The organism is Mycobacterium sp. NTMscope_MAC_12, assembly GCF_976985675.1.
This window is the reverse complement of sequence record NZ_CDRJYY010000001.1, coordinates 4,454,980-4,510,179: the sequence shown is the minus strand read 5'-3', so window position 1 is coordinate 4,510,179 and position 55,200 is coordinate 4,454,980. Positions and strand designations below refer to the sequence as shown.

Genomic DNA, 55,200 nt, shown 5'->3' with positions numbered 1-55,200 from the left:
GCCCGGCGCGCTGATGACGGTCGACGAGGACTTGTGGGTGTGGGGATTGCCCTGCGCGTCGGTGAGCCGCGCGCCCGCTTCGCGGGCGATCAGCGTCCCCGCGGCGGTGTCCCAGGGCTTGTTGGACATCATCACGCAGGCGTCCAGGGCGCCCTCGGCGACGAACGCGAGGTCCAGGGTCGCCGCCCCGATCATGCGGATGCGCTCGACGCGCGGCACCAGCTCGGCGGTGAGCGCCAGCCGGTGCTCGTTCAGCCTGCCGGCGTCGTGGCCGACGGCGTAGTCGCCGAGGGACACGATGGCCCCGCTGAGGCTGTCGGCGGCGCTGGCGTTGATCCGCTGCCCGTTGAGGAACGCGCCCTTGCCCTCGATGGCGTGGTAGGTCTTGCCGAGCAGGGGAGCGTGGGTGACGGCGACCACGGTGCGCCCGCCCCGCAGCAGGGCCAGCGACACCGCGCACAACGGCAGCCCGTGGACGAAGTTCGAGGTCCCGTCGATGGGGTCGAGCACCCAGAGCCACTCGGAAGTCTCGATGTCCGGCTGTTGCTCGGACTCTTCGGCCAGTAACGCGATGTCAGGTGTGGTTTGGGCCAGGTAGTCGGCGATGTCGCGCTGGATCGCGAGGTCGATGTCGGTGACCAGGTCACGGTCGCCTTTGTGCTGCACCGAACTCGGCTGTGATTTCTTCAGGGTGGCGGCACCGATTTGTGTTGCTTGCCAGGCAATTTCGAAAAGCTCTTGCATTGTCTTCATGGGGAAGGATTTGCCTCGCTTCCGGTGTTGGCGTGCGTTCGGCGCTTTTCGATCATAAGGGGTAAGCGATTTCGCGTCACACGCACCCGCCGACGACAAATGTCGATCGAAAACACCGAGACCACCGATGTTTTCGCCGGCGCACCCCGTCCTCCTGGGACTTTGGCGCGAATTGGGCATGGGGCACAGCCGAATTCGATGGTGATGCACATCACTCGCCAGAAAGGTTTTGAGACGCCCGGGCGTGGGAACCGAGTCGGGGCTGTAGCAGGTGTCACAAAATTGCCAGCGCGCCGCTGCGAAACCTATTGCGCTGGAAAAACGAAACTCGGATGCCGCAGATTTTTTGCTGAGACGCCCTGGATCGCCGCTTTTGGTGCATCGCTTGCCGTGCTCCGTTACTGTCTCCAAGCGAACGATGTTGGGAACCTTTGCACTGCAATGGGTTGGCGTTAAACCGCTCGGCTTAACCGCTGCCACTGAATCGTTCTAATCCAGATAACCCAGCACCCAAACTTGGCAGGCAGGTGATTGACAAGTGACAGTGATTGATGAGATATACAGCGCTTCCAGCGCGATTCCGACCGTCGCTCTCAACGACGAGGCGAAGATGCCCGTACTTGGCTTGGGAGTAGCCAAGTTGTCCGATGTGGAGACGGAAAGCTCGGTACTCGCGGCCCTGGAGGCTGGCTGCCGCCTCATCGACACCGCTGCCTCCTACGGAAACGAAGAAGCCGTCGGGCGTGCGATAGCCGCGTCGGGCATCCCGCGTGAGGAGTTGTTCGTCGCCACCAAGCTGGGCACGTCGAGGCAGGGCTTCCAGAGTGCCCAGGAGTCGTGCAAGGAGAGCTTGGACCGTCTTGGGCTGGATTACCTCGACCTGTACCTGATCCACTGGCCGGCGCCGAAGCTGGGCAAGTATGTGGAGAGCTTCGAGGGCATGAAGGTCGCCCGCGACGAGGGGCACGTCCGCTCGATCGGCGTCTGCAACTTCACCGAGGAACTGCTGACGAACGTCATCGAGGAGACGGCCGAGGTGCCCGCCGTGAACCAGGTCGAGCTGCACCCGCGCCTCAACCAGGCCGATCTGCGCCAGGCGCACGCCCAGCACGACGTCACGACGCAGTCCTACAGCCCGCTGGGCGTCGGCAAAATGCTCGAGGATCCGACCGTGACGGCCATCGCCGCCGAGTACGGCCGCACGCCGGCGCAGGTGCTGGTCCGCTGGAACCTGCAATTGGACAACGTGGTCGTCTCGCGGTCGTCCAAGCCCGAGCGCGTCGCCCAGAACCTGGACGTGTTCGACTTCACCCTGGAGCCCGAGCACATGGAGGCCATCGACGGATTGCATGACGGCACCCGGGTGCTGCACGATCCGATGACCTTCATGGGGACCTAGGACCGCCAGTGCACCGGCGGGCCGTGCGGGTGGCATTCGCCCAGAACGCGCGGCTCGCCGCCCGGCCAGCTGCGGGCCCGCACCTCGAATCGGATCGGGGTGCCGGGGCCGGAGCGTGCGGGCTCCATCGCGAGGTGGGCGAACGGTGAACGCGTATCCGCCTGCGCGGCCAGCGAGTTCACGTGAGCGCGCACCGCGTCGCGTTCGTCGGCCGACAGGTATTGCCAGGTGATGGAATGCCACAGGACGGTCAGCGCGCCGTCGGCCAGCCGAAGGCCGGCGGCCGCGCTGGCCGCCGTCTGGCGCTCGAGCGGGGCCGGGACCCGTCGGGCAACCTCGATGGCCCCGCGCAGCCGGGCAAGCCGGGCGCCCTGGTCGGGCCAGACGTAGCTCAGCACGGTCATCTCTCCGTCGGTGTCGCCGACATCGACGGGCGCGATGTCGTACCCGTGCCGCTCGACGATGCGCACGTCGCGCCCGGGCGGCAGCGCGCCGCGCCACGCGTCATCGATCGCCACCGGCGAGTCGGGCGGGCCCCACTGGCCCCCGGCGAACCGGTAGCGGTAATGGTCCGCTCGCAAGTTCAGCCCCGCACTGGATCCGATCTCGAAAAGCCGGATGGGCAAACCGAATTGATTGATGTGCAGCAATCCGCCGATCAGTGCGGCCGACCGGCCCACCTCGTTGGTCTGCGGTGGTTGATCCAACGCCGCGCGCAGCGCGTCGGTGTGACCGGTCGCGGTGTCGCGGATTTCGGGCCAGGCCGATCCGGCGTTCCAGGTCCCGCCGGTGCTGGGATACCAGCGCCGCAGGTGCGCCGCCCGTCCGTCGAGCACCAGCCGGTGCAGCCCGCCGAGCAGCCGAAGGGGCACCGCGTCGCGCGAGGGGGCGTCGCGGTGCCCGGACAAGATGCTCGCGAACACGCCGCCGGCTTCGACGTCGGCGGCCACCAGCTCGAACAGGTCGCCGTACATCGCGGAGCCCGACGAGGCGCAGAACCTGCCCTGGGCTCGCAGCGTGTGCGCCAGGTGCTCGACGCTCAACTGTCCAGCTCGTTCAACCCGGCGCCGACCACGTCAAAGGCATTGCCCAGGGCCACCGGCAGCGGGACGGATTCATCGCTCAGCCAGTGCTCGTAGGCCGACAGCGCCACGCCCAGCATCGTCCAGGCGGCGGTCTGCGGAAGCAGATCGGTTGTCTTGCAATCACAACGGCGGGCCACGAACCCGGCGATCACCTCGCGCCAGCCGGCGTACATCGTCATCGAATAGGCCTGCAGCTCAGCGGTTTGCAGGATCACCCGCATGCGCTGGCGGTGGCGGGCGGTCTCGGATTCGTCAAAGGTGTTGAACGCCAACAACGCTGCGCGCAGCGCATCGCCCAGGCCCACCCGGGAATCCACGTTGTCGAGCAGGTCCCGGAGGTGGGCGAGGTGAGTGTCGAAATCGCCCCACGGGATGGCGTTCTTGGACGCGTAATAGCGAAAGAGCGTGCGGCGGGAGATGCCGGCGGCGTGGGCGACGTCGTCGACGCTCACGTCGGCGAAACCGCGGGCGGTGAACAGGTCGATGGCCACATCGGTGATGTGGGCGGGCGTGGTCGAGCGGCGCCTGCCCACCCGCGGCTGCGGCATCTTCAGACCCCGCCCTTCCATTTCGGCACTCGATGCCATATTCTGGCGGCGAGTGTGACTCAGACCCCATCGTTGTCAAGACCCGACGAAAGGCAAGGCCCCGTGGACCACGAGACCGAAACCGACACCCAACTCGTCACCGAGACCCTGGTCGAAGAGGTATCCATCGACGGCATGTGCGGGGTCTACTGACCGTGCCTGCGCCCGCGCAGGCTCACACGGCTCGCCCCGCCGGCGACACCGTGTTCGATCCTGATCGCGGCTGGCGACTGCACCCGCAGGTGGCGGTGCGGCCCGAACCGTTCGGCGCGCTGCTCTATCACTTCGGCACCCGCAAGCTGTCATTCCTGAAGAACCGCACCATCCTCACGGTGGTGCAGTCGCTGGCCGACCACCCCGACGTCCGCTCCGCCTGTCGCGCGGCGGGCGTCGACGACGCCGCGCAGGGTCCCTACCTGCACGCGTTGGGTGTGCTCGTCGACTCCAAGATGCTGGTGCCCCGAGAGGACCATCAATGACCGCACCGCCCCAAGCGGCCGTACCGCGGCTGATCGAGCAATTCGAGCACGGGCTCGACGCGCCCATCTGCCTCACCTGGGAGCTCACCTACGCCTGCAACCTGGCCTGCGTGCACTGCCTCTCGTCGTCGGGCAAGCGGGATCCGCGCGAGCTGTCCACCCGTCAGTGCATGGAGATCATCGACGAGCTGGAACGCATGCAGGTGTTCTACGTCAACATCGGTGGTGGGGAACCCACTGTGCGCCCGGACTTTTGGGAACTCGTCGACTACGCGACCGCCCACCACGTCGGCGTCAAGTTCTCCACCAACGGCGTCCGGATCACGCCCGAGGTCGCCGCGCGGTTGGCGGCCAGCGACTACGTCGACGTGCAGATCTCGCTGGACGGCGCCACCGCCGAGGTCAACGACGCCGTGCGCGGGCCCGGGTCGTTCGACATGGCGGTGCGGGCGCTGGAGAATCTGGCCAACGCCGGCTTCAAAGACGCCAAGATCTCCGTGGTCGTCACCCGGCACAACGTCGACCAGCTCGACGAGTTCGCCGCGCTGGCAAGCCGTTACGGTGCCACGCTGCGGATCACCCGGCTGCGCCCGTCCGGGCGCGGCGCCGACGTCTGGGAAGAGCTGCACCCGACCGCCGACCAGCAGGTCCAGCTGTATGACTGGCTGGTCGCCAAGGGGGAGCGGGTGCTCACCGGCGACTCCTTCTTTCACCTGGCCCCGCTCGGCCAATCCGGTGCGCTGGCCGGCCTGAACATGTGCGGCGCTGGCCGCGTCGTATGCCTGATCGACCCGGTCGGCGACGTGTACGCCTGCCCGTTCGCCATCCATGACCGCTTCCTGGCCGGAAACGTGTTGTCGGACGGTGGTTTTGACAACGTGTGGAAGAACGCCCCGCTGTTCCGCGAGCTGCGCGAGCCGCAGTCGGCGGGCGCGTGCGGCAGCTGCGGGCACTACGACAGCTGCCGGGGCGGCTGCATGGCCGCCAAGTTCTTCACCGGCCTGCCGCTGGACGGGCCGGACCCCGAATGCGTCCAGGGACACAGCGCGTCGGCGCTGGCGCACGACCGCGAGACCCCGCGCCCCCGCGCCGACCACTCCCGCGGCAAGCGCATCCGCCAGCCGGTGCCGCTCACGCTGTCGCTGCGGCCACCGACGATCACGCCGGCGGCGCCACCGGCGCGCCTGTGCAATGAAAGCCCGGTGTGACAATGGCCGAGAAATGGTTTGAAACGGTCGCCATCGCGCAGCAGCGGGCCAAGCGCCGGTTGCCGAAATCGGCCTATTCGTCGTTGATTTCGGCCAGCGAAAAGGGAATCACCGTCTCCGACAACGTCGAAGCCTTCGGTGAACTCGGTTTCGCCCCCCACGTGGTCGGCGCACCCGCAAAGCGCGACATGTCGACCAGCGTTATGGGACAGGACATTTCGATGCCGGTCCTGATCTCCCCGACCGGCGTGCAGGCCGTGCACCCCGACGGCGAGGTGGCGGTCGCGCGGGCCGCCGCCGCCCGCGGCACCGCCATGGGGCTGTCCTCGTTCGCCAGCAAGCCGATCGAAGAGGTCATCGCGGCCAACCCCAAGTTGTTCTTCCAGGTGTACTGGCTGGGCGACCGTGACGCGATCGCCGCGCGGGTCGAGCGCGCCCGGGCGGCCGGCGCGGCGGGGCTGATCGTCACCACCGACTGGAGCTTCTCGCACGGCCGGGATTGGGGCAGCCCCTCGATCCCGGAGAAGATGGACCTCAAGACCATCCTCAAGATGAGCCCGGAGGTCATCACCAAACCGCGGTGGTTCTTGCAGTGGGCGAAGACCATGCGGCCGCCGGAGCTGCGGGTGCCCAACCAGGGCCGCCGTGGCGAGCCTGGGCCCCCGTTCTTCGCGGCCTACGGCGAGTGGATGGGCACGCCACCGCCGACCTGGGAAGACATCGCCTGGCTTCGCGAACTGTGGGGCGGCCCGTTCATGCTCAAGGGCGTGATCCGTGTCGATGACGCCAAAAGGGCTGTGGATGCGGGGGTTTCGGCGATCTCGGTGTCCAATCACGGAGGCAACAACCTGGACGGCACCCCGGCCTCGATTCGCGCCCTGCCCGCGATCGCCGCGGCCGTCGGCGATCAGGTCGAGGTGCTGCTCGACGGCGGCGTCCGGCGCGGCAGCGATGTCGTGAAGGCCGTGGCGCTGGGGGCGCGCGCCGTGATGATCGGCCGGGCGTACCTGTGGGGCCTGGCCGCGGCCGGCCAACCGGGCGTGGAGAACGTCCTCGACATCTTGCGCGGCGGCATCGACTCGGCCCTGATGGGTCTGGGACATTCCTCGATTCACGACCTCGGGCCCGGTGACATCCTGGTGCCGCCCGGTTTCGCCCGGGCGCTGGGCGTGCCGTCGGCCGGCGAATAACGCAAGTCGGGCTATCCCGGGCGGCTTTGTCGGATATTTGACGGCCACGGAAATCGTGGTACTGGCGGGGTAACCGTGACGAACGAGCCGACAATTCGAATGACCGATGAACGGTGTGGAAAAAAACTTATTTTCAGGCTTCAACAATTGGTGCACGCCAGGTGAATTCGTCCTACCATCACCGAGTGCCCGTACTCGGCGAACTTGGAACTGCGACGTCGAGCCAGCTGTCCGGCATCGCGCCGTCGGTCATGGTTCCGCTGGGGTCGACCGAGCAGCACGGTCCACACCTGCCGCTGGACACCGATACCCGGATCGCGACGGCGGTCGCCCGCGGCGCCCGAGCCCGCCTCGGCGACGAGTGGCTGGTGGCGCCGGCCATCGCCTACGGCGCGAGCGGCGAGCACCAGAGCTTCGCCGGGACGATTTCGCTCGGCACCGAGGCGTTGACGCTGCTGCTGGTCGAGTACGGCAGGTCGGCGGCCACGTGGGCCCGGCGCCTGGTCTTCGTCAACGGCCACGGCGGCAACGTCGCCGCGCTGGACGCCGCGGTGGCCAGGCTGCGCGCCGAGGGCCGCGACGCGGGATGGTGCCCCTGTGTGGCCCCCGGCGCCGACGCGCACGCCGGGCATACCGAAACATCGGTGTTGCTGCATATCTCGCCGGCCGATGTGCGGACCGACCGGTGGCTGGCCGGAAACACCGCACCGTTGCCCGAGTTGCTCGGTTCGATGCGCCGCGGGGGAGTCGCGGCGGTCAGCCCGGTCGGCGTGCTGGGCGACCCGACCACCGCCACCGCCGCCGAGGGTGAGCGCATCGTCGCCGGGATGGTCGACGAGTGTGTTCGTCGCGTCGCCCGGTGGGGGCCGGGGCCGGACGGGATGCTGGCATGACCGCGTCGGCGACGCGGCTGCCCGACGGCTTCGCCGTCCAGGTCGACCGCCGCGTGCGGGTGCTCGGCGACGGCTCGGCCCTGCTGGGCGGTTCGCCGACCCGGCTGCTGAAGCTGGCGCCGGCCGCCCAGGACTTGCTCTGCGACGGCCGGCTCAAGGTGCGCGACGACGTCAGCGCCCAGCTCGCCCGCACCCTGCTGGACGCCACGGTGGCGCACCCCCGGCCCGCGGGCGGCCCGTCGCACCACGACGTCACCGTGGTAATCCCGGTGCGCAACAACCTTTCTGGCGTGCGGCGCCTGGTGAGCGCGCTGCGCGGTCTGCGTGTCGTCGTGGTGGACGACGGCTCGTCCCGCCCCGTCGAGCCCGAAGACTTCGTCGGCGCGCACTGCGACATCGAGGTGTTGCGCCACCACCGCAGCAAGGGCCCGGGGGCGGCCCGCAACAGCGGGCTGGCGGCCTGCCGGACGGACTTCGTGGCGTTCCTGGATTCCGACGTGGCGCCGCGCCGGGGCTGGCTGGAAGCCCTGCTCGGTCACTTCTGCGACCCGACCGTCGGCCTGGTGGCCCCGCGGATCGTCGGCCTGTCGCACAGCGAGAACGTGGTGGCCCGCTACGAGGCGGTGCACTCCTCGCTGGACCTCGGTGAGCGCGAAGCCCCGGTGTTGCCCCACAGCACCGTGTCCTACGTCCCGAGCGCGGCGATCATCTGCCGGTGCTCGGCCATCCGGGAGGTCGGCGGGTTCGACGAGACGTTGCAGTCCGGCGAGGACGTCGACCTGTGCTGGCGGCTGATCGAGTCGGGTGCCCGGCTGCGTTACGAGCCGATCGCGCTGGTCGCCCACGACCACCGCACCGAACTACGGGATTGGCTTGCGCGCAAAGCGTTTTACGGCGGCTCGGCGGCCCCGCTGTCGGTGCGCCACCCGGACAAGACGGCGCCGGTGGTGATCTCCGGCTGGGCGCTGACCACGTGGATCCTGATGGCGTTCGGGTCCACGCTGTCGCGGCTGGCGTCCATCCTGCTGGCCGTCCTGACGGGTCGGCGGATCGCGCGGGCGATGCGCAGCGCGGAGACGTCGATGACCGATGTGGTGACGATCGCGGGCCGTGGCCTGTGGTCGGCGGCGCTGCAGCTGGCGTCGGCGCTGTGCCGGCACTACTGGCCGCTGGCGTTGGTGGCCGCGACCATGTCGCGGCATTTCCGGCGGGTGGTGGTGGTCGCGGCCGTCATGGACGGGGTGGCCGACTGGCTCCGCCGCCGCGACGCCATCGGCGATGACGTCGAACCGATCGGGCTGCCGACCTACCTGGTGCTCAAGCGCGTCGACGACCTGGCGTACGGGCTCGGGTTGTGGTGGGGTGTGCTGCGGGAGCGCAACGTGCGAGCCCTGAAGCCCCAGATCCGGAGTTAGCCAGCGCCTTGACCGCAGCCGTCTCGCACAGCGATGTGTTGATCGTCGGCGCCGGCAGCGCTGGATCGGTTGTCGCGGAACGCCTTTCCGCCGATCCTGGCCGCACGGTGACCGTCCTCGAGGCGGGCCCCGCCCTCGACGATCCGGGCCTGCTCGCGCGGACCGCCAACGGTCTGCAGTTGCCGATCGGCGTCGGCAGCCCGCTGGTCCGGCGCTATCAGACCCGTCTGACCGAGGAACCCGCGCGGCAGCACCCCATCGTGCGCGGGGCCACGGTGGGCGGATCGGGAGCGATCAACGGCGGCTACTTCTGCCGCGGGTTGCCCCGCGACTTCGACCGCCTCGGCCTGCCGGGCTGGGGATGGTCCGACGTGCTGGACAGCTTCCGCGCCATCGAGACCGACCTGGACTTCGACGGTCCCGCCCACGGCGACAGCGGCCCCATTCTCGTGCGTCGCACCCACGAAATGACCGGCACCACACAGCGTTTCATCACCGCCGCGGAGAGCGCGGGATTCGGCTGGATCGCTGACCTCAATGACGTTGCGGCGGAGCCGGTTTCCGGGATAGGCGCCGTCCCGCTCAATATCGTCGACGGTGTGCGCCGGGGTTCCGGCGCCGGGTACCTGATCCCGGCGCTGAGCCGGCCGAACCTGCGCCTGCACGCGCGGACCCGGGTGGCGCGGTTGCGTTTCGACGGGACCGTCGCGGTGGGGGTGGACGCGATCGGGGCGCACGGCCACGCCACGTTCACGGCCGACCGGATCGTCTTGTGCGGCGGCGCCATCGAAACCGCGCATCTCCTCATGCTCTCGGGCATCGGCGAAGCCGGCATGCTGGCCGCCGCCGGGGTGCCGGTGGTCGCGGCGCTGCCGGTCGGGGCTTCGTTCAGCGATCACGCCGAGTGGGTCCTGCCCACCGACTGGACGGTGGCCCCCGGGCGGCCGGTGCTCGAGGTGGTGCTCAGCACGGCCGACGGCCTCGAGATCAGGCCGTACACCGGTGGATTCGTGGCGATGACCGGCGACGGCACCGCCGGGCACGCCGACTGGCCGCACATCGGGGTGGCGCTCATGCAACCACGCGCGCGGGGCCGCATCACGCTGGTCTCGGCCGATCCCGACGCGGAGCCGCGCATCGAGCACCGCTACGACAGCGAGCCCGGCGACGTCGCCGCCCTGCGCCGGGGCAGCGAATTGGCCCGCGAATTGGCGGGCAGTGCAATCGGTTCCGCGTCAGCCGTCTGGTCTACGTCGCAACACCTGTGCGGCACCGCGCCGATGGGCGTCGACGGGGACCCGCGGGCCGTCGTCGACCCCCGGTGCCGGGTCCACGGCATCGACAACCTGTGGGTGATCGACGGCTCGATCCTGCCCGCGATCACCAGCCGCGGTCCGCACGCCACGATCGTGATGATCGGGCACCGGGCCGCGGAATTCGTTCGGTGACGCCCGGCGGCGATCGCTCCGGCGGCGGCAGACACCGGGGGTTTCGACCCGATAGTCTCGCTCTCAGACAGGAGGTGGTCGCCATTACCGCGGGGACGACCGATCCGCGCCCAGCGAGGTCGCGGGCTAGGCTGCTGGACGCCGCCGTCACGCTGCTGCGCGCCGGGGGCCCCAGCGCGGTGACGGTCGACGCGGTCACCCGCACCGCCAACGTGGCACGGGCGACGCTGTACCGCCACTTCCCGAGCGGAAACGACTTGCTGGCAGCGGCTTTCAACAGCCTGATACCGGCGTCCCCGACCCCGCCGGCCGAGGGGTCGTTGCGTGACCGCCTGGTCGCGGTGGTGCTGGCCCAGGCCGAATCCGTGGCCCACGCGCCCACCGTCATGACGGCCATGTCCTGGCTGGCGCTGGGGCGTGACCTGGAGGGGCTGCCCGAACCCCGGCGCAGCGGCAACGCCGACAGCGCGGCGATCACCACCCTGCGCGAGCGGATCGCGCAGCAGTACGCGGAGCCGTTCGACGCGATCTTCGACAGCCCGGAGGCCGCCGAGTTGGGCGAGGTGGACCGATCCCGGGCGATCGCCCTGCTCATCGGCCCGCTGGTGCTCGGCCGCCTGTCCACCCTGCCCGATTTCGACTACCGCGAATGCGCGCTGGCGGCGGTCGACGGCTTCCTGCATGTCCAGGCCAATCGGGCTGACGTGGCGAACACAGAACAGGCGGGTGCTTGAGACCACCCACGAACGTGGTCCGGTGTGCTCATGGGCACTGGTCTCGGCCTTGGCATCGGCCACCTGTGGGCCTCTGACCTGCGCGTTAGCGCCGCGTCGTGACCCCGGCCGGGGCGGGTGCGGGGGATTCGGCCCGAGATCCTGCCCGAATTTTGCTCGGGCCCCGATCTAGGGCATACTGTTCAGGTTGCCTTGAGCCGGGTTTGCGCCTGGTCGGGCATACGACCAGCGTCCAAACGGGCGCGTCCGGTCCCATCCTTTGAGAGCGACGAATTTCGATCGTGAAATCGGCGCGCCGAGGCTGTGGGAGGGTGACACACCCGACCGCGGGGGCCGGTGGACCACGACAGGTAAACAGCGGCGCACTATCCGGCGCAACGCTCGATCGGCCAACAACGGCCGGCCCGATCGGCGCGCCGGTGGCACTGAGGACATGGATTATTTGAGCCCGGGTAACGGGGCTCAACGGGAGCGAGGGTAGGAGAAGCGTGGCGGGACAGAAGATCCGCATCAGGCTTAAGGCCTACGACCACGAGGCTATCGACGCGTCGGCGCGCAAGATCGTCGAGACCGTCGTCCGCACGGGTGCCAGCGTCGTAGGGCCGGTGCCGCTGCCGACCGAGAAGAATGTGTATTGCGTCATCCGCTCACCGCACAAGTACAAGGACTCGCGGGAGCACTTCGAGATGCGCACGCACAAGCGGCTGATCGACATCCTCGACCCGACGCCGAAGACGGTTGACGCGCTGATGCGCATCGACCTTCCGGCCAGTGTCGACGTCAATATCCAGTAGGGAGTTACAGAGCAATGGCGCGTAAGGGCATTCTCGGTACCAAGCTGGGCATGACGCAGGTATTCGACGAGAACAACAGGATTGTGCCGGTGACGGTCGTCAAGGCCGGGCCGAACGTGGTGACCCGCATCCGCACGCCGGAGCAGGACGGCTACAGCGCCGTGCAGCTGGCGTACGGCGAGATCAGTCCGCGCAAGGTCAACAAGCCGGTGACCGGTCAGTACGCGGCCGCGGGCGTCAACCCGCGCCGGTTTCTGGCCGAGCTGCGGCTGGACAACCCGGACGCGGCCGCCGAATACCAGGTCGGCCAGGAGCTGACGGCCGAGATCTTCAGCGACGGCAGTTACGTCGACGTGACCGGCACCTCCAAGGGAAAGGGCTTCGCCGGCACCATGAAGCGCCACGGCTTCCGTGGTCAGGGCGCCAGTCACGGCGCCCAGGCGGTGCACCGTCGCCCGGGTTCCATCGGTGGTTGCGCCACCCCCGCCCGCGTGTTCAAGGGCACCCGGATGGCGGGCCGGATGGGTAACGACCGGGTGACCGTCCAAAACCTGTTGGTGCACAAGGTCGATACCGAGAACGGCGTGCTGCTGATCAAGGGTGCGGTCCCCGGCCGCACCGGTGGACTCGTGGTGGTCCGCAGCGCGGTCAAACGAGGTGAGAAGTGATGGCAGCACAAGGTTCCAAGACGCTCAAGATCGACGTCAAGACACCGGCCGGCAAGGTCGACGGCTCGATCGAGTTGCCGGCCGAATTGTTCGACGCCCCGGCCAATATCGCGCTGATGCACCAGGTCGTCACCGCGCAGCGCGCGGCGGCGCGCCAGGGCACGCACTCGACCAAGACGCGCGGCGACGTCAGTGGCGGTGGCCGCAAGCCGTACCGGCAGAAGGGAACCGGCCGCGCCCGGCAGGGTTCCACGCGGGCCCCGCAGTTCACCGGTGGTGGCGTCGTGCACGGCCCCAAGCCGCGTGACTACAGCCAGCGCACGCCCAAGAAGATGATCGCCGCGGCATTGCGCGGTGCGCTGTCCGACCGGGCGCGCAACGGGCGCATCCACGCGATCACCGAAATTGTCGCGGGCCAAACCCCGTCGACAAAGGACGCCAAGGCGTTCTTGAGCACGCTGACCGACCGCAAGCAGGTGCTGGTCGTGATCGGACGCAGCGACGAAGCCGGCGCCAAGAGCGTGCGCAACCTGCCCGGTGTGCACATTCTGACGCCCGGCCAGCTCAACACCTATGACGTGCTTCGCTCCGACGACGTGGTGTTCAGCGTGGAGGCCCTCAACGCCTACATCAGCGCCAACACCGGTACCCCCGAGGAGGTTTCGGCCTGATGGCGACCGTCACTGACCCCCGCGACATCATTCTGGCCCCGGTCATCTCGGAGAAGTCCTATTCGCTCCTCGATGACAACGTGTACACGTTCGTGGTGCACCCCGATTCGAACAAGACGCAGATCAAGATCGCCATCGAGAAGATCTTCTCCGTCAAGGTCGCATCGGTGAACACCGCAAACAGGCAGGGTAAGCGGAAGCGCACCAGGACCGGATTCGGCAAGCGCAAGAGCACCAAGCGGGCCATCGTCACGCTGGCGCCGGGTAGCAAGCCGATCGATCTGTTCGGGGCACCGGCCTAGCCGCCGCGAGAGGAAGACCTGATTAGACATGGCAATTCGTAAGTACAAGCCGACGAGCCCAGGCCGTCGCGGCGCAAGCGTGTCCGACTTCTCCGAGGTCACTCGTTCCACCCCGGAGAAGTCGTTGGTACGGCCGCTGCACGGTCACGGCGGGCGTAACGCGCACGGCCGCATCACCACCCGCCACAAGGGTGGCGGCCACAAGCGCGCCTACCGGGTGATCGACTTCCGTCGCAACGACAAGGACGGCGTCAACGCCAAGGTCGCCCACATCGAATACGACCCCAACCGCACCGCCAACATCGCGTTGCTGCACTTCCTGGACGGCGAGAAGCGCTACATCATTGCGCCGCAGGGACTTTCGCAAGGCGACGTGGTGGAGACGGGTCCGAACGCGGACATCAAGCCGGGCAACAACTTGCCGTTGCGCAATATCCCGGCCGGTACCGTGATCCACGCCGTGGAACTGCGGCCGGGCGGTGGCGCCAAGCTGGCGCGGTCGGCCGGCGCGAGCATTCAGTTGCTCGGTAAGGAGGGCACCTACGCGTCGCTGCGTATGCCCAGCGGTGAGATCCGCCGCGTCGACGTGCGCTGCCGCGCCACCGTCGGCGAGGTGGGCAACGCCGAGCAGGCGAACATCAACTGGGGCAAGGCCGGCCGCATGCGGTGGAAGGGCAAGCGCCCTTCGGTCCGTGGTGTGGTCATGAACCCGGTGGATCACCCGCACGGTGGTGGTGAGGGCAAGACCTCCGGTGGTCGCCACCCGGTGAGCCCGTGGGGCAAGCCCGAGGGCCGCACCCGCCATCCCAATAAGGCCAGCAACAAGCTCATCGTGCGACGCCGGCGTACCGGCAAGAAGCACGGTCGCTGAGGAAGCCCAGGACCAGGAGTAGTCAGCACATGCCACGCAGCCTGAAGAAGGGCCCGTTCGTCGACGGCCACCTGCTCAAAAAGGTGGACGCGCAGAACGAGAAGAACACCAAACAGGTGATCAAGACATGGTCGCGCCGTTCGACGATCATTCCTGACTTCATCGGCCACACCTTCGCGGTCCACGACGGACGCAAGCACGTCCCGGTGTTCGTCACCGAGTCGATGGTCGGTCACAAGCTTGGTGAATTCGCGCCCACTCGCACCTTCAAGGGACACATCAAGGACGACCGGAAGGCCAAACGGCGATGACCACAACTGAATTTCCGTCGGCGGTGGCCAAAGCACGCTTCGTGCGGGTGTCGCCGAGGAAGGCGCGTCGGGTGATCGACCTGGTGCGCGGCCGCTCGGTGACCGACGCGCTGGACATCTTGCGCTGGGCGCCGCAGGCCGCCAGTGAGCCGGTGGCCAAGGTGATCGCCAGCGCCGCCGCCAACGCGCAGAACAACAACGGGCTGGACCCGTCGACCCTGGTGGTCGCCACCGTCTACGCCGACGAGGGCCCGACAGCCAAGCGCATCCGCCCGCGCGCCCAGGGCCGCGCGTTCCGGATTCGCAAGCGCACCAGCCACATCACGGTCGTGGTGGAGAGCCGCCCGGCGAAGGACCAGCGGTCGGCGAAGTCGACCCGGGCCCGTCGCGCCGAGGCCAGCAAGGCCGCCGCCAAGAAGGCGCCGGCCACCAAGGCGCCCGCCAAGAAGACCGCGGCAAAGGCGCCCGCGAAGAAGGCCGCACCGAAAGCCGAAGCCAAGACGTCTGAGACCTCTGACGCGAAGGGAGGCTCAGACTAGTGGGCCAGAAGATCAATCCGCACGGCTTCCGGCTGGGCATCACGACCGACTGGAAGTCACGCTGGTACGCCGACAAGCAGTACTCGGACTACGTCAAGGAAGACGTCGCGATCCGCCGGCTGCTGTCGACGGGCCTGGAGCGGGCCGGGATCGCCGACGTGGAGATCGAGCGCACCCGCGACCGCGTCCGGGTGGACATCCACACCGCGCGTCCGGGCATCGTCATCGGCCGTCGCGGCACCGAAGCCGACCGGATCCGTGCCGACCTGGAGAAGCTGACCGGCAAGCAGGTGCAGCTCAACATCCTCGAAGTCAGAAACCCTGAGTCGCAAGCACAATTGGTGGCGCAGGGCGTCGCCGAGCAGCTGAGCAACCGGGTCGCGTTCCGTCGGGCGATGCGCAAGGCCATCCAGTCGGCGATGCGCCAGCCCAACGTCAAGGGCATCCGGGTGCAGTGCTCCGGCCGTCTCGGCGGCGCCGAGATGAGCCGCTCGGAGTTCTACCGCGAGGGCCGGGTGCCGCTGCACACGCTGCGCGCCGACATCGACTACGGCTTGTACGAGGCCAAGACCACCTTCGGCCGGATCGGTGTGAAGGTGTGGATTTACAAGGGCGACATCGTCGGTGGCAAGCGCGAATTGGCCGCCGCCGCTCCCGCGGGCGCCGAGCGTTCCCGCCGCGAACGTCCGTCGGGCACCCGCCCGCGCCGCAGTGGCGCGTCGGGCACCACGGCCACCAGCACGGAGGCCGGCCGGGCAGCCAGTGCCGAAGAGGGCGCTGCAAGCGCCGCGGCCGCCGCACCCGCTGCAGAACCGCAAAGCACGGAGAGCTGAATCATGTTGATTCCACGCAGAGTTAAACACCGCAAGCAGCACCACCCCCGCCAGCGCGGCATCGCCAGCGGCGGCACGGCGGTGAACTTCGGTGACTACGGCATCCAGGCTCTGGAGCACGCCTACGTCACCAACCGGCAGATCGAGTCCGCTCGTATCGCCATCAACCGGCACATCAAGCGTGGCGGCAAGGTGTGGATCAACGTGTTCCCCGACCGCCCGCTGACCAAGAAGCCCGCGGAAACCCGGATGGGTTCGGGTAAGGGTTCGCCGGAGTGGTGGGTGGTCAACGTCAAGCCGGGCCGGGTGCTGTTCGAGCTGAGCTACCCCAACGAGCAGATCGCCCGCGCCGCGCTCACCCGCGCGATCCACAAGTTGCCGATCAAGGCTCGCATCGTGACTCGAGAGGAACAGTTCTGATGGCAGTGGGAATTTCGCCGGGCGAACTGCGCGAGCTCACCGACGAGGAGCTGACCGAGCGGTTGCGCGAGTCCAAGGAAGAGCTGTTCAACCTGCGCTTCCAAATGGCGACCGGCCAGCTCACCAACAACCGCCGGCTCCGCACCGTGCGTCAGGAGATCGCGCGCGTCTACACCGTGCTGCGCGAACGAGAACTGGGCCTGGCTTCCGGGCCCGATGGTAAGGAATCGTGATGGCAGAAGCCAAGAAGGCCGCCCCCAAGAAGGCCGCCGCAGCCCAAGCCGCGTCGAAGGATAAGGGCCCCAAGAACACTCCGGCCAACCCGAAGGTGCGCGGCCGGCGCAAGGTGCGCATCGGTTACGTGGTCAGCGACAAGATGCAGAAGACCATCGTGGTCGAACTGGAAGACCGCGTGCGTCACCCGCTGTACGGCAAGATCATCCGGACCACCAAGAAGGTCAAGGCGCACGACGAGAACAGCGCCGCCGGGATCGGCGACCGCGTCTCGCTGATGGAAACGCGCCCGACGTCGGCGACCAAGCGCTGGCGGCTCGTCGAAATTCTGGAAAAGGCGAAGTAAGGCCTGGAGCGACGTCGAAACGCCCGGGACGTGATCGTCTCGGGCGTTTTGCTTGCCGAATGTAACGCCACTGCGAAAAAACGCGGAAAGTTCGCGGCCACGTTACGCTCGGCGCATGTCCACTGACTCGCGAGGCTTCCAAGGCAAGATCGAGCTCGATATCCGGGATTCCGAACCGGATTGGGGCCCGTATGCCGCGCCGACCGCGCCGCAGAACGCACCGAACGTCCTTTATCTGGTCTGGGATGACACGGGCATTGCGACCTGGGACTGCTTCGGCGGCTTGGTCGAGATGCCCGCCATGTCGCGTATCGCCGAGCGTGGCATCCGGCTTTCGCAGTTTCACACCACCGCGCTGTGTTCACCGACCCGGGCGTCGCTGCTCACCGGGCGCAACGCCACGACCGTGGGCATGGCCACCATCGAAGAGTTCACCGAGGGCTTCCCCAACGCCAACGGCCGCATCCCGTTCGACACGGCCCTGCTGTCCGAGGCTCTCGCCGAACAGGGATACAACACCTACTGCGTGGGCAAGTGGCACCTGACGCCGCTGGAAGAATCGAACCTGGCGTCGACGAAGCGGCACTGGCCGATCGCGCGGGGCTTCGAGCGGTTCTACGGGTTTCTGGGCGGCGAGACCGACCAGTGGTATCCAGACCTGGTGTACGACAACCACCCGGTGAGCCCGCCGGCAGCCCCGGAGGACGGCTACCACCTTTCGAAGGACCTCGCCGACAAGACGATCGAATTCATCCGCGATGCCAAAGTGATTGCGCCCGAGAAGCCTTGGTTCTCCTACGTGTGCCCCGGCGCCGGGCACGCGCCGCATCACGTCTTCAAAGAATGGGCCGACCGCTACGCCGGCCGCTTCGACATGGGCTACGAGCGCTACCGCGAGATCGTGCTGGAGCGGCAGAAGTCGATGGGAATCGTGCCGCCGGACACCGAATTGTCGCCGGTCAACCCGTATCTCGACGTGAAGGGGCCCGGCGGCGAGCCGTGGCCCCTGCAGGACACGGTGCGGCCCTGGGACTCGCTGGCCGACGACGAGAAGAAGCTGTTTTCCCGGATGGCCGAGGTGTTCGCCGGGTTCCTGAGCTACACCGACGCCCAGATCGGCCGGATCCTGGACTATCTCGAGGATTCCGGTCAGCTCGACAACACCATCATCGTGGTGATTTCCGACAACGGCGCCAGCGGCGAGGGCGGCCCGAACGGTTCGGTCAACGAGGGCAAGTTCTTCAACGGCTACATCGACACGGTCGAAGAAAGCATGAAGCTGTTCGAGCATCTCGGCGGCCCGCAGACCTACAACCACTACCCGATCGGGTGGGCGATGGCGTTCAACACGCCCTACAAGCTCTACAAGCGGTACGCCTCCCACGAGGGCGGTATCGCCGACAGCGCAATCATCTCCTGGCCCAACGGGATTGCCGCGCACGGCGAGGTCCGCGACAACTACGTCAACGTCTGCGATATCACGCCGACGGTCTACGACCTGCTCGGTCTGGCGCCGCCGCAAACCGTCAAGGGTATACCCCAGAAACCCCTGGACGGCGTGAGTTTCAAAGCGGCCCTTGCCGATCCGAAAGCCACCACCGGCAAGAGCACCCAGTTCTACACCATGCTGGGTACCCGAGGGATCTGGCACGAGGGCTGGTTCGCCAACACCGTGCATGCGGCCACACCGGCCGGCTGGTCGCATTTCGACGCCGACCGCTGGGAACTGTTCCACATCGAGGCCGACCGCAGCCAATGCCACGACCTCGCGGACGAAAAGCCGGAAAAACTCGAAGAACTCAAGGCGTTGTGGTTCTCGGAAGCCGCCAAGTACAACGGGCTGCCGCTGTCGGATTTCAACATTCTGGAGACCCTGGGGCGGTCGCGACCGTATCTGGTCGGCGACCGGGTCAGCTACATCTACTATCCCGATTGCGCGGATGTGAGCATCGGCGCCGCCGCCGAAATCCGCGGCCGGTCGTTCTCGGTGCTGGCCGAGGTGACCATCGATACCACCGGCGCCGAGGGTGTGCTGTTCAAGCAGGGCGGCGCGCACGGTGGGCATGTGTTGTTCATCCAGGACGGGCGGCTGCATTACGTGTACAACTTCCTCGGCGAGCGCCAGCAGGAGGTCTCCTCGGCGCAGGCCGTGCCGTTGGGCAGACATCTGTTCGGCGCCAGCTATTCGCGCACCGGAACGGTCGAAAACAGTCATACGCCGCTCGGTGACCTGACGCTGTTCATCGACGACGAGGTCGTCGGCACGCTCGCCGGGGTGACCACCCATCCCGGCACCTTCGGGCTGGCCGGTGCGGGCATCACGGTCGGCCGTAACGGCGGATCGGGTGTCTCCAGTCGCTTCAAGGTGCCGTTCGCGTTCACCGGCGGGACCATCGCCCAGGTCACCGTCGACCTGTCCGGCCGACCCTATCGGGACGTGGAAACCGAGATCGCGCTTGCCTTTTCGCGCGACTGACGGCGGCCGCGCGAGGCGCGCGCCGGCGATGCCCGGATCAGTCGAACAGAGTTCGTCCTACCCTGGACTGGTGCTGAGCGAACTGGTCGACCTCCCCGGCGGGTCATTCCGCATGGGCTCGACCAGCTTTTACCCCGAAGAGGCGCCGATCCATAGCGTCACGGTGGGTGCCCTCGCGGTGGAACGGCACCCGGTGACCAATGCGCAGTTCGCCGAATTCGTCGACGCCACCGGGTATGTGACGGTGGCCGAGCAACCGATCGACCCGGCGCTGTACCCCGGGGCGGATCCCGACGATCTGTGCCCGGGCGCAATGGTTTTCCGACCGACGCCGGGGCCGGTGGACCTGCGTGACTGGCGACAGTGGTGGCAGTGGGTGCCGGGCGCGAGCTGGCGTCATCCGTTCGGCCCCGACAGCGACGTGGCGGACCGCGGCGATCATCCGGTGGTGCAGGTCGCCTATCCCGACGCGGCCGCCTACGCGCGCTGGGCGGGGCGGCGGCTGCCGACCGAGGCCGAGTGGGAGTACGCGGCCCGCGCTGGGACGACGACGACGTACTCGTGGGGTGAGGAGCCCACCCGCGATGGCCGGCTGATGGCCAACACCTGGCAGGGCAGCTTCCCCTACCGCAATGACGGGGCGCTCGGCTGGGTGGGGACCTCGCCGGTCGGCACGTTTGCGCCCAATGCGTTCGGCCTCGTCGACATGATCGGCAACGTCTGGGAATGGACCGCCACCGAGTTCTCCCCGCATCACCGGCTCGATTCGCCGCCGAAGGCCTGCTGTACCCCGGCGGGCCGCGCCGATCCGTCCGTCAGCCAGGCGTTGAAGGGCGGCAGCCACCTGTGTGCGCCGGAGTACTGCCACCGATATCGCCCGGCGGCCCGGTCGCCGCAATCGCAGGACTCCGCGACCACCCACATCGGGTTTCGCTGCGTGGCGGATTCGCCGTCAGCCTAGTTGTCGGACGCGCGTGGCATACTCGAACACATGTTCGATGAGGCGCGGCGGCGTGCGGTGATCGCCGAGTTTGATGAGCTGATCGAGCGGTGTTATCCGTCGTCGACCCGGGAGTCGGTGGCGCTGCTGGAGTGGATCGGTGTGGCGGGGCGGGTGGAGAATCGGGCGGCCGCGGCGCAGTTGGTGGCGATCGGGGAGTTGTTTGCCTACCGGCTCTCACGGTGTGCGGAGACCGAGGGCTGGGCGGTGGATACCGAGGCGGCGGTGGCCGCGGAGGTGGGCGCGCAGTTGCGGATCGGCCACGGGTTGGCGGCGAGTCGGGTGCGTTATGCGCGGGCGATGCGGGAGCGGTTGCCGAAGGTGGGGGCGGTGTTTGCCGCCGGGGATATCGATTACCGGATGTTTCAGACGATCGTGTTCCGCACCGATCTGATCACCGACCGCGAGGTGCTGGGGGCGGTGGACGCGGCGTTGGCGGGCTGTGTGGGTCGGTGGCCGTCGCTGAGTCAGGGCCGGCTGGCCGCGGCGGTGGACAAGGTGGTCGCGCGCGCGGACGTCGATGCGGTGCGCCGGCGCCAGGAGCGTGCGGCGGGCCGCGAGGTGTGGATGGCCGACATGGGCGACGGGCTGGCGCATCTGGAGGGCACCCTGTACGCCCCGGACGCCCACGCCCTGGACAAACGGTTGGATGGGTTGGCGGCCACGGTGTGTGTACATGACCCGCGCAGCCGTGAGCAGCGCCGCGCTGATGCGTTGGGGGCGTTGGCCGCCGATGCCGATCGGTTGGGGTGTCGCTGCGGGCGCCCGGATTGTGCGGCGGGGGGTCGGGCCGCGGGCCCGGTGGTGATCCATGTGATCGGTGAGCAGGCCACCCTGGCCGGCACCGGCGCAACCCAGGGGTGCGAGGTGGGTGGCGAGGGATTGATCCCGCCCGAACTACTTGCCGAGTTGGCGGCCTCGGCCCGGCTGGTGCCGCTGACCCATCCCGGCGACGCCGCCCCGGAGGCGGGGTATGTGCCCTCGAAGGCGTTGGCCGATTTCGTGCGGTGTCGGGATCTGACGTGTCGCTGGCCCGGCTGTGATCGCCCGGCCACCGCCTGCGATGTGGACCATACGATCCCGTACACCGCCGGCGGTCCCACCCACGCGTCGAACCTCAAGGCTTTGTGCCGGACGCATCATTTGGTGAAAACGTTTTGGGGCTGGCGCGACCAGCAACTGCCCGACGGCACGCTGATCTGGACCTCCCCGGCGGGTCAAACCTATGTGAGCACCCCGGGCAGCGCCCTGCTGTTCCCCAGCCTGTGCGCACCCACCGGCGAGCTGCCCCCGCCGCCCGCGGCACCCCGACCCGAACTCTGCGCCGAGCGTGCCGCGATGATGCCCCAACGCCGCCGCACCCGCATCGCCACCGAACGCAAACACAACCGCGACGCCCGGCTGGCCCGGCGGCCCCCGTCGGCGACCTGCTCCTGGCCCGCCGTCTACGGTCCCGACGACGATCCGCCACCGTTTTAGGTGCGCAATCTCCTCATCTGGATCGCGTCCTGGCAGAATTTGGCTCTGAGCTGGTCGTCCCCTAGACTCTAGGGGTTGCCTTGGGCAGACCTCGGCCGGTGCGAATCGGCCCCGCGTGCCTTTCGGTGACAAAGACCGCGCACGTCAGGTTTTTTGGTGGGTCATGCCCGCCGAATGCCCACTCAGGTGGGTCTCCTGTCGTGCACACGCAACCAGGTCAGGAGATCGAGTGATTCAGCAGGAATCGCGGCTGAAGGTCGCCGACAACACCGGCGCCAAGGAGATCTTGTGCATCCGTGTGCTGGGCGGTTCGTCGCGACGCTACGCCGGCATCGGCGATGTCATCGTCGCCACCGTCAAGGACGCCATCCCCGGCGGCAACGTCAAGCGTGGGGATGTCGTCAAGGCCGTCGTGGTGCGCACGGTCAAGGAGCGCCGGCGTCCCGACGGCAGCTACATCAAATTCGACGAGAACGCCGCGGTGATCATCAAGCCCGACAACGACCCGCGCGGGACGCGCATCTTCGGGCCGGTCGGCCGCGAACTGCGCGAGAAGCGATTCATGAAGATCATCTCGCTGGCTCCGGAGGTTTTGTAGATGAAGGTCAAAAAGGACGACACCGTCCTGGTGATCGCGGGTAAGGACAAGGGCGCCAAGGGCAAGGTGCTGAAGGTCTACCCCGAGCGCAACCGGGTGCTGGTCGAGGGTGTCAACGCGATCAAGAAGCACACCGCGATTTCGACCAACCAGCGCGGAGCCCAGTCGGGCGGAATCGTCACCCAGGAAGCCCCGATCGACGCCTCCAACGTGATGGTGGTCGACTCGGACGGCAAGCCCACCCGTGTCGGCTACCGGGTCGACGAGGAGACCGGCAAGCGCGTCCGCATCTCCAAGCGCAACGGCAAGGACATCTGATGACTACTGCAGAAAAAGCGCAGCCGCGCCTGAAAGAGCGCTACCGCAACGAGATTCGCGATGCGTTGCACAAGGAATTCGGCTACGGCAACGTCATGCAGATCCCGACGGTGACCAAGGTCGTCGTCAACATGGGTGTCGGCGACGCCGCGCGGGACGCCAAGCTGATCAATGGCGCCGTCAGCGACCTGGCGCTGATCACAGGGCAACGGCCCGAGATCCGTCGCGCCCGCAAGTCCATCGCGCAGTTCAAACTGCGTGAGGGCATGCCGATCGGCGCGCGGGTCACCCTGCGCGGGGACCGGATGTGGGAGTTCCTCGACCGCCTCACCTCGATCGCGCTGCCCCGTATCCGCGACTTCCGCGGCCTTTCGCCCAAGCAGTTCGACGGTGTCGGCAACTACACGTTCGGGCTGGCCGAGCAGTCGGTGTTCCACGAGATCGACGTGGACAAGATCGACCGGGTCCGCGGCATGGACATCAACGTCGTCACCTCGGCGACGACCGACGAAGAAGGACGGGCGCTGTTGCGGGCCCTCGGCTTTCCCTTCAAGGAGAACTAAGCGATGGCAAAGAAGGCACTGGTCAACAAGGCCGCACGCAAGCCGAAGTTCGCGGTCCGCGGCTACACGCGCTGCAACAAGTGCGGCCGGCCCCGCGCGGTCTTCCGCAAATTCGGCCTGTGCAGGATCTGCCTGCGCGAGATGGCGCACGCGGGCGAGCTGCCCGGCGTGCAAAAGAGCAGCTGGTAACAGCCGAAACCCCCAGACCAACTCAGAAAAAGTGCGCGACAGGCCCGGACCGGGAACCACCGCGAGGAAGGTGACAGACACTGTCATGACTGCGACATCGACGATGCAGAGCGCAGCGATGAAGAGGAGTGGCGCTCGATGACTGCGACAGCGACGATGCAGAGCGCAGCGATGAAGAGGAGTGGCGCTCGATGACTATGACGGACCCGATCGCAGACTTCTTGACCCGTCTGCGCAACGCCAATTCGGCGTATCACGACGAGGTGACGTTGCCGCACTCGAAGCTCAAGGCCAACATCGCCCAGATCCTCAAGAGCGAGGGCTACATCAGCGACTACCGCACCGAGGATGCTCGGGTCGGCAAGTCGCTGATCGTTCAGCTCAAGTACGGGCCGAGCCGGGAGCGCAGCATCGCCGGTTTGCGCCGCGTGTCCAAGCCCGGTCTGCGGGTGTACGCGAAATCCACCAATCTGCCGCGCGTGCTCGGCGGCCTGGGTGTGGCGATCATCTCCACGTCCTCGGGTCTGCTCACCGACCGCCAGGCAGCCCGGCAGGGCGTGGGCGGCGAAGTCCTCGCGTACGTGTGGTGAGGGGGTAAGAGATGTCGCGTATTGGTAAGCAACCGGTTCCGGTTCCCGCCGGAGTCGACGTAACGATCGATGGCCAGAAGGTCTCGGTGAAGGGGCCCAAGGGCACCCTGGATTTGACCGTGGCCGAGCCGATCACCGTGGCGCGCAACGACGATGGCGCGATCGTGGTCACCCGCCCCAACGACGAGCGGCGCAACCGCTCGCTGCACGGGCTCTCGCGCACCCTGGTGTCCAACCTGGTCACCGGCGTGACGCAGGGCTACACCACCAAGATGGAGATCTTCGGCGTCGGTTACCGCGTGCAGCTCAAGGGCTCCAACCTCGAGTTCGCGCTGGGCTACAGCCACCCCGTGGTGATCGAGGCGCCGGACGGCATCACGTTCGCCGTGCAGTCGCCGACGAAGTTCACCATCACCGGGATCGACAAGCAGAAGGTCGGCCAGATCTCGGCGAACATCCGCCGTCTGCGTCGCCCCGACCCCTACAAGGGCAAGGGCGTGCGCTACGAGGGTGAGCAGATCCGCCGCAAGGTCGGAAAGACAGGTAAGTAATCATGGCGCAATCACAAGCTGGCACCGCCGCGCGAAAGCCGGTGGGGCAGAGCGTATCCGCGACCCGGCGCGTCTCTCGGCTGCGCAGGCACGCCCGGCTGCGCAAGAAGATCGAGGGCACCCCGCAGCGTCCCCGGCTGGTGGTCAACCGGTCCGCGCGACACATTCACGTGCAACTGGTCAACGACGAGAACGGGACCACTGTGGCCGCCGCGTCGTCGATCGAGGACGACGTGCGCAGCCTGCAGGGGGACAAGAAAGCCCGCAGCGTGCGGGTGGGCCAGCTGATCGCCGAGCGCGCCAAGGCCGCCGGCATCGACAGCGTGGTCTTCGACCGTGGCGGATACACCTACGGCGGACGGATCGCGGCGCTGGCCGATGCCGCACGCGAGAACGGATTGCAATTCTGATGACTGAGAACGTGTACACGACTGGAAGGACCGCATAATGGCGGAGCAGCCGGCCGGCGGACAAGGCGCCGGCGACAGCCGTGACTCGCGCGGTGACCGCGACAGCCGCGGTCGGCGCGGCGAGGGCGGTCGTGGCCGCGACCGCGACGGCGACAAGAGCAACTACCTGGAGCGGGTCGTCGCGATCAACCGCGTCTCCAAGGTGGTCAAGGGCGGCCGGCGATTCAGCTTCACCGCGCTGGTGATCGTCGGTGACGGCAACGGCATGGTCGGGGTCGGCTACGGCAAGGCCAAGGAAGTCCCCGCGGCCATCGCCAAGGGCGTCGAGGAGGCCCGTAAGGGCTTCTTCCGGGTGCCGCTGATCCGCGGGACCATCACGCACCCGGTGCAGGGTGAGGCGGCCGCCGGAGTGGTGCTGCTGCGCCCGGCCAGCCCGGGTACCGGTGTGATCGCCGGCGGCGCGGCCCGCGCCGTGCTGGAATGCGCTGGCGTGCACGACATCCTGGCCAAGTCGCTGGGCAGCGACAACGCCATCAACGTGGTGCACGCGACCGTCGCCGCGCTCAAGCTGCTGCAGCGCCCCGAGGAGGTCGCGGCTCGTCGCGGCCTGCCCATCGAGGACGTTGCCCCGGCCGGAATGCTCAAGGCGCGACGGGAAAGCGAAGCGCTGGCCAGTGCCGCGGCACGTGAGGCGCAGATTTCGGGGACCCAACCATGAGCAGTCAACTGAAGATCACCCAGGTGCGCAGCACCATCGGGGCCCGCTGGAAGCAGCGTGAGTCCCTGCGCACCCTGGGCCTGCGACGGATCCGCCACTCGGTGATCCGCGAGGACAACCCACAGACCCGCGGCCTGATCGCGGTGGTCAGCCACCTCGTCGAGGTGGAGCCGGCCGAGGCGAAGGCCGCCGGCACCGGAGGTAGCAAGAAATGACGATCAAGCTGCACGATCTCAAGCCCGCGCGCGGGTCGAAGACGGCCCGCACCCGCGTCGGTCGCGGTGAAGGCTCCAAGGGCAAGACCGCCGGCCGCGGCACCAAGGGCACCAAGGCGCGCAAGAACGTGCCGGCCACCTTCGAGGGTGGACAGATGCCGATCCACATGCGGCTGCCAAAGCTCAAGGGGTTCCGTAACCGGTTCCGCACCGAGTACGAGATCGTCAACGTCGGCGACCTCAATCGGCTTTTCCCGCAGGGTGGTTCGATCGGCGTGGACGAGCTGGTGGCCAAGGGCGCGGTTCGCAAGAACTCTCTGGTCAAGGTGCTCGGCGACGGCAAGCTGACCGTCAAGGTCGAGGTGACCGCGCACAAGTTCAGCGGCAGCGCACGCGAGAAGATCACCGCCGCCGGCGGTTCCGCCACCGAGCTGTAGGCCTCGCGCAACTACGTCAGCTGCGGAATCACTTCCGCGGCAAGGCGTTCCATCTGCTCGCGGTTCTCGCCGACCCCGGTGCCGACGGGATTCAGTAACAGCATCTGCGCCCCGGCGTCGATGACCTCACGCAGCCCGCGGGCCACGTCGTCGGGCGTGCCCGATACCGGCACGTCCTGCACGCCCGGCATCCGCCCGTAGATGCGGTCCAGCCCGGCGAGCACACGCTCCCGGGCCCTGCTGGCGTCGTCGTCAACCGTCAGGTAGACCCGCTTGGCGATGGTGAACCCGGCGGCGTCCTTACGCTGCGCGTCGAGCTCGCGGCGCACGACGCCGACGGCCCCGGCGAACGCCTCGGTGGTCGACGAGCCGGCGCCCAGGAACGAATCGCCGTGCCGCACGGCGCGGGCCAGCGCTTTGGGGGCCAGGCCCCCGAACCAGATCGGCGGGTGCGGCCGCTGCACCGGCTTGGGCGCAATGGGCAGGTCGTCGACCTCGCGGAACCGGCCGTGGAACGTCACCCGGGGCTCGTCGGACCAGGCGGCCTTCATCAGCTCCAGCCCCTCGGTGAAATACGAGATGAAGGTGTCCTTGTCCACGCCGAAGGCGGCGAATTTCCGCCGACCGCCACCGGGCGCGACACCCACGTCGAGGCGGCCGTGGCTGAGTCGGTCGACGGCCGTGATCGCCGAGGCCAACTGCAGCGGCTCGTGCAGCGACGTCACCAGCACGCCGACGCCCAGGCGCAGCCGCTCGGTGCAGGCGGCGCAATAGGCCAGCAGCTCGAGCGGGGCCAGCAGCGGCGCGGGTCCGATGATCTGTTCGAGCACCCAGCCGCCCTCGAAGCCGAGCTCCTCGGCGCGGGTGAGGAAGGACCGCAGGCCCGCGGCGTCGAAAGCCTCGCCGGAGCCGTCGTCGTCGAACTGCGGAATGGCGATGGAAAACCTCACCGGACCACCGTACGGTGGCCGCTCGGTAGTCTGCAGGCATGTTCGCTTTCCTGCCCTCGATACCCGGCTTGTCAAAAGGGGCGGACGACCTCCGCGCGCTGGCCGACCGGGTCGACACCGCCCGTCATCACGGCGTCCCCAACGGCTGCGTGCTCGAATTGGATTTGCGCTCGGTGCCGCCGGAGACGACGGGCTTCGACCCGCTGGCGATGATCACCGGGGGGAGCCGACAGGTATCGCTGCGCGACACGGTGTCCGCGATCTACCGGGCGGCCGAGGATCCGCGGGTCGCCGGGCTGATCGCCCGCGTGCAACTGACGGCATCGCCGTCGGCCGCGGTGCAGGAGCTGCGTGAGGCCATCGTCGCGTTCACCGCCGCCAAGCCGTCACTGGCCTGGGCCGAGACCTACCCGGGCACGCTCGGGTACTACCTGGCCTCGGCCTTCGGCGAGGTCTGGATGCAGCCCGCGGGAAGCGTCGCGCTGATCGGCTTCGCCAGCAACGCCACCTTTTTGCGCGACGCGTTCGACAAGGCCGGCATCGAGGCCGAAGTCGTCGCGCGCGGCGAATACAAGTCGGCGGCAAACCGTTTCACCGAGCACGGCTTCACCGAGGCCCACCGGGAGGCCGTCACCCGGATGCTCGAGAGCATCCGCGAACAGGTGTGGCAGGCGGTCGCGCAATCACGCAAGCTCGACGCTGCTGCCCTGGACGCCCTGGCCGACCGCGCGCCGCTGTTGCGCGAGGAGGCCGTGTCCTCGGGGCTGGTCGACCGGATCGGATTCCGTGACGAGGCCTACGCCCGTATCGCGGAACTGGTTGGGCCGCAAGACCATTCAGGAGACGATCCCGACGAGGACGAGCCACCCCGGCTCTATCTGTCGCGCTACGCCGGTGCGGCCCGGCCGCGGTTGATCCCGTCGGTGCCGTCGGTACCGGGTCGCCGACCCAAGCCGACGGTCGCCGTCATCAACGTCGACGGCACGATCGTCGACGGGCGTGGGGGACCCCAGTTCCTGCCGTTCGGCTCCTCCACCGTCGGCAGCGACACTATCGCGCCCGCGCTGCGGGAAGCCGCCGCCGACGATTCGGTGTCCGCGATCGTGGTGCGGGTCAACAGCCCCGGCGGCTCGGTCACCGCGTCGGAAACCCTGTGGCGCGAGGTGAAAAGGGCCCGCAAGCGCGGCAAGCCGGTGGTGGCGTCGATGGGGGCGGTCGCCGCCTCGGGCGGCTACTACATCGCGGTGGCGGCCGACGCGATCGTCGCCAGCCCGGCGACGATCACCGGGTCGATCGGCGTGCTCACCGGCAAGCTGGTGATCCGTGATCTGCTGGGGCGGTTGGGCGTCGGCTCGGACACCGTGCGCACCAACGCCAATGCCGACGCCTGGGCGATCGACACACCGTTCACGCCGGCGCAGCGCGCCCACCGGGAGGCCGAGGCCGACCTGCTCTACGCCGACTTCGTGGAGCGCGTCGCCGACGGCCGCAACCTGACCAGAGATGCCGTCGACCGGGTGGCGCGGGGCCGGGTCTGGACAGGCGCCGACGCGCTGGAGCGGGGCCTGGTCGACGAATTGGGCGGGTTCCGAACCGCGCTGCGTCGCGCGAAAATCCTTGCCGGACTGGACGAGGACGCCGACGTGCGCATCGTCACCTACCCGGGCGGCTCGCTGCTGGACATGCTTCGCCCCCGTGCGTCCTCGCAACCGGCCGCCGCATCGCTGCCCGACGCCTTGGGCGCGCTGCTGGGCCGCACCATCGGCGGCATCGTGGACAACGTCGAACGGTCCTTCAGCGGCGCCGGCGCGCTGTGGGTGGGGCCCTGGCGGCTCTAGGGTTTCAGCTAGCCGGCGAGCTTGCCGCTGATGAAGACGATCTCACCGAGCGGGTCGTCGTTCTCCGGGGCGGGCACGTCGAAGCCGCCGCGCTGGAAGAGCTCGGTGCGGGTGACGCCCTCGGCCCGCCACCCGGTGCTCGACAGGTAGTCGACGACGTGGTTGCGTTCGCCGGCGTAGACCAGTGACGCCATGTCGATGTCGACGCCGTGGTCCCGGAACGAGCCGGACATCTCCCGCACCTTCTCGGCGTCGAAATCCACGATGCCGGGCACGAATTCGGTGGCAATGGTGCTGCCGGGCGCGCTGAGCGCGGTGATGTTGTCGAACAGCCGGTCCTGCGCGTCCGGCGGCAGGTAGATCAGCAGGCCCTCGGCCAACCACGCCGTCGGTGCCGCCGTATCGAAGCCGGCGTCCTTCAGCGCGGTGGGCCAGTCCGCCCGCAGGTCGATGCCGACGGTGCGCCGATCGGCGGTCGGTTCGGCGCCGATGCCGGCCAGCGTCGTCGTCTTGAACTCGATCACCTGCGGCTGGTCGATCTCGTAGACCACCGTGCCGTCCGGCCACGGCAACCGGTAGGCGCGCGCGTCCAGGCCGGAAGCCAGGATCACCACCTGACGCACCCCGGTGCCGACGGCGTCCATGAAGTAGTCGTCGAAGTACTTGGTGCGCACCGTCATTCCGTCGATCATCGCCTGAATGCGCACCGTCGACGCGTTCTCGATCGCATCGATGTCGAGCTCGCCGTCCATCATCTTGGTGAAGAAATCCACGCCGACCGCGCGCACCAGCGGCTCGGCGAACGGATCGTTGATCAAGCCCCGCGGATCCTTCGTCGCCATCGCGCGCCCGGCCGCGACCATGGTCGCGGTGGCGCCGACGCTGGACGCCAGATCCCAGTTGTCGTCGTGAGTGCGTGGCATGCAAAGAACCTTACTTGAGCGTCGCGGCGACGTAGCTCAGGTCGCCGAAGGTGGCCGCCATCTCGTCTTCGGGATACTCAAACCCGTTGCGGACGTACAGCTCCCGGGCGGGATGCACGCTCACCTGCCAGCCGTGGCCGTTCAGGTAGTCGACGACGACGTTGCGCTCGCCCCGGTAGAACAGGTCGGCCGCGTTTAGGTTGAAGCCGAAGCGCTGCCACCGCTCGGAGATGCGGCGCAGGCGCTCGTCGGAGAACGCGTTGGGGTCGGGCACGTGTTCGGTCGCCACCCGGCTGCCCGGCGCGGACAGCGCGGTGATGTTGTCGAACAGCCGGTCCTGGGCTTCGGGCGGCAGGTAGGGCAGCAGCCCCTCGGCGCTCCACGCGGTCGGCTGGGTGACGTCAAAACCGCCCTCGCGCAAGGCCGCCGGCCAGTCGTCGCGCAGGTCGATGCTGATCGTGCGGCGCTGCGCGGTGGGGGCGGCGCCGAGGCTGGCCAGCGTGTCCGTCTTGAAGGCGATGACGTCGGGCTGGTCGATCTCGTAGACCACCGTGCCCGCCGGCCACCGCAGGCGGTAGGCCCTGGTGTCCAGGCCGGAAGCCAGGATCACCGCCTGCTTGATGCCCGCGTTCGTCGCGTCCAGGAAGAAGTCGTCGAAAAACCTGGTGCGCACCGTGATCTGCTCGGCCCGGGCCCTGCGGTTGAACAGCGGATCGTCCTCGAAGTCGATCTCGCCGTCGATGATCCGGATGAAGGGATCCAGCCCGACGGCGCGGACCAACTGCTCGGCCAGCGGATCGTCGAGCAGCGCATCGGGTCCCTTCGACGCCACCGCGCGGGAGGCGGCGACCATGGTTGCCGTCGCCCCCACGCTGTGTGCAGGTCCCCAGCTGTCGCCCTCGGCGCGCCCCTCACTCATAGGTGCCGCTCGTGTAGAGCATCTCGCCCATCCGCATGTCGTCGTCGCTGAGCGGGTCAAGCCCGTTGGCGGCGAACAGATCCCGGATGCTGGCGCTGTTCAGGCGCCACCCGTGAGCGGCCAGGTAGGGGGCCGCCTCGTTGCGCTCGCCGAAGTAGACCAGCCCCGCCATGTCGAGGTCGAAGCCGTGCGCTCGCCAGCGCTCGGAGATCGCCTGCATGCGCTCCTTGAGCTTCTCGTCGTCGCCGGGCTGCGGGTTGGGCGCGCTCTCGGTGGCCAGCCGGCTGCCCGGCGCGGACAGCTCGGTGATGGTGTCCAACAGGCGATCCTGGGCGTCCGGCGGCAGGTAGCCGAGCAGGCCCTCGGCGCTCCACGCCGTCGGCTGGGTCGGGTCGAATCCGGCATCCTTCAGCGCCGCGGGCCAGTCGTCGCGCAGGTCGACGGCCACCACGCGCCGCTCGGCGGTGGGGGCGGCGCCCAGCTCGGCCAGCGAGCGGGTCTTGAATTCGATGACCTGCGGCTGGTCCACCTCGTAGACCACCGTCCCGGCCGGCCAGGCGAGGCGGTAGGCGCGCGCGTCCAGCCCGGAGGCCAAAATCACCGCCTGCTTGATCCCGCCGTTCGTGGCGTCCAGAAAGAACTCGTCGAAGAACTTGGTGCGCACGGCCATGTTGTCGGCCATCCGCGACATCGCCCCGGCCGATCCCACAGTGCCGTCGTGGACGTCGTTCAGCTCGGCCGGGTCGAGCTCGCCGCTCGCCAGCCGGGAGAGCAGGTCGACCCCGACCAACTTGACCAGCGGCTCGGCGAACGGGTCGGTGATCAGCGGGCGCTCGGCGCGGGTCGCCATCGCGCGGGCCGCCGCGACCATGGTGGCGGTCACGCCGACGCTGGAGGCGAGGTCCCAGGTGTCGCCCTCGTACCTGGTGGAAGTCATGGTTGTGCCCCTATCGGAGGTAGTCAATCTAATACTTAGCCGATATAACAAGCTTCCCCCACTGTACGCTTCCCGGGATTCGCGGCAACCTTGACTGATGGCGTACGAGCCGGCGGGCAAGCGGGTGTTGATCACGGGCGCCTCGTCGGGATTGGGCGCGGCCCTGGCCCGGCGGCTGGCCGGCGGGGGCGCGGTGGTCGGGCTGATCGCGCGCCGCCGGGATCGGCTGGCCGAGGTCCTGGCTGACTGCCGCCGCGCAGCCCCGGGGTCGGCGATGTGGGTGGCCGACCTGGCCGACACCTCCGCGCTGCGCGACCTGGCGGCGGCCGCCTGGGCCGAGCTCGGCGGCATCGACGTGCTGATCAACAATGCGGCCACCCCGAAGCGGCGGCCGGTCACCGCGCTCGATGCCGACGAGGTCGAAGACGTCATGCGGGTCAACTTCTTCGCCCCCGTGCGCCTGACGCTGGCCCTGTTGCCGCGGATGCGCGAGCGCGGAACGGGCATGATCGTCAACGTGTCCAGCGTGGGCGGCCGGCTCGGGATAATCCACGAAAGCGCCTACTGTGCAAGCAAATTCGCGCTATGTGGGTGGAGCGAGGCGATGGCCGTGGACCTGCACGGCTCCGCGATCTCGGTGAAGCTGATCGAGCCGGGCCCGGTGGACACCGAGATCTGGGACCACCCGGGCAGCGAGGAACCCCTCTACCGCGGGCCCAAGGTCGCCGCCGAGGAAGTGGCCGACGGGATCATCGCGGCCCTGAGCGACGAGAAGTTCGAGCACTACCTTCCCGACATGAAGGCGGTCGTCGACGCCAAGAACGCCGACCTCGACGCGTTCATCGCCGGAGCGGCCGGGATGGCTGCGCCATGAGGGCACTGGTCTACGGCGTGCCGCCGGAGCCCTTCGAGGTCCCCGAGCGCGCCAACGCGCTGGCCCAGAACCTCGCCCGCACTCCGACCGCACTGCGCGAGGTACCGGATCCGCAACTGCCGCACGGGGATTGGGTGCTCACCCGGCCGCGGCTGACCGGCATCTGCGGGTCGGACTCCAAGCAGATCCTGATGGACTTCGGCGAAGGCGACGCCGACAACGCCATGTCCGCGTTCTGTTCGTTCCCGCAAGTCATGGGCCACGAGGTGGTCGCCGACGTCGTGGCGCTGGGCCCGAGGGCACGCGGCCTGCAGGTGGGGCAGCGGGTGGTGCTCAACCCGTGGCTGTCCTGCGGGCCGCGCGGCATCGCGCCGCCCTGCCCGGCGTGCGAGGCCGGCGACTACAGCCTGTGCTGGAGCTTCACCGACGGCGACATCAAGCCCGGCATCCACATCGGCGTCTCGGCCGACGTGACGGGCGGCTACGCCGAATTGATGCCCGCCCACGACAGCATGCTGTTCGCCGTGCCGGACTCGATTCCCGACGAGATGGCGGTGTTCGCCGACCCGTTCTCAGTGTCCCTGCACGCGATCACCCGCCACCCGCCGCCCGACACGGGCTCGGTGCTGGTGTACGGGGCCGGTTCGCTGGGGTTGTGCGCGGTGGCGATCCTGCGGGCGCTGTATCCCGGTGTGGCCGTGGCGGTCGTGGCCCGCTTCGGCGCCCAGGCCGAGTTGGCGCGCCGGTTCGGCGCCGCCAAAGTCCTTGCGCACGAGCCGCGTTCGGACCTCATCGAAGAGCTCGTGGCGTGGGGCGGTGGCCGGTTGCGCCGGCCGCTGCTGGGTCTGCCGATGGCCCACCCCGGCGCGGTCGATGTCGTCTACGACACGGTCGGCAAGCCCGAGACCTTCGAGGTGGGCGTCCGGGTCCTGCGCTCGCGAGGGACCCTGGTGAAGGCCGGCGTCCACGCGCCCGGCCGCTGGGAGGACAGCCCGCTCTACTTCAAAGAGATCTCCCTGGTGGGCTCGAACGCATTCGGCGTCGAGGAGGTCGACGGGCAGCGCAAGCACGCCATCGCCCACTACCTCGACCTGGCCGGCGCCGGACACATCGACCTGCGCCCGATGCTCACCCACACCTTCGCGTTAGAGCGTTGGCGTGACGCGTTTTTGGCGATCGCCGATCAGGGCGAGAGCGGCGCGGTGAAGGTCGGGATCGATCAGCGCTAGGCGTTGGCGCGCAGATAGCCGTAGACCGCGGCGAAGTTGCGGTTGACGTCCTCGGGGATCGGCACCGGGCCGCCGAGAGCGCGTGCGCCCCAAACGATTTGGGCGGTACGCTCCACCAGCGCGGTGACGTGCAGGACCTTGTCCGGCCGGGGTCCGACGGCCACCAGCCCGTGGTTGGCGATCAGCGCGGCGGCGCGGCCCTCGAGTGCGGAGACCGCGTTGGTCCCGACGTCGGGGGTCCCGGACGCGGCGTATTCGGTGCACCGGACGTCCCCGCCGCAGTACACCGCGAACTCGTCGATGCAGGCCGGGATCGGCTCGTGGGCGATGGCGAACATGGTGGCCCACACCGGATGACTGTGAATGACGCTGCCGATGTCGTCGAAGGCCCGGTAGCAGGCCAGGTGCAGCTGCATCTCCGAGGACGGCGACCGGCCGTCGGCCGCCTGCAGCACGGAGCCGCCCGGGTCGACCAGCACGAGGTCGTCGAGCTGCATGTCGCGGTAGTCCACCGACGACGGGGTGATGACGATGTTGCCGTCGGCGCGGCGCGCCGAGATGTTGCCTGCGGTGCCCTCCACCAGGCCCCGGCGCAGCATGTCCTTGGCCGCGTCCAGCACCGCGGTCTCCGCATTGTCGACGCATTTCACGGACGTCATCGCCTCAGCACCTCCGGGTTGACGATATGGGCGGGCGCGTCGCCGCTCAACAGCGCTTCGAGGTCGTCGGCCACCATCTGCGCCTGCCGGGCCTCGGTGTTCCAGGTGGCGCCGCCGATGTGCGGTGTCAGCACGACGTTTGCCATCCCCACCAGTGGATGGTCGGCCGGCAGCCATTCGCCGACGAAGTGATCCAGGCCCGCGGCGGCCACCTTGCCCGCGACCAGGGCGTCGACGAGCGCGTCGGTGTCGTGCAGCTGGGCGCGCGCGGTGTTGAGGAAGACCACGCCGTCGCGCATGGCCGCGAACTGGGCGGCGCCGATCATGCCGGCGGTGTCGTCGGTGACCGGCGCGTGCAGGGACACGATGTCGGCCTCGGCCAGCAGCTCGTCGAGGCCGTGGCGCGCGTCGGGGTTGTACGGGTCGTGGGCGATGACCCGCAGGCCCAGCCCGGACAGCCGCCACTGAGTGGCGCGGCCGACGGCGCCCAGGCCCACCAGCCCGGCGGTGCGCCCCGCGATCTCGCCGCCGCGGAAACGCTGATAGGGGATGCTGCCGTCGCGAAAGATGTTGCCGCTGCGCACATCCGCGTCCGCCGGCAGCACGTGGCGGGTGGCGGCCAGCAGCAGGGCCACCGTCATCTCGGCGACGGCGTCGGCGTTGCGGGCCGGGGTGTTCAGCACCGGGATGCCGGCCGCGGTGGCCCCGGCGACGTCGACGTTGTTGGGGTCGCCGCGGGTGGAGGCGATCGCGCGCAACCCCTGGGCGAACACCGGGCCGCGCACCGAATCGCTTTCCACCACCACGATTTCGGCGCCCTCGCTCGCGATCCGTTCGGCCAGCTGCTCGGCGCTGTAGATGCGCAGCGGGGTCTGTTCGATCCAGGGGTCATAGATCACGTCGGCCAGCTCCCGGAGCTTGGCGAAGCCCGGCCCCCGCAGCGGCGCCGTGACCAAGGCGCGCGGTTTAGACGTCACGAGTGCCAATGCTGGCGTACGGTGACGCGCGTGTCACGCAAAGACGTCACAATCGGCATCGACGTCGGCAGCACCGCGGTCAAGGCGATAGCCGCCGACGCCGACGGCAACGTGACGGCGCGGGTGCGCATTCCCCACGAGCTGCGGGTCCCGGCGGCCGACCGGCTCGAGCACGACGCCGACGCGGCGTGGCGGCGGGGGCCGTCGGCGGCCCTGAACGAACTGGCCCACCGGACCGATGCCGCGGCGGTGGCCGTCTCGGCGATGGTGCCGTCGATGACCGCCGTCGACGCCGCGGGCACGCCGATCACGCCCGGGCTGCTGTACGGCGACGGCCGGGGCCGTACCCCCGGCGGCCCGGGCCCACAAGCACAGCCGCTGCCTGCGCTGGGCGAGGCCGCCGAGTTCTTGCGCTGGACCGCCGCCCAGGCGCCCGAGGCCGCCGGCTACTGGCCCGCGCCGGCGGTGGCCAACCACGCGCTGGCGGGCCAGGCCGTGATCGACATCGCCACCGCCGCCACGGCGTTCCCCTTGTTCGACGGGACCGGCTGGGACCCCGCTGCGTGCGCCGAGCGGGGCGCGCGCGCCGAGCAGCTGCCGCGGGTGGAAAGCATGGGAGCCGTCGTCGGGCAGGTGCGCGGCACCGGCGCCGCGCTGGCCACCGGCGCCATCGACGCGCTGTGCGAACAGATCGTGGCCGGCGCCGACCGCGACGGCGACGTGCTGGTGATGTGCGGCACCACGCTGATCGTGTGGACGACCATTTCCGAGGCCCGGCAGATGCCCGGCCTGTGGACCATTCCCCACACCACGCCCGGCAAAAGTCAGATCGGCGGGGCGAGCAACGCCGGCGGGCTGTTCCTCGGCTGGGTGGATCGCGTTGTGGCACAAGCGGATCCGACGGCCGTCGAACCCGGCCGCATCCCGGTGTGGGCGCCCTACCTGCGGGGTGAGCGCAGCCCGTTCCACGACCCGGATCGCCGCGGCATGCTCGAGGCGCTGGATCTGACCCACGACGCCGCCGCGGTGCGGCGGGCCGCCTACGAGGCGTCGGGCTTCGTGGTGCGCCAGCTGATCGAACTGAGCGCCGCGCCGGTGTCGCGCATCGTCGCGACCGGCGGTGGCACCCGGGTCGGGCCGTGGCTGCAGGCCATCGCCGACGCCACCCGGCGCCCCGTCGAGGTGTCCGCGGTGGCGGAGGGGGCCGCGCTGGGGGCGGCCTTCCTGGCGCGCATGGCGGCCGGGCTGGAGACGACGATCGCCGATGCGGCCCGGTGGGTGCGCACCGAGCGCATCGTGGAGCCCGACCCCGCCTGGGCGGCCGCCGTCGAGGACCGCTACCAGCGGTTCCTGCAGCTGGCAGACCGCCGGTGTAGCGCGGTGGCACCACCGCCGTTCTGATATGGGGTGCTGCTTTGTCAAGTGGCAGGGTGAAGCGGCGGCCACGACCGTCGTCGCGGCCGCCGCTTCGTTTGGCCCGATAGAGTTTGACGCGGCGTCGTGTCGACGCTGGGTCAGTCTGATATGCGCGGGTTGGTTACCGCAGGACGGGACTTTCGGCATGAGCGGTTCGCTGGTCTAGGGTCGAGGGTAGATGCGTTGCGCTGCAATGTATCTCCTCATAGAACTGACGCGTGTCGCTCAGTCAAACGCTTTGCCTGCGTCGTCGACTCTGTCGGGACAATTGTGGTTACTTAGCCGTCGAGAACGGCCACCGACCAGCACCAGCCGGCCAGTTCACGAGCGATCGCGGCGTTGGCGATCACTGGCCGTTTGTGACGCTGATCGAAGCGGACCCAGCGGGTATGCAGGCGTCGATTGGCGGCCTGACTGCGCGCCCGCAGGGCAGGTGTGGCCGTCGCCCAGCGGCGTCGCAGACGTTGGCTGGGCCGGTAGGGCTTGCGGTGGTGCCAAGCCGACTCGATCAGCAATCGACGGACATGACCATTGCCGGTCTTGGTCAGCCCGCCCTGAGCGCGTGTATCGCCAGAGGAATACTCCGTAGGGACCAGGCCGACGTAGGCGCCGATCGTGCGGCCGGTGAAGCGGGTCCAGTCACCAATCTCGACGGCCAAACCGAATGCAGTCAGTGTGGAGATTCCTCGCAGGCACTGCAGGCGGCCGGCGACGCCGGTGAACTCCGAGTCGGCGGCCATCTCGGCGATCGCGTGATCGAGCCTGTCGCGGCGATCAACGGTGGCCAGCATCGCATCGAATGCGGCGTCAAACGCCGCCTGCTGGCCGACATTGCCGAACTGCTGTTGACGTAACCATTGTTCGTGTTTACTCGTCCAGGCTTCACCGCCGTGGTAGACAATCCCTTGCCGCAGAAGCAGTTTCGATATCCGGTGGCGCGCGCTCATCAGATCGCCGCGGCAATCCTCGCGAGCACGGACCAGATCTCGGGCAGACTCTTGGGCCGGCGAGGGAATCGCCACGGACACCACTTCGCCCAGATGAAGGAGCCGGGCCAAGTGCCGCGCATCACGCGCATCGGTCTTGACCCGATCGCCAGCGGGCCGGATCAGCTTCGAGGGCGCCAACACCTGGCAGTCGATCCCGGCCGCGAGCAAAGCCCGCGCCAACCCAAATCCCGTCGGTCCCGCCTCATACACCGCATTGACCGGCCCCGGCAACGACCGAGCCCACTCGAGGATCTCCCCGTGGTGCGGAGTCATCCGGCGCTCGATCACCTCGCCGGTCTCACCATCCAACGCACACCCGAACACCGATCGTGCGTGCACATCCAAGCCAACACTCGTACGCTGACGTATCACTGGGGCCTCCCAAATCTGTGGCTCTACCGGCCAGGACCCACTTCCTGACGGCAACCCACGATCACATTTGAGCGAGGCCCCAGCCCACCCATACCGTCTAGGCTGGTGCAATGACCGACCACGACCGCAAAGCCACCCGCCGAGAAATCGCCGACGCCCTGTCGAAAGCCGTGGAGCGGCGGCACGAAATCGCCGACGCCATCGTGGAATCAGAGAACAGGGCGGCCGCGGTCGAGGCGATCGTCCGGTTGCTCGACACGTCCCACCTGGCCGCCGAGGCGGTGATGGGCATGTCGTTCGATCAGCTCACCATCGACTCGCGGCGCAAGATCCTCGCCGAACTCGAAGACCTGAACAAGCAGCTGAGCTTCACCCTGGGCGAGCGCCCGGCGAGCTCGGGGGAGACCCTGGAGCTGCGGCCCTTCTCCGCCGCGACCGACCGCGACATCTTCGCCGTGCGCACCGAGGAGATCGGCGCGGCCGGCGACGGCTCCGGTGGGCCGGCGGGCAACGTGGACGACGAGATCCGCGCGGCCTTAGGACGCGTCGACGACGAGGAGGCCGCGTGGTTCGTGGCCGTCGACTCGGGCCAGAAGGTCGGCATGGTGTTCGGCGAGCTGGTCCGCGGCGAGGTCAACGTGCGGATCTGGATTCACCCCGATTACCGCAAGCGGGGCTACGGCACCGCCGCGCTGCGCAAGTCGCGGTCGGAGATGGCGTGGTGTTTTCCCGCGGTCCCGATGGTCGTGCGCGCGCCCGCGGCCAAACCCCCCGCCGAGCGCTAGGCGCGGGATCGCGGTTACGAGCCCAATGTCGCGGTGACCGAAACGATGTTGGGGTGCTGCGCCGTCTCATCGTCGTCGGGAAATTTCAGGCCGTAGTCGCCGAACAGGTCCCGGCGCGGCCGGGTGGTCACCTGCCACCCGCGGCCGGTGAGATAGTCGACGACGTTGCTGCGCTCGCCGTCGAAGAACAGCCCCGAAAGGTCGATGTCGCAGCCGACTCTGGCCCACCTGTCGTTGAACTCCCGCGCGCGTTGCGACATCGCCGTCCCGTTGTCGGGGTGATATTCGGTGGCCAGCTTGCTCCCGGGCGCGCTGAGCGCCGTGATGTTGTCGAAGAGCCGGTCCTGCGCGTCGGGCGGCAGGTACATCAGCAGGCCCTCGGCGCTCCACGCCGTCGGTCGGGTCGCGTCAAAACCGCTGCCGCGCAACGCCGCCGGCCAGTCCTCGCGCAGGTCGACGCTGACGGTCCGCCGGCCGGCGGACGGGGCGGCGCCCAGGCTGGCCAGGGTCGCGCTCTTGAACTCGACGACCTTGGGCTGATCGACCTCGTACACCACGCTGCCGGGCGGCCAGCCCAGCCGGTAGGCGCGAGCGTCGAGGCCGGCGGCCAGGATCACCGACTGGCGGATCCCGTCGCGGGCGGCATTGAGGAAGAAGTCGTCGAAGAAGCGGGTGCGCACCGCCATCGAATCGGTCTCCAGCGCCAGGTCCTTCGCGCCGCCTCCGGACGCCTCGTCGGCCTCGGACTCGGTGACCTCACCGTCGACCAGGCGGCGGAAGAAATCCAGGCCGACCGCCCGCACCAACGGCGCGGCAAACGGGTCGTTGATGATCGGATTGGTCCCCCCGCTGGCCAGCGCGCGGGCCGCGGCGACCATCGTGGCCGTGGCGCCGACGCTCGAGGCCAAGTCCCAGCTGTCTTGGTCAGTGCGTGTCATACTGCTCCCGAGTTACTTAGCAAGTGCAACGAGCCAGACGCACTCTACGCTCATCGCCTGACGGGTTGCTGTGCTTTTTCCTGCGCCCCGCGGCCGTCGCAACCGATGCCCGGTCGGAGCATTTCCAGCGGCCGCGGGAAAGGCCCTGACCGGACCTGACCGGACCAGCTGTTAGTCTCGTACACGGTTCGACGCGCGACGCCGTACGTCCTGGCCTGCGGGAGTTGGGCGCGTGATGCAGGAAACCCCCGGCTGCGCAGGAGGAAGAGTTGCTTTCCGCTTTCATCTCATCGCTGCGGACAGTCGACCTGAGACGGAAGATCCTCTTCACGCTTGGCATCGTCGTCTTGTACCGGGTCGGCGCCGCGCTGCCGTCCCCGGGCGTCAACTATCCGAACGTCCAGCAGTGCATCAAAGAGGCCAGCGGCGGCGCGGCCGGACAGATCTACTCGCTGATCAACCTGTTCTCCGGCGGCGCGCTGCTCAAACTCACCGTGTTCGCGGTGGGGGTGATGCCGTACATCACCGCCAGCATCATCGTGCAGTTGCTCACGGTGGTCATCCCGCGGTTCGAGGAGCTGCGCAAGGAAGGCCAGTCCGGCCAGGCCAAGATGACGCAGTACACCCGCTACCTGGCGATCGCGCTGGCCGTCCTGCAGGCCACCAGCATCGTGGCGCTGGCCGCCAACGGGGGGCTGCTGCAGGGCTGCTCCCTGGACATCATCGCCGACCAGAGCATCTTGACGCTGGTCGTCATCGTGTTGGTGATGACCGGCGGCGCGGCGCTGGTGATGTGGATGGGTGAGCTGATCACCGAGCGCGGCATCGGTAACGGCATGTCGCTGCTGATCTTCGTCGGCATCGCGGCCCGCATCCCGGCCGAGGGCAAAACCATCCTGGACAGCCGCGGCGGGATGATCTTCACCGCCGTGCTCGTCGCCGCGCTGATCATCATCGTCGGCGTGGTGTTCGTCGAGCAGGGCCAGCGCCGCATCCCGGTGCAGTACGCCAAGCGCATGGTCGGCCGGCGGATGTACGGCGGCACCTCGACGTATCTGCCGCTCAAGGTCAACCAGGCCGGTGTTATCCCGGTGATCTTCGCGTCCTCGCTCATCTATATCCCGCACCTGATCACCCAGCTGATCCGCAGCGGCAGCGGCGGTGTCGGCAACAGCTGGTGGGACAAGTTCGTCGGCAGCTATCTGTCGGACCCCAGCGACCCGGTCTACATCGGCATCTATTTCGGGCTGATCATCTTCTTCACGTACTTCTACGTGTCGATCACCTTCAATCCCGACGAGCGCGCCGACGAGATGAAGAAGTTCGGCGGGTTCATCCCCGGCATCCGGCCGGGCAAGCCGACCGCCGATTACCTGCGGTTCGTGCTGAGCCGGATCACCCTGCCGGGCTCGATCTACCTCGGCGCGATCTCGGTGCTGCCCAACCTGTTCTTGCAGATCGGCAATGGCGGGGCGGTTCAGAATTTGCCGTTCGGCGGCACCGCGGTTTTGATCATGATTGGCGTGGGCTTGGATACGGTCAAGCAGATCGAGAGCCAGCTCATGCAGCGCAACTATGAAGGGTTCCTCAAGTGAGAGTGGTTTTGCTGGGGCCGCCGGGAGCGGGCAAGGGAACGCAGGCGCAGAAGCTCTCCGAGAAGCTGGGGATCCCGCAGATCTCCACCGGTGAGCTGTTCCGCAGCAACATCGAAAACGGCACCAAACTCGGCCTGGAGGCCAAGCGCTACCTGGACGCCGGTGACCTGGTGCCCTCGGAGCTGACCAACCAGCTCGTCGAGGACCGGTTGAGCGATCCGGACGCGGCCAACGGCTTCATCCTGGACGGGTTTCCGCGGTCGCTGCAGCAGGCCAAGGCGCTGCACGAGATGCTCGAACGCCGCGGCACCGACATCGACGCGGTGCTGGAATTCCGGGTCTCCCAGGACGAGCTGCTGGCGCGACTCAAGTCGCGTGGCCGCGCCGACGACACCGACGACGTCATCCTGAACCGGATGAAGGTCTACCGGGACGAGACCGCGCCGCTGCTGGACTACTACCGCGACGAGCTCAAGACCGTCGACGCCATCGGCACCATGGACGAAGTGTTCGCCCGCGCGCTGCAGGCGCTGGGCAAGTAACAATGACCCCGCTGGCGCGGCTGCGGAGTCGCAAGGTGGTGCCGCAGCGCAGCGCCGGCGAACTCGACGCGATGGCCGCGGCGGGGGCGGTCGTGGCGGCCGCGCTGCAGGCCGTCCGGGCCGCCGCGGTTTCGGGAGTGTCGACGCTGAGCCTGGACGAGATCGCCGAATCGGTGATCCGGGACGCCGGAGCGGTGCCGTCGTTCCTGGGCTATCACGGCTATCCCGCGTCGATCTGCGCGTCGGTCAACGAGCGGGTGGTGCACGGAATCCCCTCGGCCGCAGAGGTTTTGGCGCCCGGTGACTTGGTATCGATCGACTGCGGCGCCGTGCTGGACGGCTGGCACGGCGACGCCGCGATCACCTTCGGGATCGGGATCCTGGATGCGGCCGACGACGCGCTGTCGCAGGCCACCAAGGAATCGCTGGAGGCCGGGATCGCGGCGATGGTGCCCGGCAACCGGTTGACCGACGTCTCGCACGCCATCGAGATGGGTACGCACGCGGCCGAGGCCCGCCACTCGCGGGCCTTCGGGATCGTCGAGGGCTACGGCGGCCACGGCATCGGCCGGCAGATGCACATGGACCCGTTCCTGCCCAACGAGGGTTCACCCGGGCGCGGGCCGCTGCTGGCCCCCGGGTCGGTGCTGGCCATCGAACCGATGCTGACGCTCGGAACCGGCAAGACCGCGGTGCTCGACGACCAGTGGACGGTCGTCACCACCGACGGCTCGCGCGCGGCCCACTGGGAGCACACCGTCGCGGTCACCGAGTCCGGCCCGCGCGTCCTGACGCTGGGAGCCTGAACGAGCCGCGATCGCAAGCGCGGCGAAGCCGGGCGCGGCGGGTCGCGGCCGTTGAACCTCGCCGCGATCGCAAGCGCGGCGAAGCCGGGCGCGGCGGGTCGCGGCCGTTGAACCTCGCCGCGATCGCAAGCGCGGCGAAGCCGGGCGCGGCGGGTCGCGGCCGTTGAACCTAGCGCCTGGTCGGCTCGTTTAGTCGGCAGGAGGTGATCGAGTGGCTCGTGTGGCTGGCATTCGGGGTGCGTCAGCGGCTGCCGAAGCCGCTCTGATGAAGGCGCTCTACGACGAACACGCCGCGGTTCTGTGGCGATACGCGCTGCGCCTGACGGGGGACACGAGCCAGTCCGAGGATGTGGTCCAGGAGACGCTGCTGCGGGCGTGGCAGCATCCCGAGGTCGTCGGGGACACCGAACGCTCGGCGCGGGCGTGGTTGTTCACCGTCGCCCGCAACATGATCATCGACGATCGGCGCAGCGCGCGGTTCCGCAACGTCGTCGGTTCGACCGACGTCTCGGGGGCGCCCGAACAGTCCACGCCGGACGAGGTCAACGCGGCGCTGGACCGGTTGCTGATCGCGGACGCGATGGCCCAGCTGTCCGCCGATCACCGCGCCGTGATCGAACGGTCCTACTACCGCGGTTGGACCACCACACAGATCGCTGCAGACCTCGGCATCGCCGAGGGAACGGTGAAGTCGCGACTACACTATGCGGTGCGGGCGTTGCGACTCACTCTGCAGGAACTTGGAGTTACCCGATGAGGGGCTCCGAATGCTTGAGGGGTGAAGGACATGGATGAAATGAACACGCCGGTGGCCGATATCGGCCCTCCCGAAGACCGCTACGCGATGTGGGATGCCGCATACGTGCTGGGATCGCTGTCGGCCGCGCAACGCCGCGAATTCGAGACGCACATGGCGCACTGCCCGGCCTGCCGGGCGGCGGTCGCCGACCTCAGTGGTGTGCCGGCCCTGCTGTCGCAACTGGACCGCGACGACGTGGCCGCGATCGACGAGTCCGGCCCGGCGCCGGAGATGTCCGAGGAGTTGCTGCCGTCGTTGCTGGCCGCGGTGCGGTGGCGCCGGCGCCGCACCCGGGTGGTGACCTGGGTGGCCTCCGCCGCCGCGGCCGCGGTGCTGGCGATCGGGGTGTTCGTCGGCCTGCAGGCGTGGTCGTCGACTCCGGCCCAGCAGGTGACCGTGTCGGCCGAGCCGATGGCGCAGGTGGGCACCTCGCTGCTGACCTCCAGCGTCCAGGTCAGCGGCCAGCACTGGGGGACGTCCATCACGCTGCGGTGCGTGTGCCTGGCCCCGCTGAACGCGCACCATGACACGTTGGCGATGGTCGTGGTGGGTCGCGACGGCAGCCAAACCCGGCTGGCGACATGGGTGGCCGTGCCCGGCCACACCGCGACGCCCGCGGGAGCGATCTCGACCCCGGTCGACCAGATCGCCGCCGTGCAAGTGGTCGCCGCCGACAGCGGCAAGGTGTTGTTGCAGCGTTCGCTGTAGAGATCGGAGCCAGCGTGTTCGGGCGTCCGCTTCGGGTGCTGGTGGTGGGCGCCGGCGTGGCCGGCATCTCCGTTGCCCGCGGCTTGATGAGGGACGGACATGACGTCACCGTTTTCGAGCGGCGGCCCGACGTGCGGGCGGCCGGCGGTGCGGTGACGATCTGGTCCAACGGCGAGACGGTACTGAACCAGCTGGGTGTCGACATGGACGGCGCCGGTCGGCTGCTGGCCACCGTGCGGGCCGTGACGTCACGGGGTCGCCCGCTCGCCACGCTCGACGTGACCGCGATGGTGCGGCGGCTGGGCGCGCCCGTGCGGATGGTTCCGCGCCGAGTATTGCTGGAACGCCTTCTCGACGGGTTTGACGCCGAGCGCATTCGGTGCGGCTCGCGGGTGATCGCGGTGAGCAGTACGGATGTCGGCGTCTGCGTGGAGTTCGGCGACGGCACGGTGGCGGATGCGGACGTGGTGATCGGTGCCGACGGTCTGCACTCGATGGTGCGCAATTACGTTGGCGCGCAAGACGCGAAGCCGACCGGCTGGTGCAGCTGGCAGGGCCTGGCCACTGCCCCGGAGATCGCGGATTCCGATGCCGCACTCATGATCATCGGTGCGCGCGGAAACCTCGGCCTGTGGCCCGCCGGCGGGTCGGAGGTGCAGTGGTGGTTCGACCTGCCGTGGTCGCATGACTTCGTCAGGCCGCCACGCCCGATCGAAATGATCCGCAGCGATTTCGCCGGATGGTCCGACTCGGTCGACCGGGTGCTCACGACATTGAGCGACGACGACTTGGCCGGCTCGCCGTTCCCGCATTTCCGCCATCCGATTCCGGGCCCGGGCCACGGCCCGGTGACGTTGCTCGGCGACGCCGCGCACGCGATGCCGCCCACCCTGGCGCAGGGGACCAACCAGGCGCTGCTCGACACGATGGTTTTATGCAAGGCGCTCAGGGATTTTCGCAGCGGGACCAACGGCGGCGCCGATGTCTCGGCGGCGCTGCGGTGGTATGAGAGGACCCGTCGGCGCAAAGTCATGGCCGTGTCCTGGGTGGCGTCGCTGCCGGTGTCGCATGGTGAGTTCGTGCTGCGACCGGCCGCGCTGATCTCCGACCGGCTGCAGGCGGGCGCGCTGACGACGTTTCTGCGCCTCACGAGTCACCGCCGGATGTCCGCTGAAATCAGCCGAAACTTGGGGGTAGCGGCGACGGTCCCGTCAAGCCCGTGAACAGCCCGGCCGATTCCGTAAGAGTGCGAGGCGATTTCGACGCGCCCTCCCGCTGGCTCTGGCTGGTGAAGTGGTGCGTGCTGGCCGTGCCGCACTACCCGATACTGATACTGCTCTACCTGACATATCCGTTCACGACGGTGGCCGCCGGCGTGGCCATCTTGTGCACCGGGCGATATCCACGGCCCCTCTTCGATTTCAACGTCGGCGTGCTGCGCTGGTCGTGGCGGGTGATGAACTACCGCTTTCCGATGAACAGCACCGACAGGTACCCGCCTTTCACGCTGGCGTCGCGGCCCGACTATCCCGGTGATCTCGCGGTCGACTATCCCGAGCGGCTGAAAAACGGGGCGGTGCTGGTGAAGTGGCTGCTCGCGATCCCTCAGATTCTGCTGTGCTGGTCGATGGAGGCCCCGCTGCAGGTGCTGTGTGTCGTCGCCGCGCTGACGCTGTTGTTCACCGGGACGATCCCGCAGGGCATGTTCGATCTGCTGATGGGCATGGTTCGCTGGCGATACCGGGTGGCGGTGTACGTGTCGTTGATGCGCGACGAATATCCGCCGTTCCGAATGGATTTGGGCGGACGATGACCCTCCGAAATGTGGTGTTCGCCTACGTGTACCGATTCGGCCAGCCGGTTTTCGACCGGCTCTTCTACCACCGGTACCGACGGGCGGCGCTGAGCAACGCGACCGGCCGGCTGTTGATGCTCGGACTGGGGCCGGGCACCGACTTGATGTTTCTGCCCGACACGGTGACGTCGGTCGCCGCCGTGGAACCCCAGGCGCCCTTCCGGCGGATGGCCGCCAGGCTCGCCGGGCGCCGCGGCATCGCGGTCGACGTCGTCGAGGGCACGGGTGAGTCGATTCCCTTCCCGGACAACTCTTTCGATTCCGTCCACGTCGGGCTCGTGTTGTGCTCGATCGACGATGTGGCCGCAACCCTCGGCGAGATCCGGCGGGTGCTGGTGCCCGGGGGCAGGCTCGTGGTCCTCGAGCACGTGCGCGGTGACGGCGCGACGGGCCGGCTCCAGGATCTGATCGCCAGGCCGTGGTCGTGGCTGGCCGGCGGTTGCGAGCCGAACCGGCGCACCCTCGAGGCCATCGCCGCGGCCGGATTCGACACCGCCGCGCTGCGCAGCATTCCGCGGACGCCGGTGCCCTTCCCGTGCAAACCCCATCTGCAGGGATACGCCACCGTCACTCGACGCTGACCGCCTCGATGATGGACAGGCGCGCCGCGCGCCGCGCCGGTGGCACCGAGCCGAGCAGGCTGATCGCCAGCGCCCCGAGCGTGAAGGCAAGCGCCAGCGGGCTCAGGTGAAAGCCGACTTCGAAATTCATGATGTCCCCGCTGATGCGGCTGAACAACCACTGGTCGGTCAGACCGAGCGCCAGCCCCAAAACGCCGCCGACGACGCCGATTCCGGCCGCCTCGGCCAGCACCATCCGCAACGCGAACCGCCTGCTTGATCCCATGGCGCGCAGCACGCCGATCTCGCGGCGGCGTTCGGTCACCGAGAGCGTCAGCGTGTTGAGCAGCGCGACCGCGGCCACCGCCACGACGATGACCCACACCGCGTTGGCGATGAACATGCTCTGATGCAGCGGGGCCTGCAGCCCCGCCAGCGCGGTGGGACCGTCGTACACGTGGTTGGGGGGCGGCGCCGCCTCGCGGACGCTGGCCAGCAGTCGCTGCCGATCCACCCCTGGGGCGGCGGCGATTTGCAGCGTCGTCGCCGCCGGGCGGTCGAACCAGGCCCGCATGTGATCGAGGTCGATTCCGACGGTGCCGATCACGGTCGCGAAGAACGGCACCAGGGCCAGCACGGCCACCGACCGCGGGCCGTGCGGCGTTTGCAGCCGCAGTTGGTCGCCGGCCCGGACGTGCAGGATGGTGCCCAGGTTCTGCGTGAGCACCACGCCGCGGCCGGCGAGCGCCTCGGCGCGCACGCGTTCGTCGAGCGCACGGAAGAGCGCGTCGTGGCTGCCGGGGGAGAACCCGTCGAGCAGGACGCGGGTGCCCCCGACGACGGCGAACCCGAATGCGCCCTCGGTCACCCGTGCCACGCCGGGCGCAGCGGCGACCTTCGCGGAAAGCCCCTGCGGCAGAACGTCGGTGGGGTAGCTGTCGGGCGGGTCCGCGCTCACCCACACGTCGGTATCGGTGACCGGGGCAAAGATGTCCCGCGCGGATCGGATCATGTCGGCGTTCGTGCCCGTGATCACGATGGTGGTGAGCACCCCGATGAGCACCGTCATCACGGTCGCCCACACCCGGCGCGGCGCACGCTGGATCGTCGCCGCCGCCAGCGCCCCCGACGATCCGAACAGGCGCGCCGTCGCCGCCGCGGCTTGGACGAGGGGCGCGGTGAGCGCGAAGCCCAGGGCGATCTCGGCGCCCAACACTGCGGCCATCGCCACGACGGCGTAGCTGCCGCGCTGGCCGGTGACGACCAATGTCGAGGCCGCGAACACCGCCGCGGCGCCAAGCCCACTCGCGATGCGCAGCCATCGGGGAACACCGTCGGCCGCCGAGGCCCCGACCGGCGCCAGCGCCTCGATCGGCGAGACCTTGTACACCTGCCGTGCCGCCATCGCCGAGGCCGCCGCGCTGGTGAGCGCCGTCGCCGCGACCGCCAGCGGTATCGCATAGCCGGGCAGCCAATACTGCACGCGGGCCTCGAGACCTTGCGTCATCGCCGGGGGCAATCGGCCAATCGCGATGTGGCCCGCCACAATTCCCATGCCGGACCCGATGGCTCCGCCGATCAGGCCGAGAATCGCCGCCTCCGCCAGCATGTCGCCGACGATGGTGGCGCGCCGCCCGCCAATCGCGCGCAACATCGAGATGACCGGCCGGCGCGCGGTGATCGCCATCGTCATCGTGGTGTAGATCAAAAACGCGCCGACCACCAGTGCGACCGCGGCGCCCAGCAGGGCCATGTAGTTCATCAGCTTGACGCCGTCGCCGGCCCTGGCCGCCCGAAAGCTCGGGGCCGCGACGATCGCACGGCCGTGCACGGCCGCGGTGACCGCGGAGCGGACTGCGCCGAGGTCGGCGCCCGGCTTCGTGGTGATCAGTATCGAGTCGAGTTGGCCGGTGCGGCCGGTGGCGTTCTGCGCCAAGGCAAGTGGCGCAAGCACGTAGTGCCCGCCATTGAGGTCCGCGTATCGCTTGCCCGCGAGCACGTCGGTCACCGTGACCGATGCCGAACCCAGTTGAAACGCCTGGCCTTTCGCGTAGCCGACACGGGGTCCGACCTGGACGCCGGACGGCGTCGAGGACAGCGCCTGCACGGGCCGGGCGACCACGTCTTTGAGGGCACCGCCCAGGGCGGCGGTGCTGGCGTCGGCGCCCAGCAGCAGCACCGGCCCCGACGGCGTGGAGGCCGACGTCCGGATCATCGGCGCGGCGGTGGCGACGCCGGGTACGGCGGCCACGTCGGCCAGTATCGAGTCGGGGAATCCGGCGTCGGTGATGCCGGACACCTCGAGCGCGGCGACGCCGGCGATCCCGTCGGCCAGCCGGCCGACCGATCCGGTGATCGACCCGAAGATGCCGAAGATCGCCACCAAATACATTGCCGAGACCGCCATTACGGCGATCGACGCGAGCGTGCGGCGCCGATGCACGGCCAGCTCACGCAGGCTGAACACGCGCAGCCTGCTCGCCGTAGCGGTGATCGTAAAGCCGCGCCGCGCCCCGGGTTTCACCCCGCGACCGCCATGACGTCCGAACCGACCCGACCGTCCTGCAGCGTGATCACCCGGTCGGTGGCCGCGGCCGCGTCGGCGTTGTGGGTCACCATCACGACCAGCCGGCCCCCACCGTCCTCGTGCGCCACCTCGGCCAGCAGCGCCAAAATGGACGCGCCCGTCGCCGAGTCCAGGTTTCCGGTCGGCTCGTCGGCGAGGATCAGCGGCGGATTCATCATCAAGGCGCGCGCCACCGCGACCCGCTGCATTTGGCCGCCGGACAGTTCCGCCGGCCGGTGCCGGGTTCGGTTGCCGAGCCCGACCCGGTCCAGCAGCCGGATGGCATCCGGCTTGGCCCGGCCCAGCCGGACTCCGTCGAGCAGCTTGGGGATCGCCACGTTCTCCCAGGCCGACAGCGTCGGCAACAGGTTGAAGAACTGAAAGATGAAACCCACCCGCTGATGGCGGAACCGCGACTGCTGTTCGTCGCCGAGGCGGGCGATCTCCTCACCGTCGAAGGCGATCGACCCGGCATCGGGGGAATCCAACGCGCCGAGCAGGTGCAGCAACGTGCTCTTGCCCGCCCCGGAGGGCCCGACGACCGACACGAACTGCTCGTCCGCCAGCCGCAGGCTGACGCCGTCGAGTGCCCGCACCGTTTGACCGCCGACCCGGTACCGGCGCATCACGTTGCGAAGTTCGATGGTCATTCAGACATCACGATGACCGCCGGTGAACGGTTCATGTACCGGGCGTAGACGACGATGAACCGACCGCGGGGCTACCTCGTTTCTTCAGGCATGCTTGGCAGGTGCCGGGTGGTCGACCACATCGTCGGGCACCTCGCGGCGATCGGAGTCGATCACATCTTCGGTGTGGACGGCGCCAACATCGAGGACGTGTACGACGCCGCGCACCTTTGCCCCGACATCGACGCGGTGCTGGCCAAGCACGAGTTCTCCGCGGCCACCATGGCCGACGGGTACAGCCGTAGCGGGGCCGGCGTGGGCGTGGTGGCGGCGACCTCGGGTGGGGGCGCGCTGAACCTCGTTGCGGGTCTGGGCGAGTCGCTGGCGAGCCGGGTTCCGGTGCTGGCGTTGGTCGGCCAGCCGGCCAGCACGATGGACGGCCGCGGCAGCTTCCAGGACACCAGCGGCGCGAACGGATCGTTGAACGCCGAGGCGTTGTTCTCGGCGGTGTCGGTGTTCTGCGAGCGGCTGCTCGCGCCGGGTGACATCGTCTCGCTGCTGCCCCGGGCCATCGCGGCGGCGCGTGCCGGGGGGCCGGCGGTTTTGTTGCTGCCCAAGGACATTCAGCAGGCGATTCTGGAATGCGGCCAGAACGGGAGGCCGGTCGATGGCCTGCGTCCCATCGGCAACCCGGACTCGATCGCCGAAATGCTGCGCGACGCCAGCGGCCCGGTGACCATCATCGTCGGCGAGCAGGTCGCCCGCGACGACGCCCGCGTCGAGCTCGAAGCCCTTCGCGCGGTGTTGCGGGCGCGGGTGGCCACCGTGCCCGACGCCAAAGACGTCGCCGGCACACCCGGTCTCGGATCGTCGTCCGCGCTCGGGGTGACCGGCGTCATGGGTCACCCGGGTGTGGCTGAAGCGGTGGCCGGCAGCGCCGTGTGCCTGGTCGTGGGCACGCGCCTGTCGGTCACCGCGCGCACCGGGCTGGACGACGCTCTGGCGGCGGTGCCGACGGTCTCGCTCGGGTCGGCGCCGCCGTATGTTCCATGCCCGCACGTGCACACCGACGACCTGCGCGGCTCGCTGCGCATGCTGATCCAGGCGCTGTCCGGTCCGGGACGGCCCGCCAAGGTGCGGGTGCCGGGCACGTTGCGGCGCACCGAATTGAAGCCCCCGCCCTTCTCCGGGCCGGGCGTGCGGTACCGCGACGCCATGGCGGTGCTGGACGATGTCGTGCCCGACGGGTCCGACATCGTGGTGGACGCCGGCAACACCGGCGCCGCGGCGATCCACTATCTCCCGGTGCGTTGCGGCGGCAGGTTCGCCGTCGCGCTCGGCATGGGCGGCATGGGCTACAGCTTCGGCGCCGGGATCGGAATGACGTTGGGGCGCGCCAACACTGGCCGGCCCGCCGGCCGCACCGTGGTGATCGCCGGCGACGGGGCGTTCTTTATGCACGGCATGGAGGTGCACACGGCCGTGCAGTACCGGCTACCGATGACGTTCGTGCTATTCAACAACAACGCGCACGCCATGTGCGTGACCCGCGAGCAGCTGTTCTACGGCGACCTAAACAGCTACAACCGGTTTCGTCCCAGCCGGCTGGGTGCCGGTCTGGCGACCATGTTCCCGGGCCTGGCGGCGGTGGACGCCAGCGACGTCGACGGGTTCGCCGCGGCCATGGGTGCGGCGCTCGACATCGACGGTCCGGCCGTGGTCAGCGTCGAGTGTGCCGCCGACGAGATCCCGCCGTTCGCACCATTTCTTACCGCCGCGCCCGCCAAAGACGCTGCCGTGGACCAGATTTCATTTTCTAAGGAGAACCGCACCGATGTCGCTGCCAGCGCTTGAAGATATCCCCGACCTCATCGATGGGGTCACCCGCATCGAAACCAGCCCCAGGGAGAAGGTCACGCCGATCATCATGGACATGATGCGGTCGGTGTACCCGCACGACCAGGTCTTTGGGCAGTACTGCACCGTCAACGATTACGTCGACTGCCCACCCGACGAGTTGTACGAGTACATGGCCGACACCCGCAGCCTGGAGGAGTGGACGTACAGCCTGCGCGGGTTCACCCCCACCGACGAACCCGGATTATGGCTGGCGCACGACAGGCTCGGCTCGGAAACCGAGATCTACACGCGCACCGTCGTCAACGCGCAGGCGCGGACCGTGGACTATCACTGCGCCTGGGATCAGGGCAAGCATCTGTGGATGATCTACCTGATGCGTGTCGTCGACGCCCAGGCCGTCCTCGACAAGCCGGGATCGGTTGTGCTGTGGACGAATTGCCATCACCCGTTCTACGACCACAACCCGTACCCGGAGACCGCTCCGGCTGCCCGGCCCGTATGGGTCGGCGACTTCTGGGACATGTTCGCCGCCGGCCATCTGCTGGAGTTGCGCAATCTCAAGGCGATCGCCGAGTACCGCCACCGCAACGGCCTGCCGGTGACGCCGCTATGGATGAGATGAGCAGGCGATGGGTAAGCCGAGCGTCAGCCTGATCGACGTTTCCACGTATCTGCCGGGCGACCCGATCCCCGCCGAGTACTACGCGCGATTCGCCGAATCCGACGGCCTGCGCGACAACGTGATGTTCCGCGCCCCGAAGTTTCGCCATCACGTCGGCGCGGACGAGAGCTCCGTCGACATGATCGAACGTGCCGCCCACGGCCTGATCGAACGGCACGGCCGTGACGTCGTCGAGGGGGCCGACGTGCTGATCACCCACACTCAGGTGCCCGACATGGCGTTCTACGGCCAAGGTGGCAGCATCGCGCATCGGCTGGGCATGCGGCCGTCCTGGGTGCTCGACCTGAACAACGGCGGCTGCGCCGCATTCGTGTTGGCGCTCAACGTGGCCCGTACCTTGTTGTCGGCGGGCGCGGGGCGCACGGCCCTCATCGCCATCGCACAGAACGCGGCCGGGCAATTCTTCGATCAACCGACCATCCGCCGCAAGGCGCAGTCGGCGGTGCCCGGCGACGGGGCCGCGGTGGGACTGGTCGCCCTGAGCGAACAGTCGCCCATCCTGGACGTCGAATGCCGCACCTACGGTGAGTATGCCGGCGAAATGACGCTGTCCTACGACCCGCCGCGCAAGTGGTGGCAGGCCGGCCCCGGCGAGGGCAGCATCGGTTTCACCGAGAGCAAGGTCACCAAGGTGCTGGCCCGCGGCAACCGGCAGGTTCCGGAAGTGGCGCTGGCGGTCTGCGACCGAATCGGGTTGGCCGCCAAGGACATCGACCTGCTGGTCACCAACCAGCCGAACAGGGTGTTTCTGCGCAATTGGCGTGACGCGCTCGAGTTGCCCCCGCAACGCCATCGGGACACCTTCGACGAGTGCGGCAACCTGTTCGGTGCCGGGATCCCGATCAATCTGGACCGCGCGATCGCCGACGGCCAGCTGGGCGCCGGGCACGTGGTCATGATGGCGGCCTTCGCGCATGCCGGCGACTTCGCCGGCGCCGCCGCGGTGCGCTGGGGCGGGCGAGGCTGATGCACGCCGCCCCGGCCGCGGTCGTTGGCCCGATCTGCGATGGTCTGCCCGACGCGGTGGATCCGTTCGCCCTGTCGCTCAACGAGAATCCGTTTCCACCGCTACCGGCGGTACGTTCGGCGTTGATCCGGTCCGTTTCCGCGGCGAACCGGTATCCGGAGTTCCTGCCGGAGCGGTTGCGCGGCTTGATCGCCGGCCATATCGGCGTGCCCGCCGACCGGGTGGTGCTGGGCGCCGGGGCGACGGGCGTCGTGTTGCAAGCGCTGCAGGCACTGACCGCGCCGGGCGACACGATCGTGATGGCGTCGCCGACGTTCGACGGTTATCCGATCGTCGCGCAACTGGCACGGCTGAACTCGTCGCTCGTTGCGCTGGACGCACACGGCCACAACGACCTCGACGCGCTGGCCGACGCGGCCGCCACCGCCCGCGCGGTGGTGGTGTGCCGGCCGCATAATCCGACCGGCACGCTGGAGCCCGCGGCCGCCGTTTTCCGGTTCCTCCGCCGGGTGCCGCGCGACACCGTCGTGCTGCTCGACGAGGCGTATATCGAGTTCACCGCTGCCGAGCACCGATTCGACGTCGCGGCATTGGTCACGCGTTTCCCCAACGTGGTGGTGGTGCGAACCTTTTCCAAGGCCTACGGCCTGGCGGGGCTGCGGATCGGTTATGCGGTGGCGTCCCGCGAGCTGGCGCCGACGCTGTGGACCCAGCAGGTGCCGTTCGGCATCGCCATCACCGGCTTGCTCGCGGTCGCGGCGTCGTACGACGCGGAAGGCGAACTGCTGCGGCGGATCCGAATGATCACCGCCGAACGCCGCTACCTCCGGATGCGCCTGAGCGCACTGGGGATATACACGCCCGACGCGCACGCGAATTTCATGTATCTGCCTTCCGAACCGGGTGGGCGGTATCCGCCGTGGCGCGACGTTTTCGGCGACGATGCTCCCCGGGTGCGGTATTACCCGGACGGCGCCGCTCGGATCACCGTGGGCGGCCGGGCATCGACGACGGCGGTGCTGTCGGCGCTGGGAATGGCCACGCTCGGGCTCCAAGTGCGGTAAGAAGGGGCGTGGCCGACTCACGACCCGACAAACGTGA

Annotated in this window: 64 protein-coding genes (2 of these 64 cut by a window edge); 51 read left to right on the top strand and 13 right to left on the bottom strand. The window is 68.8% G+C overall.

Annotation, left to right across the window (positions count from 1 at the left end):
• Positions 1-753 carry the 5' portion of an inositol monophosphatase family protein gene (locus AC0KS4_RS20865; RefSeq protein WP_238956835.1) on the bottom strand. 75 nt of this gene lie to the left of the window's left edge, so 753 of the gene's 828 nt are visible here — the first part of the coding sequence; it begins with the start codon at positions 751-753; its stop codon lies off the left edge, out of view.
• 538 nt (positions 754-1,291) lie between these two features.
• Here AC0KS4_RS20865 and AC0KS4_RS20860 point away from each other — a divergent pair.
• Positions 1,292-2,152 carry an aldo/keto reductase gene (locus tag AC0KS4_RS20860; protein WP_225330070.1) on the top strand — a complete coding sequence of 287 codons (861 nt, stop codon included), beginning with the start codon at positions 1,292-1,294 and terminating at the stop codon, positions 2,150-2,152.
• On the opposite strand, the gene AC0KS4_RS20855 is transcribed toward AC0KS4_RS20860, so the two are convergent.
• Together AC0KS4_RS20855 and mftR are read right to left on the bottom strand one after the other, a co-directional pair.
• Positions 2,149-3,195 (bottom strand): DUF2332 domain-containing protein, encoded by a 1,047-nt coding sequence (locus tag AC0KS4_RS20855; RefSeq protein ID WP_238956834.1) that lies wholly within the window; start codon positions 3,193-3,195, stop codon positions 2,149-2,151. The genes AC0KS4_RS20860 and AC0KS4_RS20855 overlap by 4 nt on opposite strands.
• On the bottom strand, positions 3,192-3,785 hold the full coding sequence (mftR, locus tag AC0KS4_RS20850) for a mycofactocin system transcriptional regulator (protein WP_225330085.1): 594 nt from the start codon (positions 3,783-3,785) through the stop codon (positions 3,192-3,194). Before mftR ends, AC0KS4_RS20855 begins: the two co-directional genes overlap by 4 nt.
• Positions 3,786-3,887: 102 nt before the next feature.
• Here mftR and mftA point away from each other — a divergent pair, with 102 nt between their 5' ends.
• From mftA to rplO, 32 genes are all read left to right on the top strand, one after another.
• Positions 3,888-3,977 carry a mycofactocin precursor MftA gene (gene mftA, locus AC0KS4_RS20845; protein ID WP_007773607.1) on the top strand — a complete coding sequence of 30 codons (90 nt, stop codon included), beginning with the start codon at positions 3,888-3,890 and terminating at the stop codon, positions 3,975-3,977.
• The gene (gene mftB, locus AC0KS4_RS20840) at positions 3,962-4,303 is read left to right on the top strand and encodes a mycofactocin biosynthesis chaperone MftB (protein WP_238956833.1); all 342 of its coding nucleotides are present in this window, start codon (positions 3,962-3,964) and stop codon (positions 4,301-4,303) included. Before mftA ends, mftB begins: the two co-directional genes overlap by 16 nt.
• Entirely contained in the window at positions 4,300-5,511 is a 1,212-nt protein-coding gene (gene mftC / locus AC0KS4_RS20835) for a mycofactocin radical SAM maturase (RefSeq protein ID WP_238956832.1), read from the top strand. Before mftB ends, mftC begins: the two co-directional genes overlap by 4 nt.
• 2 nt (positions 5,512-5,513) lie before the next feature.
• Positions 5,514-6,701 (top strand): pre-mycofactocin synthase MftD, encoded by a 1,188-nt coding sequence (mftD, locus tag AC0KS4_RS20830; RefSeq protein ID WP_238957388.1) that lies wholly within the window; start codon positions 5,514-5,516, stop codon positions 6,699-6,701.
• Positions 6,702-6,862: 161 nt separating this feature from the next.
• A complete protein-coding gene (gene mftE, locus AC0KS4_RS20825) occupies positions 6,863-7,594 on the top strand; it encodes a mycofactocin biosynthesis peptidyl-dipeptidase MftE (protein WP_238956831.1) in 732 nt (243 codons plus the stop codon).
• Complete coding sequence (gene mftF / locus AC0KS4_RS20820; protein ID WP_238956830.1) at positions 7,591-9,009, top strand: mycofactocin biosynthesis glycosyltransferase MftF; 1,419 nt, start codon at positions 7,591-7,593, stop codon at positions 9,007-9,009. Before mftE ends, mftF begins: the two co-directional genes overlap by 4 nt.
• Before the next feature lie 8 nt (positions 9,010-9,017).
• A complete protein-coding gene (gene mftG / locus AC0KS4_RS20815; RefSeq protein ID WP_238956829.1) occupies positions 9,018-10,457 on the top strand; it encodes a mycofactocin dehydrogenase MftG in 1,440 nt (479 codons plus the stop codon).
• A gap of 134 nt (positions 10,458-10,591) precedes the next feature.
• Positions 10,592-11,191 (top strand): TetR/AcrR family transcriptional regulator, encoded by a 600-nt coding sequence (locus AC0KS4_RS20810; protein WP_225330086.1) that lies wholly within the window; start codon positions 10,592-10,594, stop codon positions 11,189-11,191.
• Positions 11,192-11,679: 488 nt separating this feature from the next.
• The gene (rpsJ, locus tag AC0KS4_RS20805; RefSeq protein WP_003873519.1) at positions 11,680-11,985 is read left to right on the top strand and encodes a 30S ribosomal protein S10; all 306 of its coding nucleotides are present in this window, start codon (positions 11,680-11,682) and stop codon (positions 11,983-11,985) included.
• A 14-nt stretch (positions 11,986-11,999) separates the two neighbouring features.
• Entirely contained in the window at positions 12,000-12,653 is a 654-nt protein-coding gene (rplC, locus tag AC0KS4_RS20800) for a 50S ribosomal protein L3 (protein ID WP_225330078.1), read from the top strand.
• Complete coding sequence (gene rplD / locus AC0KS4_RS20795; protein ID WP_225330079.1) at positions 12,653-13,324, top strand: 50S ribosomal protein L4; 672 nt, start codon at positions 12,653-12,655, stop codon at positions 13,322-13,324. Before rplC ends, rplD begins: the two co-directional genes overlap by 1 nt.
• The gene (gene rplW, locus AC0KS4_RS20790; protein WP_003873516.1) at positions 13,324-13,626 is read left to right on the top strand and encodes a 50S ribosomal protein L23; all 303 of its coding nucleotides are present in this window, start codon (positions 13,324-13,326) and stop codon (positions 13,624-13,626) included. The genes rplD and rplW overlap by 1 nt, the downstream gene beginning before the upstream one ends.
• A gap of 28 nt (positions 13,627-13,654) precedes the next feature.
• Positions 13,655-14,497, top strand: coding sequence for a 50S ribosomal protein L2 (gene rplB, locus AC0KS4_RS20785; RefSeq protein WP_008260807.1), 843 nt, complete (start codon positions 13,655-13,657; stop codon positions 14,495-14,497).
• A 29-nt stretch (positions 14,498-14,526) separates the two neighbouring features.
• A complete protein-coding gene (gene rpsS, locus AC0KS4_RS20780; RefSeq protein ID WP_009957090.1) occupies positions 14,527-14,808 on the top strand; it encodes a 30S ribosomal protein S19 in 282 nt (93 codons plus the stop codon).
• On the top strand, positions 14,805-15,347 hold the full coding sequence (gene rplV, locus AC0KS4_RS20775) for a 50S ribosomal protein L22 (RefSeq protein WP_225330080.1): 543 nt from the start codon (positions 14,805-14,807) through the stop codon (positions 15,345-15,347). Before rpsS ends, rplV begins: the two co-directional genes overlap by 4 nt.
• Positions 15,347-16,180: a 30S ribosomal protein S3 gene (gene rpsC, locus AC0KS4_RS20770; RefSeq protein WP_225330081.1), complete on the top strand. Its 834-nt coding sequence runs from the start codon at positions 15,347-15,349 to the stop codon at positions 16,178-16,180. Before rplV ends, rpsC begins: the two co-directional genes overlap by 1 nt.
• A 3-nt stretch (positions 16,181-16,183) precedes the next feature.
• Positions 16,184-16,600: a 50S ribosomal protein L16 gene (gene rplP / locus AC0KS4_RS20765; RefSeq protein ID WP_068073415.1), complete on the top strand. Its 417-nt coding sequence runs from the start codon at positions 16,184-16,186 to the stop codon at positions 16,598-16,600.
• The gene (rpmC, locus tag AC0KS4_RS20760; RefSeq protein WP_008260802.1) at positions 16,600-16,833 is read left to right on the top strand and encodes a 50S ribosomal protein L29; all 234 of its coding nucleotides are present in this window, start codon (positions 16,600-16,602) and stop codon (positions 16,831-16,833) included. Before rplP ends, rpmC begins: the two co-directional genes overlap by 1 nt.
• On the top strand, positions 16,833-17,180 hold the full coding sequence (gene rpsQ, locus AC0KS4_RS20755; protein ID WP_225330082.1) for a 30S ribosomal protein S17: 348 nt from the start codon (positions 16,833-16,835) through the stop codon (positions 17,178-17,180). The genes rpmC and rpsQ overlap by 1 nt, the downstream gene beginning before the upstream one ends.
• 115 nt (positions 17,181-17,295) lie before the next feature.
• Entirely contained in the window at positions 17,296-19,656 is a 2,361-nt protein-coding gene (locus AC0KS4_RS20750; RefSeq protein WP_238956828.1) for an arylsulfatase, read from the top strand.
• Between the two features lie 70 nt (positions 19,657-19,726).
• On the top strand, positions 19,727-20,617 hold the full coding sequence (locus tag AC0KS4_RS20745; RefSeq protein ID WP_225330084.1) for a formylglycine-generating enzyme family protein: 891 nt from the start codon (positions 19,727-19,729) through the stop codon (positions 20,615-20,617).
• Positions 20,618-20,647: 30 nt separating this feature from the next.
• Positions 20,648-22,135: an HNH endonuclease signature motif containing protein gene (locus AC0KS4_RS20740; protein ID WP_472408529.1), complete on the top strand. Its 1,488-nt coding sequence runs from the start codon at positions 20,648-20,650 to the stop codon at positions 22,133-22,135.
• Positions 22,136-22,364: 229 nt separating this feature from the next.
• The gene (gene rplN, locus AC0KS4_RS20735; RefSeq protein ID WP_003403649.1) at positions 22,365-22,733 is read left to right on the top strand and encodes a 50S ribosomal protein L14; all 369 of its coding nucleotides are present in this window, start codon (positions 22,365-22,367) and stop codon (positions 22,731-22,733) included.
• A complete protein-coding gene (gene rplX / locus AC0KS4_RS20730) occupies positions 22,734-23,051 on the top strand; it encodes a 50S ribosomal protein L24 (RefSeq protein WP_008260626.1) in 318 nt (105 codons plus the stop codon).
• Entirely contained in the window at positions 23,051-23,614 is a 564-nt protein-coding gene (rplE, locus tag AC0KS4_RS20725) for a 50S ribosomal protein L5 (RefSeq protein ID WP_064937345.1), read from the top strand. The genes rplX and rplE overlap by 1 nt, the downstream gene beginning before the upstream one ends.
• 3 nt (positions 23,615-23,617) lie before the next feature.
• Positions 23,618-23,803: a type Z 30S ribosomal protein S14 gene (locus AC0KS4_RS20720; RefSeq protein WP_003873499.1), complete on the top strand. Its 186-nt coding sequence runs from the start codon at positions 23,618-23,620 to the stop codon at positions 23,801-23,803.
• A 191-nt stretch (positions 23,804-23,994) separates the two neighbouring features.
• Positions 23,995-24,393, top strand: a complete 399-nt coding sequence (gene rpsH, locus AC0KS4_RS20715; protein WP_008260619.1) for a 30S ribosomal protein S8 — start codon at positions 23,995-23,997, stop codon at positions 24,391-24,393.
• Between the two features lie 11 nt (positions 24,394-24,404).
• A complete protein-coding gene (gene rplF / locus AC0KS4_RS20710) occupies positions 24,405-24,944 on the top strand; it encodes a 50S ribosomal protein L6 (RefSeq protein ID WP_008260611.1) in 540 nt (179 codons plus the stop codon).
• A 41-nt stretch (positions 24,945-24,985) separates the two neighbouring features.
• Positions 24,986-25,354, top strand: a complete 369-nt coding sequence (gene rplR, locus AC0KS4_RS20705) for a 50S ribosomal protein L18 (RefSeq protein ID WP_008260609.1) — start codon at positions 24,986-24,988, stop codon at positions 25,352-25,354.
• Between the two features lie 37 nt (positions 25,355-25,391).
• Positions 25,392-26,072 carry a 30S ribosomal protein S5 gene (gene rpsE, locus AC0KS4_RS20700; protein ID WP_225328661.1) on the top strand — a complete coding sequence of 227 codons (681 nt, stop codon included), beginning with the start codon at positions 25,392-25,394 and terminating at the stop codon, positions 26,070-26,072.
• Entirely contained in the window at positions 26,069-26,287 is a 219-nt protein-coding gene (rpmD, locus tag AC0KS4_RS20695) for a 50S ribosomal protein L30 (RefSeq protein WP_225328662.1), read from the top strand. Before rpsE ends, rpmD begins: the two co-directional genes overlap by 4 nt.
• Positions 26,284-26,724: a 50S ribosomal protein L15 gene (rplO, locus tag AC0KS4_RS20690; protein WP_225328663.1), complete on the top strand. Its 441-nt coding sequence runs from the start codon at positions 26,284-26,286 to the stop codon at positions 26,722-26,724. The genes rpmD and rplO overlap by 4 nt, the downstream gene beginning before the upstream one ends.
• 11 nt (positions 26,725-26,735) lie before the next feature.
• Here the strand turns inward: rplO and AC0KS4_RS20685 are convergent, their stop codons facing one another.
• Positions 26,736-27,674 (bottom strand): LLM class flavin-dependent oxidoreductase, encoded by a 939-nt coding sequence (locus tag AC0KS4_RS20685; RefSeq protein ID WP_238956827.1) that lies wholly within the window; start codon positions 27,672-27,674, stop codon positions 26,736-26,738.
• A gap of 38 nt (positions 27,675-27,712) precedes the next feature.
• Here AC0KS4_RS20685 and sppA point away from each other — a divergent pair, with 38 nt between their 5' ends.
• Positions 27,713-29,512: a signal peptide peptidase SppA gene (gene sppA, locus AC0KS4_RS20680; RefSeq protein ID WP_238956826.1), complete on the top strand. Its 1,800-nt coding sequence runs from the start codon at positions 27,713-27,715 to the stop codon at positions 29,510-29,512.
• Between the two features lie 8 nt (positions 29,513-29,520).
• On the opposite strand, the gene AC0KS4_RS20675 is transcribed toward sppA, so the two are convergent.
• The 3 genes from AC0KS4_RS20675 to AC0KS4_RS20665 are packed head-to-tail and all read right to left on the bottom strand — an operon-like array spanning position 29,521 to position 32,291.
• The gene (locus AC0KS4_RS20675; protein WP_225328666.1) at positions 29,521-30,435 is read right to left on the bottom strand and encodes a class I SAM-dependent methyltransferase; all 915 of its coding nucleotides are present in this window, start codon (positions 30,433-30,435) and stop codon (positions 29,521-29,523) included.
• Between the two features lie 10 nt (positions 30,436-30,445).
• Positions 30,446-31,354, bottom strand: coding sequence for a class I SAM-dependent methyltransferase (locus AC0KS4_RS20670; protein ID WP_238956825.1), 909 nt, complete (start codon positions 31,352-31,354; stop codon positions 30,446-30,448).
• Positions 31,347-32,291, bottom strand: coding sequence for a class I SAM-dependent methyltransferase (locus AC0KS4_RS20665; RefSeq protein ID WP_238956824.1), 945 nt, complete (start codon positions 32,289-32,291; stop codon positions 31,347-31,349). The genes AC0KS4_RS20670 and AC0KS4_RS20665 overlap by 8 nt, the downstream gene beginning before the upstream one ends.
• 97 nt (positions 32,292-32,388) lie before the next feature.
• Here AC0KS4_RS20665 and AC0KS4_RS20660 point away from each other — a divergent pair, with 97 nt between their 5' ends.
• Together AC0KS4_RS20660 and AC0KS4_RS20655 are read left to right on the top strand one after the other, a co-directional pair.
• Entirely contained in the window at positions 32,389-33,165 is a 777-nt protein-coding gene (locus AC0KS4_RS20660; RefSeq protein ID WP_238956823.1) for an SDR family NAD(P)-dependent oxidoreductase, read from the top strand.
• Positions 33,162-34,394 (top strand): zinc-dependent alcohol dehydrogenase, encoded by a 1,233-nt coding sequence (locus tag AC0KS4_RS20655; protein ID WP_238956822.1) that lies wholly within the window; start codon positions 33,162-33,164, stop codon positions 34,392-34,394. Before AC0KS4_RS20660 ends, AC0KS4_RS20655 begins: the two co-directional genes overlap by 4 nt.
• Here AC0KS4_RS20655 and AC0KS4_RS20650 read toward each other — a convergent pair.
• A complete protein-coding gene (locus AC0KS4_RS20650) occupies positions 34,391-35,053 on the bottom strand; it encodes an L-fuculose-phosphate aldolase (protein WP_238956821.1) in 663 nt (220 codons plus the stop codon). The two genes, AC0KS4_RS20655 and AC0KS4_RS20650, sit on opposite strands and share 4 nt — an antisense overlap.
• Positions 35,050-36,030, bottom strand: coding sequence for an NAD(P)-dependent oxidoreductase (locus tag AC0KS4_RS20645; protein WP_238956820.1), 981 nt, complete (start codon positions 36,028-36,030; stop codon positions 35,050-35,052). Before AC0KS4_RS20645 ends, AC0KS4_RS20650 begins: the two co-directional genes overlap by 4 nt.
• 30 nt (positions 36,031-36,060) lie before the next feature.
• On the opposite strand from AC0KS4_RS20645, the gene AC0KS4_RS20640 reads away from it, so the two are divergent.
• Positions 36,061-37,431, top strand: coding sequence for a xylulokinase (locus tag AC0KS4_RS20640; RefSeq protein ID WP_238956819.1), 1,371 nt, complete (start codon positions 36,061-36,063; stop codon positions 37,429-37,431).
• Between the two features lie 293 nt (positions 37,432-37,724).
• Here AC0KS4_RS20640 and AC0KS4_RS20635 read toward each other — a convergent pair whose 3' ends face one another.
• A complete protein-coding gene (locus AC0KS4_RS20635; RefSeq protein ID WP_238956818.1) occupies positions 37,725-38,807 on the bottom strand; it encodes an IS110 family RNA-guided transposase in 1,083 nt (360 codons plus the stop codon).
• 110 nt (positions 38,808-38,917) lie between these two features.
• On the opposite strand from AC0KS4_RS20635, the gene AC0KS4_RS20630 reads away from it, so the two are divergent.
• Positions 38,918-39,592 (top strand): GNAT family N-acetyltransferase, encoded by a 675-nt coding sequence (locus AC0KS4_RS20630; protein ID WP_225328675.1) that lies wholly within the window; start codon positions 38,918-38,920, stop codon positions 39,590-39,592.
• A gap of 14 nt (positions 39,593-39,606) precedes the next feature.
• Here AC0KS4_RS20630 and AC0KS4_RS20625 read toward each other — a convergent pair whose 3' ends face one another.
• Positions 39,607-40,530, bottom strand: a complete 924-nt coding sequence (locus AC0KS4_RS20625; protein WP_238956817.1) for a class I SAM-dependent methyltransferase — start codon at positions 40,528-40,530, stop codon at positions 39,607-39,609.
• 269 nt (positions 40,531-40,799) lie between these two features.
• On the opposite strand from AC0KS4_RS20625, the gene secY reads away from it, so the two are divergent.
• The 8 genes from secY (at position 40,800) to AC0KS4_RS20585 (ending at position 47,416) form a co-directional block, all read left to right on the top strand.
• Positions 40,800-42,125 (top strand): preprotein translocase subunit SecY, encoded by a 1,326-nt coding sequence (secY, locus tag AC0KS4_RS20620; RefSeq protein WP_163712281.1) that lies wholly within the window; start codon positions 40,800-40,802, stop codon positions 42,123-42,125.
• The gene (locus tag AC0KS4_RS20615) at positions 42,122-42,667 is read left to right on the top strand and encodes an adenylate kinase (RefSeq protein WP_225328677.1); all 546 of its coding nucleotides are present in this window, start codon (positions 42,122-42,124) and stop codon (positions 42,665-42,667) included. The genes secY and AC0KS4_RS20615 overlap by 4 nt, the downstream gene beginning before the upstream one ends.
• Positions 42,668-42,669: 2 nt before the next feature.
• Positions 42,670-43,473, top strand: a complete 804-nt coding sequence (map, locus tag AC0KS4_RS20610) for a type I methionyl aminopeptidase (RefSeq protein ID WP_472408528.1) — start codon at positions 42,670-42,672, stop codon at positions 43,471-43,473.
• Positions 43,474-43,684: 211 nt separating this feature from the next.
• Positions 43,685-44,230 (top strand): sigma-70 family RNA polymerase sigma factor, encoded by a 546-nt coding sequence (locus AC0KS4_RS20605; protein ID WP_225328679.1) that lies wholly within the window; start codon positions 43,685-43,687, stop codon positions 44,228-44,230.
• A gap of 39 nt (positions 44,231-44,269) precedes the next feature.
• Positions 44,270-44,980, top strand: a complete 711-nt coding sequence (locus tag AC0KS4_RS20600; RefSeq protein WP_238957386.1) for an anti-sigma factor family protein — start codon at positions 44,270-44,272, stop codon at positions 44,978-44,980.
• Positions 44,981-44,994: 14 nt separating this feature from the next.
• Positions 44,995-46,203, top strand: a complete 1,209-nt coding sequence (locus AC0KS4_RS20595; protein WP_238956814.1) for an FAD-dependent oxidoreductase — start codon at positions 44,995-44,997, stop codon at positions 46,201-46,203.
• Between the two features lie 23 nt (positions 46,204-46,226).
• Complete coding sequence (locus AC0KS4_RS20590; protein ID WP_238957385.1) at positions 46,227-46,793, top strand: DUF4389 domain-containing protein; 567 nt, start codon at positions 46,227-46,229, stop codon at positions 46,791-46,793.
• The gene (locus tag AC0KS4_RS20585) at positions 46,790-47,416 is read left to right on the top strand and encodes a class I SAM-dependent methyltransferase (RefSeq protein ID WP_225328682.1); all 627 of its coding nucleotides are present in this window, start codon (positions 46,790-46,792) and stop codon (positions 47,414-47,416) included. The genes AC0KS4_RS20590 and AC0KS4_RS20585 overlap by 4 nt, the downstream gene beginning before the upstream one ends.
• On the opposite strand, the gene AC0KS4_RS20580 is transcribed toward AC0KS4_RS20585, so the two are convergent.
• Positions 47,403-49,919: an FtsX-like permease family protein gene (locus AC0KS4_RS20580; RefSeq protein ID WP_238956813.1), complete on the bottom strand. Its 2,517-nt coding sequence runs from the start codon at positions 49,917-49,919 to the stop codon at positions 47,403-47,405. The genes AC0KS4_RS20585 and AC0KS4_RS20580 overlap by 14 nt on opposite strands.
• Positions 49,916-50,611, bottom strand: a complete 696-nt coding sequence (locus AC0KS4_RS20575; protein WP_238956812.1) for an ABC transporter ATP-binding protein — start codon at positions 50,609-50,611, stop codon at positions 49,916-49,918. Before AC0KS4_RS20575 ends, AC0KS4_RS20580 begins: the two co-directional genes overlap by 4 nt.
• A 90-nt stretch (positions 50,612-50,701) precedes the next feature.
• Here AC0KS4_RS20575 and AC0KS4_RS20570 point away from each other — a divergent pair, with 90 nt between their 5' ends.
• The 5 genes in view from AC0KS4_RS20570 to AC0KS4_RS20550 are tightly spaced (at most 8 nt apart) and all read left to right on the top strand, a layout consistent with a single transcriptional unit that may run on beyond the window.
• Positions 50,702-52,444: a thiamine pyrophosphate-binding protein gene (locus AC0KS4_RS20570; protein ID WP_238957384.1), complete on the top strand. Its 1,743-nt coding sequence runs from the start codon at positions 50,702-50,704 to the stop codon at positions 52,442-52,444.
• Positions 52,425-53,072, top strand: coding sequence for an SRPBCC family protein (locus AC0KS4_RS20565; RefSeq protein WP_225328686.1), 648 nt, complete (start codon positions 52,425-52,427; stop codon positions 53,070-53,072). Before AC0KS4_RS20570 ends, AC0KS4_RS20565 begins: the two co-directional genes overlap by 20 nt.
• A gap of 7 nt (positions 53,073-53,079) precedes the next feature.
• A complete protein-coding gene (locus tag AC0KS4_RS20560) occupies positions 53,080-54,099 on the top strand; it encodes a 3-oxoacyl-ACP synthase III family protein (RefSeq protein WP_225328687.1) in 1,020 nt (339 codons plus the stop codon).
• A complete protein-coding gene (locus tag AC0KS4_RS20555; protein WP_238956811.1) occupies positions 54,099-55,163 on the top strand; it encodes a pyridoxal phosphate-dependent aminotransferase in 1,065 nt (354 codons plus the stop codon). The genes AC0KS4_RS20560 and AC0KS4_RS20555 overlap by 1 nt, the downstream gene beginning before the upstream one ends.
• A gap of 8 nt (positions 55,164-55,171) precedes the next feature.
• On the top strand, positions 55,172-55,200 hold the 5' end (the start) of the coding sequence (locus AC0KS4_RS20550) for a MarR family transcriptional regulator (RefSeq protein ID WP_064942621.1). The gene runs 478 nt beyond the window's last position; only the first 29 of its 507 coding nucleotides appear in the window; its start codon is at positions 55,172-55,174; its stop codon lies beyond the right edge, outside the window.

Excerpts from the sequence above, each read along its gene's own strand:
- rplC (WP_225330078.1), top strand. The coding sequence starts at position 12,000 with ATGGCGCGTAAGGGCATTCTCGGTACCAAGCTGGGCATGACGCAGGTA.
- rplV (WP_225330080.1), top strand. The coding sequence starts at position 14,805 with ATGACCACAACTGAATTTCCGTCGGCGGTGGCCAAAGCACGCTTCGTG.
- AC0KS4_RS20570 (WP_238957384.1), top strand. The coding sequence starts at position 50,702 with ATGCTTGGCAGGTGCCGGGTGGTCGACCACATCGTCGGGCACCTCGCG.
- rplO (WP_225328663.1), top strand. The coding sequence starts at position 26,284 with ATGACGATCAAGCTGCACGATCTCAAGCCCGCGCGCGGGTCGAAGACG.
- rplB (WP_008260807.1), top strand. The coding sequence starts at position 13,655 with ATGGCAATTCGTAAGTACAAGCCGACGAGCCCAGGCCGTCGCGGCGCA.
- AC0KS4_RS20585 (WP_225328682.1), top strand. The coding sequence starts at position 46,790 with ATGACCCTCCGAAATGTGGTGTTCGCCTACGTGTACCGATTCGGCCAG.
- rplP (WP_068073415.1), top strand. The coding sequence starts at position 16,184 with ATGTTGATTCCACGCAGAGTTAAACACCGCAAGCAGCACCACCCCCGC.
- rpsE (WP_225328661.1), top strand. The coding sequence starts at position 25,392 with ATGGCGGAGCAGCCGGCCGGCGGACAAGGCGCCGGCGACAGCCGTGAC.
- AC0KS4_RS20660 (WP_238956823.1), top strand. The coding sequence starts at position 32,389 with ATGGCGTACGAGCCGGCGGGCAAGCGGGTGTTGATCACGGGCGCCTCG.
- rplD (WP_225330079.1), top strand. The coding sequence starts at position 12,653 with ATGGCAGCACAAGGTTCCAAGACGCTCAAGATCGACGTCAAGACACCG.
- mftF (WP_238956830.1), top strand. The coding sequence starts at position 7,591 with ATGACCGCGTCGGCGACGCGGCTGCCCGACGGCTTCGCCGTCCAGGTC.
- AC0KS4_RS20625 (WP_238956817.1), bottom strand. The coding sequence starts at position 40,530 with ATGACACGCACTGACCAAGACAGCTGGGACTTGGCCTCGAGCGTCGGC.
- rplX (WP_008260626.1), top strand. The coding sequence starts at position 22,734 with ATGAAGGTCAAAAAGGACGACACCGTCCTGGTGATCGCGGGTAAGGAC.
- rpmD (WP_225328662.1), top strand. The coding sequence starts at position 26,069 with ATGAGCAGTCAACTGAAGATCACCCAGGTGCGCAGCACCATCGGGGCC.
- AC0KS4_RS20555 (WP_238956811.1), top strand. The coding sequence starts at position 54,099 with ATGCACGCCGCCCCGGCCGCGGTCGTTGGCCCGATCTGCGATGGTCTG.
- mftR (WP_225330085.1), bottom strand. The coding sequence starts at position 3,785 with ATGCCGCAGCCGCGGGTGGGCAGGCGCCGCTCGACCACGCCCGCCCAC.
- rpsS (WP_009957090.1), top strand. The coding sequence starts at position 14,527 with ATGCCACGCAGCCTGAAGAAGGGCCCGTTCGTCGACGGCCACCTGCTC.
- mftD (WP_238957388.1), top strand. The coding sequence starts at position 5,514 with ATGGCCGAGAAATGGTTTGAAACGGTCGCCATCGCGCAGCAGCGGGCC.
- rplF (WP_008260611.1), top strand. The coding sequence starts at position 24,405 with ATGTCGCGTATTGGTAAGCAACCGGTTCCGGTTCCCGCCGGAGTCGAC.
- rpsQ (WP_225330082.1), top strand. The coding sequence starts at position 16,833 with ATGGCAGAAGCCAAGAAGGCCGCCCCCAAGAAGGCCGCCGCAGCCCAA.
- rpsH (WP_008260619.1), top strand. The coding sequence starts at position 23,995 with ATGACTATGACGGACCCGATCGCAGACTTCTTGACCCGTCTGCGCAAC.
- mftC (WP_238956832.1), top strand. The coding sequence starts at position 4,300 with ATGACCGCACCGCCCCAAGCGGCCGTACCGCGGCTGATCGAGCAATTC.
- AC0KS4_RS20560 (WP_225328687.1), top strand. The coding sequence starts at position 53,080 with ATGGGTAAGCCGAGCGTCAGCCTGATCGACGTTTCCACGTATCTGCCG.
- rpmC (WP_008260802.1), top strand. The coding sequence starts at position 16,600 with ATGGCAGTGGGAATTTCGCCGGGCGAACTGCGCGAGCTCACCGACGAG.
- sppA (WP_238956826.1), top strand. The coding sequence starts at position 27,713 with ATGTTCGCTTTCCTGCCCTCGATACCCGGCTTGTCAAAAGGGGCGGAC.
- AC0KS4_RS20675 (WP_225328666.1), bottom strand. The coding sequence starts at position 30,435 with ATGCCACGCACTCACGACGACAACTGGGATCTGGCGTCCAGCGTCGGC.
- AC0KS4_RS20740 (WP_472408529.1), top strand. The coding sequence starts at position 20,648 with ATGTTCGATGAGGCGCGGCGGCGTGCGGTGATCGCCGAGTTTGATGAG.
- AC0KS4_RS20565 (WP_225328686.1), top strand. The coding sequence starts at position 52,425 with ATGTCGCTGCCAGCGCTTGAAGATATCCCCGACCTCATCGATGGGGTC.
- AC0KS4_RS20575 (WP_238956812.1), bottom strand. The coding sequence starts at position 50,611 with ATGACCATCGAACTTCGCAACGTGATGCGCCGGTACCGGGTCGGCGGT.
- rplE (WP_064937345.1), top strand. The coding sequence starts at position 23,051 with ATGACTACTGCAGAAAAAGCGCAGCCGCGCCTGAAAGAGCGCTACCGC.
- AC0KS4_RS20670 (WP_238956825.1), bottom strand. The coding sequence starts at position 31,354 with ATGAGTGAGGGGCGCGCCGAGGGCGACAGCTGGGGACCTGCACACAGC.
- map (WP_472408528.1), top strand. The coding sequence starts at position 42,670 with ATGACCCCGCTGGCGCGGCTGCGGAGTCGCAAGGTGGTGCCGCAGCGC.
- AC0KS4_RS20665 (WP_238956824.1), bottom strand. The coding sequence starts at position 32,291 with ATGACTTCCACCAGGTACGAGGGCGACACCTGGGACCTCGCCTCCAGC.
- AC0KS4_RS20650 (WP_238956821.1), bottom strand. The coding sequence starts at position 35,053 with ATGACGTCCGTGAAATGCGTCGACAATGCGGAGACCGCGGTGCTGGAC.
- AC0KS4_RS20630 (WP_225328675.1), top strand. The coding sequence starts at position 38,918 with ATGACCGACCACGACCGCAAAGCCACCCGCCGAGAAATCGCCGACGCC.
- AC0KS4_RS20655 (WP_238956822.1), top strand. The coding sequence starts at position 33,162 with ATGAGGGCACTGGTCTACGGCGTGCCGCCGGAGCCCTTCGAGGTCCCC.
- AC0KS4_RS20600 (WP_238957386.1), top strand. The coding sequence starts at position 44,270 with ATGAACACGCCGGTGGCCGATATCGGCCCTCCCGAAGACCGCTACGCG.
- AC0KS4_RS20720 (WP_003873499.1), top strand. The coding sequence starts at position 23,618 with ATGGCAAAGAAGGCACTGGTCAACAAGGCCGCACGCAAGCCGAAGTTC.
- AC0KS4_RS20750 (WP_238956828.1), top strand. The coding sequence starts at position 17,296 with ATGTCCACTGACTCGCGAGGCTTCCAAGGCAAGATCGAGCTCGATATC.
- rplW (WP_003873516.1), top strand. The coding sequence starts at position 13,324 with ATGGCGACCGTCACTGACCCCCGCGACATCATTCTGGCCCCGGTCATC.